Here is a 52,205-nt window from a genome sequence, read left to right as displayed (position 1 = left end):
AAACACATAGCCGCCATCCTCAATATCATGCTCAGTGCGGTATTCCTTCAGCGCTTTTAAAAGCTCAGAAACTTCCTTGCTGAACATCAAATCAACAATTTTTCCTTCCTTCTCCAGAACGTCATGCACCATACGATTCTCATAGTCGATAGACTTCCAGAGCGTATTCCGCACGGCGTTGACACGAGCCATCGTAGACAACGAGAACAGGGCGTATAACCGCAGCGTCATCGCATTATCTTTCATGTGAACTGTGGTTGCAGATTCAACCAACGCATTCAGCTTCTCTCGCATCAACTTGACCTCATCCGGCGTAAGATATGTCTGCTTCACAACAGCCACATCCTTGGTTGGACGGTCAATAAACTCCATCGGGTTTTCTTTGATGATTTTCTTTTTGCGAAGATACCGGTACAGCGCAGAAATCGTACTCATGCGCCGTTTCATGCGAGCAGAGTTGTTTCCGTGCTTCTTACAATAGAACAGAAATTCCTCAATATCTTCTTCTTCAAGTTCCGTTACAGGGGCATTACCCTGATTGTCCAAAACATAAATCATCCACTGCTTGAAATCCGATTCATAATTGTAAACAGTAGACGGGCTGAGATCACGGATGCCCATATCAGTCTCATATCTATCCCAGTATTTCAAAGACACTGGGTTCACGTTCTTGAACTTCTCAGCATCCCATAACTTCAGCGGTTTACTTCTTGTAGCCATATTAAAATTCCCTCCAACCCACCTCTAAAAGTGTTTATTCCTTTTTATCTTTTGCCAGCACAGCAGAGATCTCCTGCTTATTATCCAGCATGGCAGAAGTTACTTCAGAAAACTTTTCAACATCAAAGTCTTTCAAGTTGCCCTTCACATCATTCAAATAGTTCTCCATAAAGTCAACGAAATCAGAAATAGGGTCAGGCTTCTTAATAATCTCGTTGAGCTTGCCACAGAGACCAAGAACCAACCATTCCTTATGAGAACGGTCAATCTGCTCGTAAACGGCCTTCTCCAGAGAATCATACTGATCCCAGAACGCAGAAGTATCACAACCAGCCTTGTTAATCTTGAAATTGAAAGATTCGTAAGCAATACGAGGCCACTCACTCTGCGGCTCGCTACGATAGTCATAATCTGCAAAATACTTCAGGATAGTCAACCGGAACACAACATCGAGCAGTGCAGGCTGATAATCACCATCGATAGTACATGTCTTGACTACCTCATCAAGAAACTCATTTCGCTCCTGAAAATTTAAAACCTTCATTTTATCTCCCTTTCGTCTGTGCTTGCTTTAATTTCTTTCGCTCTTTCCGAGCTTTTTTTAGGTCGTCATAATCGACCCAGCCTCCATCGATTTTGGAGTATGTGATCCAGCGGTAATCTACATCAGGATACTTGAACCAGAACATCTTGCGCTTCATCAAAGCAACACTATCAGCGAATCCCTTCGTATCAATCACTTGTTTGCTGCCATCTCGATATGTAATTTCATAGTCCGCCACATAGTCAATCTTCCGCACCGCTACGTCCTTGCCGTCCTTATCGACCCGGCGGAACGATTCTTGCAGAAGAAATGGGACCTGCTTACGACACTCTACAATTTCGCCGCTTGCCAGCCTTGGCAATACAATATCTCGATAAAACAACATTTCTGCCTTACTATCATAAACTACGCCATCATATGTTCTATCTGCTGGATTCTTACTGACATTAAACTTCGTTCTGTTCTTTTTCTCCATAAAATCACCACGAAAAATAAAGGGGCGGTTATGCCCGCCCCTTACGATTTGATGTTTTCTTAACTACCGGCTTCACGGGCGTTTCATCTTTTACATCACCAGATGACTCATTCTCTGCCTTTGCAGGCTCATCTATGATTTCATGGAAAATGTCACGAACAGCCGGGATGAAATTTTCCACCTCGGACTCCGTAATATTCTTGTACTTGCGTGTCAAAAGAGTAGTCAAGTCTGCCTTTGCAGTCTCTTTTGAAATAATTCCCTGGCGATACTGGTTTACAGCAGTCCACACAAGAAAGTGTGGCTCAGTGTCACAAATCATTCGCCAAGGGTTAAGACGCGCATCCTGCTCGCAATGCGGGCATACCGGATATTCTTTTCCGCAAGTACGGCACCAATTCAGATTTGCCATTAGGCAGCAGCAGTCTCAATACGGAACAGGCGCTTGTCTTCAGAGCAGTATTCCTGAGTAGCGCTAATCTTGACCGGATGAGCCAGCTCATTAGTGAAAGTCATATCGATAGCATTGTCCATCTTGGCATTCGGGAAGATGATACGCATCAGCTTCTTATTTGCCTTGTCGCAAGGATTGTAGCAGAATGCCTCAATCACGAACTCGCCCTCGGTAGAGAACTTATTGGCGCTATCATTGATAGCAATGCCCTCCTCGCTCTCGTACTGATACTTCACAACAAAGCGGTCGCCAGCCTTCAGGTTTGCACCAGTGGGCAGAGTAACCTCAGTGCCAGAAACAGAGAACTGAGATTCGGCGGTCTCACCCAGCTCAAAGGTCTTTAGTGCATTACCCTGACCATCGACCAGATCAATGTACTTAAAGGGGGCATTTGCAACAGCAGCCTTGGGGGTATGAGTCAGAGTCAGCTTCTGGCCGTCGGCAGAAGTCAGATACTCAACAGTGGTAAAGACCTGTTTTGCTGTAGAAGAAGCAACCTCCTTCTTGGAGCCCATCTGCTCTGCCAGAGCACCCAGATGCATCAGAGCATTAGACCAATCCGCCTCGGCAGTCTTGCTCTTGTCGAATGCCATGATGTTAACGCCCTGTGCATCCTGAGCATAAACGGTCTCGCCACCCAGAGTCAGCTTGAAATCCTTAACCTGATTCATGGTCCACAGGCGCTTGCCGTTCAGGTCATACTCGTGAATGCGATGAACGCGGTCAATAACGACCTCATTAAAATTAAAATCGCTCATAATTTTCTTCCTTTCAATTTATTTGGATAAAATAAAAAGAGCAAGGTAAATCAGTCAACCTTGCTCGTCCAATCCAGTTGTGATTTTGAAATCTTTCCAAACTCCACGGTGCCAGCATAAACGCCATGCATCGTATTGTCGTAGTTCTTTATTTGCTGAATCTTTCTTACATGATTCATAAACACACTCATAGGGTAGTCCATAGCCTTGAAGTAATCCGCTTTAAAGCCGGAGGAGCACGCCATTGAGAGAACAAGCTCCGCAAGTCGTGGCTCATAACGCTTTATTTTCTGATACTCCAAATTATCTCTGGCTTCCTCTATCATTGCAATCCTTGTCGGTTCGTCAGCGGCAAATTCGGAATGCTTTTCAATTCCATTCGCAGCACATAGGTACTGAGAAATTGTTTCATACACTACATGGTCAATACGGGTATCCGTAAGTCTGTTGTGTAACACAATTTCACCACTTATGTTATCTTTTGCCATTACAAACCCGGAAATATCCATATCGCCAAACAAAATAGACATATCTTGATTTTTGTTGCCTATAAAGAGCTGCCGAAACATTTCAAAGTCCGAAATTTTTTGCCAATCAACCCCAACAGAGTCAAGTTGTGCTTTATAGTCGCTTGATGTAGAGCAGAACAAATAAACCAACTGAAAATACTTTTGCTCACCATAATCGATAATATCACCGACAGACGGCATGTGAATCGTAATTTTGTCGTTGATTTTAAAGTCTCTTCCACGCATCAAGCTCGGCTCGTACATTTCTCTAAGCTCCATTAACCACACCCCACAAGGTCATCCAGATCCTGCGTCTTAAACGTCATAATTCGCACACGATGGTGTAAATCCATGTTGTCCTCGATATTGGATGTGATTTTAAGTTGCTTAATTCCAAAAATTGTACTGCCGTGTAATTCTTTCTCCACTAGACCGCTCAGATAGTCAACTCGTGTTGCTCCACCATGACCTTTCATCTTCATCAACGCCTGATTCACAATAACCCACACAGTAAGCGTAAAGTTCTCGTACCAGTCATTAACATTACTGCGGTCAGTCATGTTTACCTTAAAACAAATATAGCTGTGTGCTGCCTCAATCGTGTCGGGAATATGGAAGTATGGGAAGATATATGTATAAATTGCCTCATCTGGCTCTTCAATATCATCATTACCCATCGCTTCAACAAGCCCATCCGTATTGACCAACTTTAAAGCTAATTTGTTTTTGTAGTCCGTAATCAATTCACTCGTTGTCACAGCAAGCTCACCACCTTACATTCAATGGATGTATTTGCCGTACCATCTGCATTTGTCAGAGAAATTCTAACAGTTACGCCATCCATGATGCTATTATTCAAAATACGAATTTTGAAAACACCATCCGTAGCAACCTGTGTTTCAACAAAACTCTTAAACTCATCAAGGCAAATAAAGCTCCACTTTGCAACTTCCGCAACCTCTTCGCCCGTAATACTTGTGAATACCGGAGTGAATTTCTTCCAAGAACCACCAACACGAACTTCCGGCTTGCCTGCGTACTTAATAGTGGCCGTTACCTGAGAATCCGCATCTGGCTCATCACTCTTATTTGGCTCAAAATAATCACAAATCATCTTCTCGGCATTGTCCGTCTTACTGTTATACTGATCCTGCCGGATATTCAGCACAAGGAATCCCTGTGTCTTACCATGCAACTCATAACGCTCTGTACTCTGGTCAACAGAAGTCGTAACATATGTTTTCGGCTCTCCATTGATGATTTCCAGCATAAAGCGCTTATCAAGGTCAATCAGTGCAGTCTCATCATCAAAAGGCATCTGCACTTTATACTCACGTTGACTCAGTGAAGTCACAACAAGTTCCTTATTATTTGCGTAATAAGGCTTACTCAGTGTTGCCCAACGAGATACTATCTCACCAGTAATCGGATTTTGCCATTGAATCTGGCGGTTACACAGCTCCATTTTCCCACGAAGAAAAATCTCATCATTTGGTTCTATCTCAGTTACCAGCCATTTACAGTTGTAGCAGTCAACAATATCACCAAGATTCAAAGAATCACCGGGATACGCCCAAATCTTCTTTTCCTTGGCCACACTGTTACTACGGCTGACGACCAGTTTCTGAGGCAAACCATTTACTAAAGTATTATCCTCGTAGTCAACACTATCCTTGAAGTGTGCAGCGAAGTCACGTTTCGCAAAAGCAATTTTGACATCCTTTTTATTAGACATCTTTGCGGCACCGCCAACAGCTCGCACCCTCGTATAAAAGTCCATCGGTACACCTCCTTACTCAGAGTAGGAAGCGTATGTATCATAGTCGATGGTCTTACGCTTGCGGGTCGAGCGGTCTTTTGCCATATAGTTGTCCAACATCGTCATATTCTCCTCATGGATGTCTTTCACAAGAGCACGAATGCTCGTGCGCTCGTTAGCAGGGGAGAATACCTGTAAACTTGTAGGAAGGTCCTGTGCGCTAAATGCTTTCAACTTCCCAAACTCTCGTTTGAAATGCTGCTCTAACATCAAATGTGCAAGCATATCAATTTCGTCATATGTAAGGTCTAAGTTGAATTCCTCTAGCTCAGAATCGTAATCATCAAAGCTAAAATTCTCTTCAGGCTCAATATTTCTGGAAACAACAGAAAGTGACTCCATCAAATAACTCTTTGCACGGTCATGTACAAGATCTCTTACCTCGTTCTCGTTTAGGTCAAAATACTGAAAGAAATTACTATCAGTCTCGACTAACTCGTAGAACTTGTCGTATACCTGTGAAAATGCGGTCACATTATCCCTCCAATCTTACTCGGCGGGAACGGCCTCCGCCTTTTCTCCATCAGCCTTCTTGCGGCTACGCTTAGTAGTCTTCTCAACAGGAGTGTCCTGTGCCACAGGCTGTGCACCAGCCATCATAGCCTGCATCTGTGCCAGTGCTGCCTGCATCTGCTTCTGCATTTCAGCAAGCTGGTTCTTTGCGGCCTCAAGCTCCGCCTGAACATCAGCAGGGGCAGACTTGGCCGCAGGCACAACAGACAGCTCACTGTTACGCTTGCCAGCACGAAGCTCCTTATAACGCTCATCAATCAGGCGCTTGACCTTAGTGGACAGGTCTTCACCGGCATTCGTCATGCGATAAAAGCGACCACGAATACGCTCAAACTGAGCACCATCCTTAATGTCAATCATTCGCTGAAGATTCTCGACAGTGGGATTCAGAATCGCATCATCAATATCCTCAACGAACAGAACGTCGTCACCTTTAACGCCAATAGCCTTAAAGATTTCATTCTGCTCTTCAGGGCGAAAACGCAGAACACCATTCTTGAACGCAGAACAAGTGCTGTTCATATACATAATCTCCTCCGGCGGAATAGGAATCACACAAGGCTCTTCCACACTACCGGGCTCGAAAGTATAACCCTTACCGTTCAGTGACGAAATGGTAACCACGTTATCGTCGCAGTTCAGAACGTCAATAAACTTCTTTTCCATCACGGAACTCATAATTTGTCTCCTTTTCTATAAAAGCGGAGACTTTGCGGTCTCCGCCCAGATTTGTCTTTGGTAAAAAATTACTGCAGAACAATCTTAGCAACACGATCGATATGATCAATGCTGTAGCCGAAGGTGAAGTCCTTGACCATCAGATGAATCTTTTCGTTGTTGTTGTCGTGATCCTCGTAAGTATGAGTCTCACCCTTCATGTCAAGTCTTCCGATCTTGCCCGCAATACCATAAATACGTTTCCAAAATTTTTAAGAAAAATGTTTATCTAAAATATTTTCTACATTATCAAAATCTGTGTAGGGAATTCTGATAAGTTTGATTCCATTACGATTACAATATTCTGTTTTTAAAGAATCTTTCTTTTGCTGACTTTTATATGTACTAATAGAGTCGGATTCGGTTACACTCTTGCTAAACCTAACAGGCATAAAATGTTGTTGCCCGTCGTATTCAATGCAAGTGTTTTTTGATGGTATATAGAAATCAAAAGGAAGCTGCCGTTCATTTTTACAATCTTTAAAACGGTATTCTCGTATGTAATCAATGCCATGACTATCGAGATAATTGCATACTTTTTCTTCACCATGAGAAGAACAACACTTTGGACATCCATGCCCGCCAAGAACTGAATTGACAGCTGTTGACCATTTGTAACCACATTTCTTACATTTAAAATTTGCATGAGATAATATATTTTTATATCCGCTCAAATACTCAACACTTGGAGAAACCGTTCTTAGTCGTTCTATCATTTCAGACTCTAAAATATGTGCTCTCCCAGCACATTTTGGACAACCAGAATTTTTATTATTAAGTATCGTATCAGGAATTGCGGTCCAATGGTAACCGCAAACATCACATGCAAAATCCACTTTCACAGCAACACGGACATATTTTGAAAGAACATGAATAGTAGGAAATCGTTCACGCATTTCTTTTAAGAATTCATCTTCCGTTCGTCTGTTTGCAATCCGTCGATAACATTCTGGACACCCATGTCCATCAAGCAATGTATGAGGTATGCCATTCCACTCATGCCCATCAAGTTTACAACGACAATGCACTCTCGCATTGTTTGTTGTGTATTCAGATAACAACTCAATATTAGGATTTACTTCAAACAGCTCCGTGGAAAATTGTATTGGCGACTTTCTTTTTTCTGCTCCACGCTTAGAGGCAACACATGCTTGACACCCACGATTATCAAGCAACATTCTTGCCTGTACTTCACGTACATCACCGCATACTTTACATTTCCTGGTAATCTTTTTTCGAAGACCATTATATTCGGATAAAATTTCAAAATTTGGGTTTACATCAAACACTTCTTTTTTGAAGTCTTCTGTCGTTCTCATTGGTGTCATCCATGCTACCTCCTTTCTTGCAAAATAAAAGCCAGACATTCTACACAACATCTGGTCAAATTAAATATTAGATAAACATTATACCGGACGCTACTCCGTTCTTGTTGCATCTAGCAACCTCGTACTCTCATACGAGTGAAGACTATATCTTCACCCAGTAAAAACACTGGGGCACACCACTTCGGATGCCAAACACTTGCATCCTAACCGCTCCCACGCGGATAGTCGTTGAACCTTTTCCTTTTCGGAACTTGGCTGCTGATTGCCCATTATTTTATGTTTAGGTTTTAACCATGCATCATCTACAATTTTCTTTCTGCTTTCGCGACCACCCATCTAGGCATATTTCATCCTTCTGTTTTGGTAATTGTAGTTTTAGGGTTTTCCAGCAATTCAATGTGTATTTTTTATCGTGATTTGCATCACGACTGGACTATTTTATGTAAACTACATAGTTTAATCCGGGATCAGCAGGGAACCATCACCCAGCTTCTTGGCAGAGCTAATACCAGTAATAGCAACACCATCGTAAGTCTTAACCAGACCATAACGGTTAAACTCGTCCTTAGCTGCGTCAGACAGATACTCAGCGTAGCCGGTCATACGACGCATCTTGGCACAGTACTTCATCAGGCTGACAGTGAAGGGATTACCACCATCGGCGTACTCATTCAGATACAGAGCCAGAGCGTCCATGTCCTGCATAGTGGGCTCCTTACCCTGTGCATCGATCTTCTGCTCGCCACCAGTGATAGCGTCATCAACCATGCTGAAGATGTCATAGAACATCTGGTTCTTCAGAGCCTCAGTCATAAAGGTGGTCAGAGTTGCCACACTCTTCCAAGCATTGCGTCTTACATCCACAAAGCTAAGATCAGCCTCGATCTGCTTATTACGCCAGACGGGCTTAATGGTCTCGTAGTGCAGGTAAGACTTCGGCACGTTGCCGCCCTTGGCTGCATCATAAGCCTTCAGGGTGTTCTTAACAGTACGACCTGCCTCATAATCATCAAACTCACCAACATTACCACGCTCAAACATGGAGTCCAGCAGCTCATCAGGTGCACCATACAGCTCATCAGTCACGGTGCGGTTAACAAACTGAGCAATCTCCTTGTTGGGGTCACCCTTGTCAATCAGCTCCTCAACATGAGCGCCAACAACCTCAGCAATTTCCTTGTCCTCGGCATCCATAGCGCGATTGTACTGAGTCTTCTCAGCAACTTCATAAACACGACCAGGCTGCTTCATCAGCTCGGCCACTTCAATATTCAGTGCCATAATTCATTTCCTTTCTCTTCGCGCAAAATAAAAGAGCTACCGCCAAAAGACGATAGCCTTAAATTTCACGTATCGTATTCAAGTTTTTTCTCTCAATCAAGCAACAGTCTTTGCCTCGGGCAGCACACTGATCATAATCAGCTTGTGGCCGTTGTCGTCCATCACACCAGCAAACTCAAAACGAGAAGTACCAGTAGTAGCAACCTGCCATTTACCGTCAGTGTTGACCTCCAGCAGCTTGCCGACATTAGCATCCTGTGCATCATCTGCCTTATACTGGTCTGTGCCGTACAGCTCACCAGCATACAGCGGAACGCGCTTCACCAGCACACCTGCCTTAATCTCGGTGACCATCTTATCATAGTCATCAAAATTAGTCTGGCTTGCATAGATGCCCTCCGGGATAAACTCATGGGCAACCATCTCGATGCCCTCAGCGGTAGCTGCATCAGGGAACTTAACCTGACCAGCCTTGTGGTCAACCTGAACACCCATACCGGTGACCATAGCGACCTTTGCGGCATAGTTAGCGGGAATATTCTTCGCGCCGTTCACCATCAGTTCACGAATCATAATATTTTTCCTTTCTCTCAAATGTTATTACTTGCCCAAATATTCCCGCCATGCGTCACGCTTGTTAGCGTTAGTGGTGTTATACTTGGTTTCATTCAAATTCAGCTTGATACTCTCAGGCTTATGTACCTCAGATGTCTCAATCTTCTTTTCGGCAGGAGCCTTCTTAGCGGCTTCAACGCAACGCTCGGCAATCACACTCTTGATGCCGGTCTCATCCAGATTATCAATCAGACTTGCGTAGTTGCCACCCTCAGAAACCTCAGCTTCAGTAATCATCTTGCTGGAGATTGCGTACTGACGCAGATCCTCCTTCTTCTGTGCAAGCTCCGCAGCAGCTTTCTCAGCAGCTTCCTTCTCGGCCTGATCCTTATATGGGGTCAAAGAAGCAACCTTTTCCTTTGCACTCTGCAATTCAGTATTCAAGCTTGCAATAGTGTTATTCAGCTCCGCAATCTTGGTGTTGACCTGAGAAACAGAAACAACCAGAGTGATATTCTGCGGCTCGCCAAGAGAAACCTCATTGCCCTCAACGGTATAAGGGAACATGATGTAATCAAGGCTATTGATAGGACCATACTTTTTACACCAAACGGTATGGTCCTCCGGGAACATCTCTACCAGATACATATCAGAATTGATCTTACGAACTTCCATTCGCAGCTTACTCATGATATCATCAACAGTCAGACTGGAAGTCTCTGGAGCGGGTTCAGTGCCGGTTTCAGGTTCAGTCGGGGGAGGGGTTTCACCGCCTTCCTCGGAAGTTTGAACATCAGGCTCTGCCGGAGTAGTGGGCTCAGTGGTAGACTCAGTAGCGGTCTGCTCTGCCTGCTCAATCTCGGTGGGATTCTCAATCTGTGCGGTTTGAGTTTCCTTATCCTTATTCAGTTCCAAATTTTTTGCCTCCTTTTCATTAGATTCTATATTTGAAATCTCTTTTGTGTCCTCAATGTAGGCATTTGCCAACTCAAGACCAAAATCGGTTTCAGCGACTTCAAGCAGTTTAGAACACTTATATGCCGGTTCAACATTTGCACCAAGCAGACAATGTGCAGTAAACACGCCATCGTCAATAATTTTTGTCATGCGGCCACCCACGATTCCCTTATGAGCTTTCAGCACATCAATTTCCCAACTTGTATTCAATGTGCCACTCTCAATACGGCGCAGAATCGTCGCACAAGCTTTTGGATATCGCTTCCAGATCTTACAAGAGGCAACAATAAAGTCGGTATCGTCAATTTTCTCGATACCGACCGATTGAAAGCTACCGAACGCATCAGTGTCAAATTCGGCAGTCTTGTATTCATTGCCGTCAGCGTCTTTTCTGGTGACGACTTTCATATTGTGACCGGAAAAATCCAGCTCACCCTTTGGAGCTACAACCAACTTACCAACAAGCGGGTTGCCAACCAGTGTACTCATCCAACTTTCAATGGTTTCACGGTTCAAAGCAACCTGATTTCCATTTACTGAGAAATCACAAATGACAAACTTGGCAAGATAGTGGTCTGGATGCTCCGTAATCTCAGAGCAACAGATGTTTCTACTATAGAAATACTCCTTACTCATCGTTCATCACCTCACTTACTATCTTCATTTCTTTGCTGGTCATAAATCTGTTTTTCAGTTTCCTCGCCCTTTGGACGGCCTGTCTTTTTATCACTGTCACCACCGCTTGAGTTGCCGGTTGATGTATAAGAGGTCTGTCGAGCCACAAACACATCATCATAACCTTCCTCAGTTTCGGCCTGACGTTTACGGAGTTCGTCTTCAGCATGAAGCCCCATGTACTCGTAAGCAGTCTTGTAAGAACAATTCAAGGTGGTAAACAGGAACTGAGCAATCGCCTTCTTCATCTCCATACCCATCATTTCAGTAGTAGAGACCTTTACATCAGGGCAGTACATAGTGTCCACACCTGCATCTTCAAGGCGAATACGATACCATCGCTTTAATACATCCTCAATCTGTTCCGCAATCTTACCGATATTTTTCATCAGCTGGTCAAGAGACACCTTTGCAGTTGAAACAGTCTGTTGACCATCAGTGTTTAAGAAACTAATACCTAAAGCTGCCATTTCTCGGTTACGATACTGTTTGACAGTCTCGATATTCGTCATCTCAACCTTCGGCTCAACATATTTGATATCCTTGACGTAGGGAGCAGTCGTCACAAGCACGGTATTTTGCTTCCATGCACGCAGCAGGTTATCGTGTGCCGTCACCTGTTCAGAAAAACCCTTCTTGTCTTTGTTTGGACCCATCAATTCAGGGTCAAGCTGTTGCCAGATGATTTTCTTTGCCTTTGCCTTAGCATTCACACGGTCCGAAGTATCAAAAGTCTCAAGCATCAATGCCGGGCGTAAGGCGCGGAATAGGGGAGAAACACCATACTTCTGACCCATATTGCCAATGCGAATTACACCACAGTGGTCAACATCAAGCTTCGCGTATGTATCACCGTTTTTGAATGCCTGATATACCTCGTCTGGGTAGTTGTTCTGAATCTCAGTCTCCTGATTTTCAAAGAATAGCGCTTTATTCTTCTTATCCTTCAGCATAGACTTGCTTAAAGCGGATTTCAGCTTAGACATATTGATAAGCACAACAGGCTGTCCATTTGATAGGTAATCACTTATCTCAGCAATACCAAGAGGGTAGTAGTCTACAATGTAGTTCTCATCTTTCTGACGCAGATATGTAATATAAGTGCCCTCTGCGTAAGTCATCGGAATGGCAGCACGTAACAGACTTCGCACATTGATTTGTGTGTTGAAATCATCAACCACTTCACGGGCGTAATTTACCTGTTTTGTCTTATTACGCTGTTCAGGGAACTGCGCAAAACTGCATTTAAACTCCGTATTAACATTCGCTTCAATCGCATCATAGGTAATACCAATTAGGTCATCTTTATTGATGTAATTACGGATGATTCCATTGACCGTCTGCACATTCGTCAGACTCGACTGTAACCCTCGTGCAAGTTCATCAATTCGGTCAACCGTCAGCGTTTCAGAGGAGGCTGAAATTTTCAGGTATGTACTATATTGCTTGTTTTCAGGATCATAGGACGCGATAGCATGGCGGATAACATTGTCCATTCTTTCTTCCGAAAGCTCGTTTACAGATGTAAGCACAACAGTACCATCATCTGTCTGTGAAGCAGTCACGACATCAAAATCTTCCTTTTTCTTTCTTGCCACATTTTCACCTCCTCTGCTTAGAAGTCAATGTTAGAAATACAAATCGGCGGAGCAGTCATTGTCTCCACCGCAGACTGGCGCACTTTATCCTTACGACGTAATTCGTATAGACGATGAGCAAGCAAAATAGCAACATAGAACCTATCATCGTGAATTTTATTGGCAACATCGGGTGCCAAAGCATATGTTACGGTCGTGTTTTCAGAGTTTGTCGTTTTCTGAATGCTTGTAATCTCGTTCTTCATCAAGTCGATATTAACCCATGCAGTCTGTTCTTCTAAAGTGAGTTCATGCGTCTTCAAAATTTCTTGACCAGTTGATTTATCCACGCCGTCTACTACCTGAACGTAATCTCCGCCGTTATATTCAAGAGGGAAGTGAATGACGCCAAGATTCATCAACTCAATAAATTCCTCAACCATGGCAGTACGGAATTTACGAGGACTAATTAGACGTAGCTTATCAACAGCATCTGGGTAACGGGCATCATATCCTTCATATAATTCATGATTTGCGTCGATAAAACCACGATGTTCCGCACCTGTTTTATCGGTCCAATTATTAAGCAAACCGTCCGCATATGTGGAAGTACCACCGCCGCCAGCGCCTTGGTCAATCATCAATCTATCAATGTACTCGTAATCAGGATTTTGACCATTGTAATGTAGAATCAACTCATGTAACTGCTCAAGCTGACGATTAGAATCGAGCTTGAATTTTTTCTCATTTGCAATATCAACCATGTTCACGCAGTTGATAATATCTCCACACATGCCGTTTTCTGGATCGTTATAAATACGCATAACACCAACAATAGAATTATCCATTGTGCGGGCAGGATCAAACGCAAGAATATACTGATAGTTCTTATCCCAATAAAGCTGTGGGATATACTTTCGCTCATTGCGACGAACTGTACCCCATTTGATAATCTGGTTTACGCCACCATCACGGCTTGGGCGATTATAATATTCACGCAACGCCTTCATTTTATTTGACTTTAGAGCGGCTTCCACTTTGTCTCTTGTCAACAAAGCCTTGTATGGTTTACCATTCATATAGACCTGAATTGCAACATCGCAAATCATGTCGCAAACAAAATAATCACGGTCACCGGCAATCATACGCTTTGCAAAGTTTTTATAATAACGATAGAATAGTTTATCCATCGTATCCTGACTCGAAGCATACACAAGTTGTGTAGGAACCTTGCGCGGTTGTGTCTCGGGATTATAGCTGTCGTCTGTATCAGTCACGAAGTCTGTGTTCTGAGTTGCAAATGCTTCACAGACAACAATCAATTCGTCAGCACAAAACGCTGCCTCATCAAAAAACACAAGACTGGCACGGCGACTTCTTGCACTATCCGGGTTGGAGTTCAGTGTACTGATGGAACTACCATTATAAAACTCAACAACATACCCGGCGGGATTATGACTAAAACCACTCTTATTCGTCGCAGACTTTTTCGTTTCCTTCTCTGCAATATCTTGCAGACTACGTATAGACGCTGCCGTCTTACCAGCACGAGTGACAATTTCTTCGATTTTATTAAAAGTTTCTGAATGTATTTAATGTACATCGCAACTGTACATTGCCGCATAAACGACCACACAATTTCTTGTCGTGAATAGACTATTTCATCATCCAAAATAAATTTGGAGCTTGATTTTTCCTCCGCCATAAGCTTGCGGTTTTACTCTCCCACAAGGAGATAGTCGTTGAACCTCATCCTGTCATATAGACGTTACGGGTGGTGGCTGCATGAACATGGATTATTACGAGCCTTAGCACGTCATAAGACGCTTTTATTTCAGCATAGCTCATCTCTACGTTTTTTCTGCTTTCGCACATTTACGTTTGTCGTTTCCAACTCCGTTTTAGTGTAGAGCTTTACCAATTACCTGCAATTAACCAAGAAGCACACACACATCTCTGTATATGTGAGGCAACTTACCTTACTCTGATCACCAACGCTACTTACGATGTAAATAGCTTGATTCTCATATAGGATAGCCTTTAGTAGAATGAAAACAGAACCTACAAAAGACTTACCAAAGTTTCGACTACATGCCCAAAGAACATGACTTGCATTCCAGCTTTGTTCCAGCATATATGCCTGAGCGTCAAATAGTTGGATACCCAATAAATCTCTGGCCGCAATAACAGGATTACGCCGATAGAACGCAATCGTTGCCGCATCACACTCATAAATCTTACGTTTTACGGCTGTAATAATAGGCGCTCTTTGTTTCATTCTCATACGGCATCACCATCCGTATCTTTTGCGTTTGCGTCAATACCAGCATCTTCTAACAATTCTTTGAGCCGCTGATTTTCGATAAGAGACAGCCTGTATTTTTCCTTAGCGTCATCACTTTCTTTCTGGAACTTATCAATCAGTTCTCTTTGTGTATCGAAAATTTCCTGCATATCATTTTCGTCAAAGAAAGCATTTTCCTTGATTGCCTTAACACTCATATCTGCCGCCCATTGAGTGCCCGGAGACCGTAACTGGTCGTAAAAGTTTGCTTCTGCACCAGCAATATCCTTTTCCCGCATATCCTTCATCAAGAATGTAAGCGTATTACGTCCGGCATCCTTATTGGAACGGTTCTTGACAGAAATCTCGTTTTCCTTGGCAATTTTATCGTTGTTAGAAACCAACTTGACCTTAATATCATTAAGGCTCTTGATAGTGTCTGCTGAATTCATCGGGTCAAGCTGGGCAAGTCGGAAATCAATCTTACGAATCTGGCCGTTATTGATGACAACCTGAATAATCTGTGACAGCTTATAAGGGTCATCTTCAATTCCGTCTTCAAAATATTTAATTAGATCACTAAACAGATATCTTCGATCATTTTCGGCATGACCTTCAAATGGGTCGTAACCAACAATAGCGATAACATCGTCCTTCGCTTGGATTTCAGCTTTAGACCATTTCTGTTCTTTTTCATCTCGAACATCCAGAGCGTTCTTATTCAATTCACCATTCGTAAGAACGGTTGCAAATGTCTGAAATTGATACTGCCGACACGAGAGAGCTCTGGCGTACATTCCTGGTTTGCAAGAGCCTGAGTTCTGCACAATAGAATCATAAAGACTGTTATAGAATGGAAAATCCAACATATGACAGAGAATCATACATGCTGTACGTTCACTCTCATATCGTTTCGTGTACTCATCGAATAATTCATTGACACACTCTTTACAAAGAGTAGAGAACCCACCTCGATTTTTAAATAATTGAGAAAAACTATTTTTATAAAAATGTCCAGTTGGAGCTTCATATGAGTGTTCACAACGAGTACATTCCCATTTTTCCTTGGTGGGTATAGATGCCTCGACGGAATCTAGTACCTTTTTCTTTCTCGGCATCAATACACCTCCATTCAAAATCAAAATAAAAGCCGTAGAACGTGCGCACATTCCACGGCAAACAAAAGACACCCTCTAATGTGCTTGCGTAGCAGAGGCCAAGAGTGTTTCATTCATTAAAAGACCCACCATGATACGCGTCGTTGAGAGGCTTAGTGGGCTCAGACGACTCCGCCATTATACGCTTCCGTGAGAGGCGCGGCGGAGTCTTTATCATCTATATAGGTTTGCTACGTCAATAACGTACCGCGCCCTGCCACCGAAGTAGCATAATAATCTTCAAATACCTGAGTTATGGAGGGAGTAGTAAAACCATAACTCAGGCTTGCAAAAGGAGAGATGCTGGGTACAGCGGTTGGATTTGAACCAACGAATACACGGCTTATGAGGCCGGTGCCGTAGACCTGACTGGGCAACGCTGCGCTATATGATGCCTAAGTGTCTCAAGAAGTAGAAAGTCATGTGTACATCATGATTCTAAAACCAAGACTTCGGACTTGCTATATGTCGCGCTCATATAGCCATTTTCTTCGAGCTTGACAGGATTCGAACCTGCGCTGTATCCACGAATAAGCAATCTCGCTTCGTGCAGATGTCTGCTACCATCCGCCACGTTCAACCTCTTCGCATTACAAGCTCACAATAAAACCTACCTTTTAGTCGGTGGTAGGGAACCGGTATAATATAGGCCCTCCGGGAGAAGGACTGGCGCGGTCTCAGAGATTCGAACTCTGGCATCGGGTTCGCCGACCTAACGGTTTTCAGGACCGTTCTCTTCAACCACTTGAGTAAGACCGCACAATAACCCTACTTTCCTGTACAGCTACCTTTATATAAAGGTGTAGGGAATAGCTGTACAATCTTTGGAGGCCCTAGCCAGAGTTGAACTGGCGACACTCTGATTAACAGTCAGATGCTCTAGCCACTGAGCTACATCCCCATGTAAACAAGCATCCATCAAATCATCCGAGCTAGTTGAATTGTCCTCGTGTTGATAAAACGCTTGTTTTAGACTTTTAAAGCTTCGCATTAACGTGGCGAAACACGAATAGCTTATCATTTCGTTCCACAGAACTACTTTGTATCCAACCATCCGTAGATTGAGTTGGTCTAGGCGGTAGCAACTATTGACCGCACAGCTTGGAGCCACCTGTAGGAATCAAACCTACGACATATGTGGTACGAACACATCATTCTATCTACTGAATTAAAGTGGCATGGAGCCAGTGACATGACTTGAACATGCGAAATCCATAAAGGCATCGGGATTACAAAACCCGCGTTCTACCAACTGAACTACACTGGCACAATAAGCTGGAGCAATCACCCCAGCCCATAGAAAAGGAGACAACAAATGATGTCCCAAGCAGACCTTACGGTCGTACTTCTTTTTTAGGTTCCCGTTTAGTGGTAGGGGCTCACCGCTTTTAATTTAGACGTACAATGTGCGTCTTATCTTCATTCAGCCTTCCAAATTTATCCTGATAGACCAGAATAAATCCTTCTCGCTGAGATGGGGTTAATTTTCCATCTGCGTAATCCATTTTTGACGTTTCACAACAACAGCCCTGCTCATAAATTACAGAATTACCGATATCATAGTGACCTGTTTTATGAGTGTGTGCCATCACGATAGTATCAAAGAAATAATCATTATCCTTGAAATACCGATATGCCTTTTCTGCCGTTTTCAACATACCGCTAGAGTAAGCAAGTGGATGCACAAAAATTGTTTCGCCAACAAAACTAAACCAAGTATCGTTATAACCGATCTCGATACCACTGTCCTTAAAAACATCAATCAGAGGGTCGTAATGAACCTTTGTATGAAGCTCCTTGTTGTAATGGTTAAAGCCATCAACAAAAATAAGCTCCAAAGATGTCTTTGGCATCAGTTCAAGCAAGTCGGTGTCCAGATTCTTAGCAAGATAATTCTGGAAGCGTAAGTCATGATTACCATAATTGACAACAACCTTCTTAGGCTGAAGCATCTCAATCAGGTCAATCATATACTGACGTGCAATCAGAATTTCCTCCATTGGACTCTTACGATACACCTTGTTGAAACGAGAAATGGCCTGCGCATCTACCAGATCTCCGTTTACCTGAAGAATATCAATCTTGCCAGCGTACTCACTAAAAGTCTCAATGGGCTTCTGGAATGGAATATGTAGGTCGGAAATAGACAGAATGCAGGTTCCCACATCTCTATTAGATAATGACTCCTGATACTGCATACCCGCACGGAATGCCTTAAAACGCTTGCGATATGCGCACTCACCAAAATTCTTACCCAATTCATCATTGAGTACTTTGGATGCGCCATCCCAAGTCAATTCTCTAGCCAGAACAGCATTCCCGATTCTTACAAAGAAGTCATCGCTCGTTTCTTCTGGCCGTTTATTATAGCAACCCATTGGCATCAAGCCGGGTCGCCCAGCAGCTCATCAGAAGTGGAAATATTGATGGTGACACCCTCAATACCATCCCACTTTGCCAAAGCTTCCTTCAGATTGAAGACGTTCTCACCGTCCTTGGTGATCTCAGTGATAGTGCCCTCGGCAGTATCAATAATAGCGTTCTTAAAAACAACACTCTTCTTAGCAACCATAATTTTATTCTCCCTTATATTTTATTTCAAAATTGAAGTATTTTAGCATTCAAGAGCATCAGCCCAAGTGCTAATCCAACCACGATGATTTGTATTCAACTCACAAATTGCGGTACGGTCATGCCCCCTGAAATGCTCCGTGTACGGAATCAGTGCTGACCGTTCCGGGTGCTTATACAAGTCACATTGACCAGAATGTCCGATCGCAATGAGGAGGCACGAGTCTTTTACTCGCGTAATGACTTTCTTCGCATCGGCTAGAGTGAAATTTTGTATTTCGTCGAGGATAATAACCTTGTTTTCAAAGTTGACACCTCGCATATAAGTATGTGCTGCACACTGGATGTACGCACCATACTTCTGACTTTCAGGATTTTCATCAGCAATTACCGCCGTATTTGGATTAACGCCAATGGTTTCAAGAGCCTCGAAAAGTGGCTCCATGTACGGAGCACTCTTTTGTTCCTGAGTTCCTGGAAGGTAACCCTGTTTCTCTTCCTGAGTAGGAGATACAATATACACAATGCCATTGTAACGACCATACTTAACAAGCAGGTCAGCAACACCAACAGCAATTGTAGTCTTACCGGTTCCGGCACGGGCGTTCGCAAAGACGACATCAATATTAGGGTCCCAGATAGCGTCCCTAAAAATTTTCTGTTCTGGATCAAGCGTCATACCATAAAAGGTAGAATACTCATCCAGACTCTGAGGGATATCCTTCTTCTTACGCATTTCAGTCTTATCAGAAGCCATATATTACAACTCTCCCTTAATTGAACTCATCCACATCATCGCAAATCTTATCGACGATACCAAAATTGACCTGCTCATTAGCATCCAGATACCAATCCTTGGCCTTATTCTTTGTCATAGTCTTCTTGTCAATGGCAGAATGAGCCATAATATACTCACGCATCTTCACAACCTGCTTCTCGTAGTAGTCCATAGCCATCTTAGACTGCTCAAAAGTACCCTGCGTACCTCCAGAGCCACTGTGAATCAGCGCAGTAGAATGAGGCAGAGCAAAGCGCTTCTGACCAGACAGCAACATCACAAGAGCAGCGCTCATTGCAATACCTGCGTTAATCGTCCAAACAGGAGTCTTGCTCAGTGCAACAACATCAATGAAACTGAACATAGCGTCCAACTCACCACCATAGCTGTAAATAAACAGTTTAATGGGCTTGCGCTGCTCAACAGGGGTATTCTTATCGATACGATTGTATTGCAGAATTTTACGTTCAATTTCAATCAGAGACTGGTCAATCTCAAAGTCGATAAAAAAGATACGCTCTTTCTCATCAACATAGAAATTCATCATCTCAGGAGAGGGGAGACCACCCTTGTTCATCAGTTCAGTGATCTCTTCGGGCAGCTGAATCTCAAAATCCAAATTACTATACCTCGTTCTTTCAAAGATTAGTAACGTGCGTTACGCTGCATCTGCTTTAGCATCTCGACAGCGGCGATATTAAAAGGAAGCAGCTCAAGATATCGAGCGGACTCTTCCAGATACCGCTTGTGACGGGTCTTTGCAATACAAGCATGAGGGAAGACCTTTCGCACAGCCTTCGCTTCGGACTTAGTGATTTCAATCATTAGGTAAAACACCCTTTCAAAATAAAATAGGTAGGAAGAAAACAAGCATCCTCGCTCTCTCCCTACCATAACTTTCCGCACTGTGTTTTACTCTATATATGTAAAATTATAACGTATCTACGTTAAAATATTGCGCTTTTTCGCATTTCATAAATCAAACATTTTTCTATTTTGCACGGTTTTCTCAATATTTACGTTTTTAGCGCACTTACGACAGTATTTTTGTCTGCGTCCGGTGCGAGCAACCATCTTTCCGCAACAATCACACTTGATGTACTCTTTCCCACAATACTGGCTCCACAGAATACCAGCATTCTCAAAATCGTCCACGAAAATCTCATGAGGAGAATCCGGCTCCGCAATCAAAACATGGATGTTCAAGTTGTCAATCTTTTTCAAGCTGGCAAACCCAATAAAGCCAAGATTATGTAACTCACAAATCATCTCGTTCTGTTTTTTTTCATTCGCGGATACGTTTGCCATCCTGAAAATATCAGCCGTATCTTCCGTAATCCAGTAGTTGCATTTTTCATTAACTGCAATATGATATTTTGCCAGACACAGCATCGTAAACATCAAGCGTTGCATCTGCTTGCCCTCAAGTGCTTGAATCTTCTCTACCTCTGCTTTTGTAATGCACACACCATCAAGTTCCACCATAGGACGGCCTTTAGCAGAAGCGATTGCTTTATCAATCAGTTCTCTATCCAGAACCTTGTTGTACCCTTCAAAATGACGCAACATATACTCGTTGAGCTTTTCTCTTACATCATCCTTTGAGTACCCTTTGTAAAAATAGTACTTCGCAACATAATGCAAAACATGCCCCGCCCTTTTCCAAGGTACATCCTTTTCTAGCCACTCTTCAGCGTAAAGAACTTCATTCAATACAATCATCCGCATCCTCCTTGCTATTCATGTTAATCAACACATCCTTGAAACGCTTGCCATCATATTCAATGTCGCCATTCTCGTCCTGCACAAGAGAATGCACCATACCGTCATGGCGTTCCAATAAGCGTTTAATCAAAGTATCATGAAACAGTTCCCAGACGATTGCAATACTGGATGCATTCTTCTTACAAAGATCAAGCATAATATCGCAAAGCACATCGTCATTGGAACATTTATCGTGAAGATTACGGAACATACTTTCCTGATATAGCGCAATTCGCTCCTTGCGGTCTGCGCTGGTTTCTTTATTATTGTTTCCGTTGCCAGAATGGATTGCGTTGCCACGAGCAAACCTCAAGTAATCCTTAAAAATAGAGCGGATACCATAGTATTGAGAATTGGTGTACTCAACGCCAGACTTGAGTGAGTCATAATCAAACTTACGCTTTATCTTGAGTTCTTCTTCAAAGTCCTCTAATTCATCCTCGACAGTCCAGCATAAACGATTCATGGTACAAGAATTGATTCCGACCGGCATCCGATAGAGGTAATACTGGATAACCATTTCATCCACATCGTCCTTGACGGTCTTTTGCATAATCTCATCCAGGCCGGCAAACCCATCCCACTTGATGCGCTTGCGAGCTGCGGCCACATACTGCTTGTAATCACGCATCTGAGCAGGGTAGATGTAGCTCATGAAGTATGGCTTACGCCATGCGCAAATACTACTCCAGAACTTCTTATCCTCGATAGTATCAGGATTATCATCATCTTTAACGGCGCAAGCTTTATTGTCATACCAGTATTGCGGCATATCTGTCGTAGCTACGCCTTTTATTTTGTCGATCGCGTTCTGTTGATAAAGCTGTCCGCAGATAATGCGATACGTAAGTTCATCGTACTCTTTACTACCTTGCTCAAATTTACTTCGCACATCAAACATCGTTGTAATTCGGTTTGTTGTACGTCCAATATTATCTCCAAATCCGCTGATATTAGATTCAATAAAATCCTTTTCGGTCGGAACTTTTTTCTCGCATTTACGCTGAACACAAAGAACGACCGGCTCATTTACCCATTTATCAATGAGGACTCTATTGTCGGTAGAAAATGTAAGGTCGGCATCGAAATCTTCACCGTTAAGCGCTGCACACATATTATCCCACGCATTGGTGATAAACACGGACTTCATATAGCGATACCAGTATTGGCAATCATCAGATACATTCAAATTCATGCACCGAATATTTGCCATCTGACTCATAGGAGCTCTAAAACAAGCAACCCTCTTGACGTCTCTATCATTCCAAAAACGACTGTAAACCTCACCGGCCTTCAATAGTCCGGTTACCTCCATCCGAAACATAGACTGGCAAAGCGCATATGGATCGCCACTCGCAACTTGAAAATTCCCTCGTACCTTTACAACACCAGTTTTTGCCTGAGAGATTCGCTTTTTAATAAAGTATCGAATCCGATTCTGCACATAAGGGTCGTTAATCATTTCTGGCTCAATCATAAGAGCCTTAATATAGTCGTTTTCCAGACTGTTTATGTAATTCGGGTCATCACGCATTCCACTGCCACGCAAATACAGCAACGCATCACGCCAATCACCGCCCATGACGCCCTTGATTTCGTCCAAAGTCGGCTTTACAAGCTCACGAATCTCATCATTCGTAAGCTGATAGCTTTGGATAAACTGATAATTCAGATTGCGCTCCTCATCAAGCTCCAACTCACAAGTCTTGGTTACAGAGAAGTGATAGTGGTTCTCTCTACAGTTTTCAAGATAGTCCTCACAACTATGATAACTATCCCACAGCTTCAACATAGAGGTACTAAGAACTACTTGAATCCTATTTATATCACGATAATCTCCCCATGCGTCTTTTAGCATATTCTGTTTTGCTATCTTCTTAGCGAACTCGCGGAAAGGGAAGGGAAATAACATGCCTTTACAGAACGCATTCCGCACGCAGAAGCCAGACGCGGTGGATGGGAGCTTCAGATCCTCACTCCACTGCTGTGCAAGGTCGTAACTGATGAGTCCAAAACCGTCATTCGCACACAGCTCACAATCATGTTCCTTATCTTCAACTATCGTAGGTTCTCCAGACACTCCATCGTCCAGAACAACAACATGGTCTTTAAAGCGCGTATAGCAATCATCTATAACAAGTACACCATCAGGGTCAGTGACCGGAATAGAAGCAGAGCAAGCAAGGGCTCTATAAGCCTCTAACTTTGCAGGCACAAATTCCATTCCCTTGTTACGGCCATTATCGATTCGTTTGCGGATATCATCAATAAGACGGTCGCTCACAAACACAATCGTACTATTCTTTACACCACCAGTGGTTCCAACCAAGCGACGATATGTAATTCCATTGATTTTGAACCCTTTAGGAGAACATGCCCGGCGGTAATCATTCTTCTTGTCTACCACCAGACACATATAATCCGGTTTGAACTGAACTGTGTCAAGCTCAGTGTATAATCTCCGAATTTCCCGGCGGTTCTCTAAGCAAGAGGGTTCATTCCGTAACATCTTAATTCTACGCTTAATACTCCGTGCCTTAGCCTCTGCATCCGTAACACCATTCAACTCATCAATCCATCGTAGAACAGTGCTATCAGCCAACGAGATAATCTCGTGATTTCGTCTGGCTTCATCTAATGGTAGAGTTAAATCCCATTTTGCTTCAACCAGACGCTTCGTATGGATCTTAAAAACAAACTTTTGGCAAGTTTGCTGCTTTGCCATTCGGCAGTCACCTCCATGTTCTTTTTGAATGTATCCTGTAATGTATAGCTAAAGGGAAAATATAAAAGCAGGCTTTTACAAATAGCAGTTCTCACCATCTCTCTCCATCTTCCATAGCCTTGAGCCAAAGTCGTTCACGCTCCTGATAGAGCTCATCCAAATAATCTTCAGCAGATTCATACTCGCTGCGTGTCAGACTGTTGCTATTCATATCACGCACAAGCTGCTTGATTTCTGCATAAACATCCTCGTAAGTACGCATTATTCATCCCTCAACTTCCATTGTAACCATGCTGATTTTACGATATGGACACAAGACTTGCATACACCGATCAATATCATCAAATACTACATCTTTTCTTCGGCCACGTTCTATCTTTTCATGTTCAAAATATTGACAGATATCGTATAGACGAATTTCAATCACTTCTACCACACCATTGAACTTGTGGTGATTTATGATTACGGAATAAATATAATCAGAGTAAGTAATCCTGTCTATTTCCAATGAATCGAAATTTTTACAGATGTCTTTGATAATACATTCTAAAGCTATTACACCAGATCTATCTGGTGCTACAATATCACAGTCGTGCTCAATTGCGTATTTGCAAGCATCATATGAACGTCCATACCCACGAGGTAAAAGAACTTTCTCCATCACTTAACCTCCTCAGCTACCAAACGAATTGTCTCGTCAATCTGTTCAAGCTCTGCCAGCAAAACATTCACGGTATCAGCATCACTTTCGGAAATAATCAAGTCCTTAATCTTATGTAATACCCACTCAAGATTCGGATAATAGCCGACCGTAACTTCCTTCGTGCCAGTGCCTACCTCACCAGTCTTTGGGTTCTTACCGGCTGGCCGCTGCTCAACAATAACGAGATTCCGCTCGTCGCAGTTCTTAATAATGTATTTACCAATCTGAATACGCATAGTGCCTCCTAAAATTATTCTTCCTTTTTATTCTCGTCCATCAGCTTCTTAAAATATCTCAAAAAGAACGCCTGTCCTTTTGGTGTAAGTTTTGGAAAGTATCTCTTTTTTCCGTCTTGATTGATTAGTTCAGAAATCTTAAAGTATCCAAAACAATCAAATTCTGGATATGGAAGATTCCAATAAAATCCTCGCTTATTATTAAGAAATCCATTATTGCGAAGAGCGTTGTACACATTGCTGCGATGCGGAGCACTACCGTTTATCAGGATGTTATTCTCTTCCAAAATGTGAGCGAAGCTAGAAATTGTAATACAACCATCCGCATCCTCTATTTTTTGCGAAAATGGGTCTTGTTTGTAATACGTTTTATCGTCTTTTGTGTCTGGCACTAATTCAAATTCGTCCTTCAATAGCTGACAAATAAACTTACGACCCTCATACGTCCACTTGAGATATTTCTTTTCAATGCTACCACTTCTGCATACAACATTTTCAAGGACAGCATAACCCTTATCTTTATATTGGTCAGAAAGATACCACGAGTTCGTTTTCTCGTCTTTGTAAATCACACCATACTCTACAAGAATATTATTTAGCTTTGCACCAGACCACCCGAATCTTTCTGCAATCTTAGAAATTGGAAGATCTCTTTTTATACTTACATGAAAAATAGGATCTTTTTGATAGCTCATTTATGTAATTCTCCTTAAATATTTCTAGTGGCCTCAAATGCGGCCACATCGTTCATAAAATCATTGATATGTAGATACTTATCATCATTTCGCACAGTCTTAGGCTTAAACTCTCGGCACTTGCATCGCACCTCATCACAAGTAGTGAAGCACGGAATCTCATACTGGCATTTTGTGCAGACATGCTTCTTGTGGAATTCTGGTAAGCGGCCAGCAGCTTGGTAATACTCATACGTTACCTTTAAATCAATCCAGTAGGGGTTATCAAAATTCATTGTCGTCAACCTTCTTTCTTACCTTTTATAAGAACCATACCATTTAAATCCAGCACGAGGAATTCCAGAATTTGCAGGGACACGAATCATTCCATCTATAAAGAGCTGAAGAACCTCATCACTCAACTGTCTATGCACAAAGCGAAACGGCGGCTGAGAAGCATCGTTATAATATTCTGGATTCTCTTCCAACACCGCTCTACCTCTTCTGACGGTAGAAAGCGTTGGAATATTCTCACACATAGCGTCATTCATCTCGTGGAAACTTTGCTGTTGCAATTTGTATTCCGTCCGTGCAGCAGATCGCTTCAATGAGTTCGGCTCAATTGTAATATGATACATTGGTCGTGCTAGGTCGTATGTAAAAATTTCCTTGAATCTATTATCTAGCTCTTCATAGAACTCATGAAGTCGTCCGGTCAAAAATACGTCTTGTTCACTCTGACACACTCGCCCAGATGACGTGTAAAACTCATGAAGCACATTCGTATACATCTTCATATAAATTGCTTTTTGGTCTTCAGAAGGAATGTGATACTCTTCTGGGTTGTGGTTTATAAATACGGCAGCACAGTCTTCAAAAAATATTTCCTTGTTTTTTGCCATAGATTTGAGTGCAGACTCAATGTACCCAACCATTGTAGATTTCGTACAATGCTGAAACGTCTCGGCATCTGCAGCTAAATTTTCTCTAAACTCATCCATTTGCTCACGAGCAATACTTTCCAATGGTGTACCAACTATCTCAGCCCAAAAGGTATCCTCACCATGTAGATCTTCTGAATATTGATAAAAATTCTTGTTTGTCATCCCACATGCTCGTAATATTGCGGCAGGTGTCCAAAAAAATTCCATCCAACTACTGCCATCACATTCTCTAAGTAGGTGGTAAGCAATCTGGTTTTGTAGACGCAGGGAAAACTTTCCTTTGTTTCTAGTTTGCAATGGTGGAAGTATCTCATCCTTTTGACGCACCTTAATGACAACAAAGCGCTTTCCGTTCTTCTGAAGTTCAACAAACCGATTGAGTTCGTCCAAGAAATGTTTCCGGCTATTACCTTCAAGTGGTTTTCCGTTCTTGTTAAAGATATCAAGATATTTAGATAACTCTAAAAAATTTGAAAATACCTGACCTTCTTTTAATTTACTGACTACTTCCGATGAGACCCCATATTTTTTTTGCTCCATAGAACCTCCTACTTATATAATTTTGTAACTATTTTGTAATATATTCGTACTGACGAGTCTGTATATATATAAGGTATGAAGATACATAGTTGTCAGTACGAGTACGAATACTTTCAAGATTCCAATTCCTTCAAAAATGTTAGCGATGTCTGCGAAAGGTCGCTTGCGACCGTAGCTGACCATCGATAACATTTTCCTGCCATAGGCAGGGACCGCTTGCGGCTTGTCCGGGAGGACTACTATCAATGCCAACCATAATCATTCTAGCACCATCTCTTTTCCGTATCCTGTATTGTATAGCTATCTACACTCATTATACCATGAGACTGCCAAAAATTCAATAGCTACATAGTACAGGATACAAATATTTCTAGTACCTATTATAATAAGGTATGTTTCTTGGAGTTCATCTACTGTGGTCTTTCCAGACAGGGCTCGCAAGCTCGCTCCCGCTCTATGAGCGGCGACCATCGCTAAGTAAGCTGACGGTCACTACGTTCCCTCTGCATACTTAGCTCAAGTCGTTATTGCACATTATTCTCCATAAAAGATATCCAGAGGCTCTGTGTGTTCTGTGTAAGCTACCAGAGGCAACAATCATGCTTTTTGTAGGGCTTTAGAGTCTCTGAGAGTGCTATTCAGATGCCAGATCAGTCCATTTGTGATGATAGGGGAGTACAGATAAGTACAAATAGGTACTTTATGCTCCGAAGAATGGTCATTTTCGGTACATTTCGGGTACGCATCGGGAAAACCCGCATGAAACCTAGACTTTTCGGCTTTTATTGAGTCAGAAAGGAACAAAATAAGGGGAAAAAAGGTATAAATAAAAAGAAAAACTAGCCAAAATATAACGAAAGTACGTTAAATTATAGCTAGTTACCGAATGAGTTACCGATTGAAAAATAGCGATTTTAAGCCATTTTTAGGGGATTTTAGATGGAAATTGATAAATTAGTGGGTATGTGTTGGAGAAGGTATAGTGGTGTATTTTGGAGTGTTTTCGTCAGGGGAAAGTGTACCGGGGTAGGTTTAGAATGTCAAGAAATTATTTATTGACAGATTAAAAGGGAGGGGAGTAGTGTTAGCTGCCAGTAGGAGAAGTATTGGTGGAATTATTGAGATTATTGGGAATTAAAGATATAATAATGCGTAAAATATTACGATAAATCGTCATTAAATCGTTATTTCTTGAGGATGAATAAGAAAGATGTACTGGGCTTCGGCCTGCTGCCTGGAATACCCAAAAAAATGGAAAGTATACCCCATTGGATGGAATCTCGCTTTTGTGCAAAAAGCGGTATTTACTTTAGTTGAATAAAGCACCTGTTTTTGTGGTATCTGAGGCAACTTTTCAGGCCGGGAATTATTCCTATTTTCCCAGTATGTTTATAGTGCTGATTTTTGCCGGGAATTGAATTTGCAAATTAGTTGCATTTTCGTTATGTTCGATATCAAAATGATATCAAATGTTGCACACGCAACATTATATACTTTTCTATATATCGTATATATGTTTTTTGATATATATTCTATTTCCCCTTATAAGGTAATTATAATATAAAGCAAAAATCCATTTGTTGCGTACGCAACATTTACGGTGAAACCGCTTGACTTTCTACGGTGAAACCGTTATACTAATGCCATGCTCAAGGGCAACACCGGAAAGCGGAAAACATGATGGTTCTGAAACACCGGAAAAGTTCAGTTTCTACTTTTTGACGTTGTACCGCTTGAGCGGTTCAAAAAATAGGGCTTGACAGAACGGTTAAACCGTGATACAATCTAGTCAAGCTCAAGGGCAAAAACCCAAAAGCAAAACCCAAAACCCAATAGCACATTGACAAGTCAAGACTTCTGATTTTAGCCTGTTTGGTTTAACTCTTGTTTAATTACAAGAAAAATCATGCAACAAAAGTCAAGATTAGAAGTCTACCATATCGGCAAACATTTACTTGTTTTGTCGGTTTGGTGCGACAAGTCACAAAAAATCGTACCTTGAATTTTGATAACACTATCTTTGCGGTAGGGGCGGAAACGCATAACCAAAAGCAAGAAAAGCGCATATTGGCAAACAAGATGTTTTAGACACAAGTCTTTCACTGGTCCCTAGGTAGATTATACCTAAGAGGATCAGAAAGATACGCTCATTCTAACGAGTAAAGCGGGGATTAGAACACTACTTGCCTAGCTTCTGTACGGCGGGGGCAAGCACCTAGGAGATAGCCATAGGTTTATTCTGGCACAGTTTTACAGGGAGATTGTACGATTTCAAAGTACAGGGATCTTCACCAAAATCCAAACGGTTATTGCGCAAGATCGGGGAACACTATGCAGGGCATAGTATTGCGCACAAGGACGGTCATTAGTATGCACCTTGTAAGAAAAGCGTACTATACCACAACGACAGACAGTAGTTTGTCGCAAGTACGATCATACACACAATTATAGCACAACAAAGGAGATAATACTATGTCTAACCTGTCTAACGTCTGTCTGTCCATCCGTAGCTCTAATAACAAGACTTCTACCGCAAAGGGCTATGCAAGCAACGGCAAGGCTCTTGTTAGCTTTACCAACAAGGGCGGTGTTAATACGCTCAAGGCATACCCTAAAGCCGATAAAGTACCGTCTTATCTGCTGATGGACGAAAAAGAGTATACGGCATACGGCAACGCAATCAAGTACGTTTACAATTCCGCTTGCCACGTCAACGCAAGCACTACCAACAAAGAGGACGAAAGCATCATCAAGGTTTATACCACCGATTTCCATTCTTGCCTGTCTGATCTCGCAATCATCGTTTTTGGCGATACGTTCTCTATGCAAGAGTATCCCTCTTTTGGCACAGAAGTCCTTGCAATGGCAAAGACTTACCTTACCACCACTATGGATGGTGACGTTTCCCCGGCAAATCTTCCGATCAATCGTTTCGTCAAGGCTCTTGAACCTATGCTTTTGAGCGTAGCAGCACACAGCGTTTTCCTGAAAGACTATGAACGGGACTATAACCTTGCTTGCAAGCGTTGCAATTCCCGTATCAACAAGGCAACGGCACAGCTTGATAAAGCACAGGCAGAGTATGATAAGGCACTGTCTGAACTGGATAAGGCAAAAGAGCAGATTGTCAAAGACAAGAGCGACAGCACTATCAAAGCATCTACTAAGAAAACCCATGAAAACAATCTTGACAAGGCTCAGAAAGAATTTGATGCAAAAAAGAGCGTCCTTGATACTGTCAAGAACACTATTGACACATGGAAGATCAAGCTGGCTGATGCTGAAAAGACTTACAAGGCAGCAAAAGCGGCAGATTCTGAGAACTCTTAAAAACAAACCTAAGAAGTTAGTCTAAACATACCAGAATGCAATACATAACACGCCTGGCGACTAGAGGTACAGGGGAAGAAGTAACCTCTACCAACGGCAAAACGCCGTAACAAGATACCATGAAAGAGGTGAAATATCTTGAAATCCTATCAGAATACGATGGGAGAAGTGCGTCAGAACACTTCTGGGCACTCTATCATCTACAACGGCACAGAAATCAAAGAGCTTGATCTTTACGGCACATTTGACGGCGTTGTGTTCGTCAGTCGTCCGTTTATCGCAATGAAAACAGGCTTTATGCCTATGTACATCAAAACGTCTATGGGATGGACTTCTATCCATCCTTGCAAGATTGTTGACTTCCTTAAAGAAGCATACCACGCAAGGAGTGTTTCCCTTTATGACTGGAATGCCTATCAGCAGAGCAAGAAAGAAAAGCGTCTTGTAATGGAAAAGGCAAAACAGCAGCAGAGCGAAACAGCTTTTCTCAGAGCGTCACAAGCTAATGCAGAGGGCTCTTTGCGCTATCATAAGAGCAAGAAACGTCTTGATGACCGTTATAATGAAGTTGGTAAACCAGTTCAAAAAAAGCGTTCTCAGCGTGTCGTGTTTGGCTCTAGTGAATACGTCACAGTTTCCGGCTGGATCTACGGCAGAGAAGTCTTGATGAATAATCATAGCTTCCGCATGGATGAAAGAATGTCGTACTACATGGACGGAACTGGATGCTGTGCCCGTGATTTCGATAACAGAGATATGCGCCCTTTGAATGACGTGTTTCCTGTGAAATCTGGCAAGAAAGCAAGGTGATAATTTTGAGTTTGACAGCAATTCGTCAGAATGATATAATTGCATCATCAAGAAAAGGCGGTGCAATTATGGCAAATCGTGATTATAAAAAAGAGTACGCCAGAGAAAAGGATCAATCGAAGCATATCGGCCTGAAGGTTGAGCCCACTCTCTTTGAAGCGTTCACGGCGAAAACAGAGCTAAATGGAACGACGAAAAACGCCGTTTTGAAAGCCTGTGCGGAAGCATACACTTATGGCAATCTCATTATTGATGAGAATGGAAAGCCTAAGATTCTGAAATGATTTTGTTGTAGAAATCTTTGTTATCTTTTTTGATTTTTTCTAAAATTAAATCAAAGTAATCTCCATATTCTAAAACAAAAGCGGCAAGCTCTCGTATATCGTCTGGCACAGTTCCTTTTGTCCCATCAAAATGAAAGCCTGTTGTTATGTAATGATATGCGTCAGACAGATCATAAGAATTAGCATTTAGAAAAACCTGTGAATACTTTTTAGTACGACCTAATGCTAAATAACCATAGAGGCAATCTAAACAGATCTTGAAGTCATTATCCATATTGTTGTTTTGAGAAGCATGAAAAATATTCAACTTTGCTTCTTCAACCTTTGCGAAAACACTCGTCATAAATTGAATTTTTTCTGATTCAAGATAGTGAATGGCTATACATTTGCTTCCCATAGCAAGGACTTCCTTTCAAATTATGATGTCTTTATTCTAGCAGAACCGAATACTCACGTCAACAAACACCTTATGACCTAAAACTCATAGGGTGTTATTTTTATGCCCTAAAATGAATATTTATGCAAATGATATGCAAAATATGCAAGTCAGAAACACAATAAAAGAGGAGTTCTACCATGGCAATTTTGGCTATTGAATCGGCTCTTGATGTTGCCATAACGTTTGGTGACACAGAGCTTGTGAAAATCTATCAGGAAGCCCTGGCAGAAGCCGGTGTTGAATATGTCAGCACCGCAAAATGCTGGATGGAATAAGAGAGGAGAATGTAAAATGGCTTGGTATTTCTGGATGGTTAAGTGGGTTCCGCTCATTGTGATTGTGCTTTGTGCGCTTGGTACGGCATACATGATTTACTCTATGTTTTCGGAGGTATAACCTGATAAGAATTTTGAGTAAAGGAGAATGAAAAGCATGAAGAAGATCGTTGTTTTCAACCACTTTGGTAGATGGAAAATGACCACTTACGAGAATTACAGCGCATACATCATGGATGAGCGCAAGTGCTGCAACCTCATTGTGGCAGATGCAAAAGAAGCTGTGGAGTGTGTAAAAATGTACTATCCTGATGCTGAAATCATCGTAAAAGATATGTTTTAAGGAGAGTTTGATATGACCGCAAGAGAATATTGTAAGAGCCATCCTGTAACTGCTTATGATAGCAGCTACGGCAGATGTGGTGGTTTCCAGATTCATGGCGATATCGAATACGGCATTGACGATTATCTCTATGGTATGTCTGGTGTGTTGTGTGATGATGAGAAGTATTTTCACTATCATCATTTGAAGATCATCTATGCACCGTCTGGCAGAGCATACGTCAAGTGTTTCGGTAAACGAATCTATCTTGATGAGTGCATGAGAGTGTAAAGGAGAACACAAGATGAAAAAAGGTCAGTATTTTATGAACGATGATACCGGTATTATCACTAATATTCACCGTGAAGCTGTCGAGTGGTATCGGCAGGGCGCAAACATTTCTATCTGGATTAACGGCGTTATCGTGTGCCGTTGGGGTCACTAAGAAAGGAGAAAACGAAAATGAGAGTAAGTGTTGAAGTGTATGAGGATAATGCAGGCGGCATTTATGCGGCAGTCTTTGGTCAAGAAGGACTGAAAAATGTTCTCTCAGGTTTTGAGTACGGCGGAATGTCTACGTCAGAATTCTATGATACCGCTATGTATGGATTTTATGATGCGGATGAGTATAATTCCGCAGAACATAACGGAAGAACTCTCGACGAAGAATATACTTCGCTTGAGAGTTGTAATTTGATTGCAGAATTTTACAGCGATCGTGTTATAAAATTGTACCCGGCAGACATGGGATCTGCTGGTATGAAATTATTTGGTTTGAAAGATTGAAAAGGAGATACATAAAATGAAACTTACTCAGAATAAGCTGTCCGTCATCCTGGCTACCGTTGTGGCTGGTGTTTCCATTCTGGCGAACTGTATGACTGCAAATGCAGCAGAGCCTATGAAAACTCGCCTGGAGAATCGTTATGTCCTGGCCGGTAGCGTGGATGAAATCGAAGTATTCCGTAACGGAATCAAGACAATCCATGTGGTTGATGAGAACGGCGAAGAATGGCTGTATTCTTACGCAAGCATGGAAGAAACCCCGTCAGATGGTCAGAAAGTTACCATGGTTATGAACAGCAATGGAACAGAAACCATCTATGACGATACCATCGAAGACGTTCTGTGGGTACGGTCTGATGAAGTGGATGTTGATTGACATTCACAAAACAGTCACAAATAAACAACGTATCAACGCACTAAAATGCGACGTTAATAAAATCTACATTTTAGTGCTTGACATTTCTATCAGTATCCTGTATTATGTAGCTAAGAAAGGCAGTCCGTTAGAGGACTTTTATTTTTACCGTTCAGCTATATAATACAGGATACGCAAGAAAAGGAGATCCAACTATGGCTATGTATAAAACTAAGAAAGACGCAGCATACGCATGGGTTCAGGAATTTAATGCGATTCCTCAGAGCGTTATTGAAAAGCTCAATAAGCTGAATATGTATGAGAACGGCGAAGAGATGACGGAGATCACCCCGCCAACTATCAATGATCGCGTTTCGATTTTGGGTGGTGATTATAACGGCGAAGGTGAGGTTGTTGGCTATAGCAAGAATGACGATGGAGAAATGATTTATACCATCGTTCCAGATGAGGACACCAGCGTGAAGATTCATCTGAGTACGGACGAATTTGAAGTCATTCGTTATGATGGTCTTCCGATGTGGGGCACGATGTGGCAGTTCAGTGACGGCTGTGACAATTGGTGGCTTGAGAATCATCTTCAGGAAATGGCAGACTGTGGTTTTCGTATCTATGAGCAAGAAGATTACGGTTACATTTTCGGCATTGATGGTTGTGGCTACGACTTTTTTGAAGCTCATTGGATTCCGCTTTATGAAAAGCGTGGATTTCATTGGGACGATGAGACTGTAAAGGAGATGAAAGAAAATGCGTAAGTACACTCGGAAAGAACTGAAGAATATGGTTGCCCTTGGAATGGCAGAAGATGTTACTCGTGCAAACAATGAGGATTATGAAAAGATTATCAAAAGAGAAGATTATCTTTCTCAGGTCGGATATTCCTCTGGTGTTTATGGTTGCGATGGAATGTTACTCAAAGGATACAAAACCGGAACATATTATGCCGTGACTTCCAGAACGTCAGCAATTTATATTTTTGGTTAAGAGGTGAAAACTTTGATTATTGATTCCATTCTCGACCGCCGGGACGGAAGGCACTACAGTGCATACGACTTCTATCTTGAAGTCAGAAAGTATGAACGCCTGGGTGTTGGAACTCACGGTGAAGATATCTCGTTGGCAATGGACTATGGTGACAACCGTGATGTGCAGCGTATGCTGTGTCAGTATGTCCAGCGCAATGGTTATCCAGCAGATATTGAGGACTACATAAGAAGTCAAGTCTGGGTAGTATAAATAGCAGATGCTAGGTGATTAGCGGTACTAGGGCAGACATAACCGCTACCAGAATGTGAAAACACAATAATATTAAAAGGAGTGTTAGGTATGGCTTATATCGGTAAAAAGGACTTTCAGATGCTTGGAAAGATGTGGACACAGATGCGAGATCACAATGGATATGTCCCTGAAAGTATGTTTCTTGAGTTTTCTGATGTAATGCATAGAGTTTCGATAAATAACGATAAGGTCACTGAAAGAACTGTTAAAAAGATATATGAAGCTAGAGAAAAGGATAAGAATTATGGTCGCCGCCAGCAGAGATTTGTAAAGGCTTATCGGTGGGCATACGATTGTAAAGCAAAAGAGGCAGTGGAGATGTATAAGAAATATAGAGAAGAATCTCCTGAGAAGATTAACGAAGTTATTGATTATTATGACAAGTGTCAAGAACAGTGTCGTCTTAAAAACGAAGAGAGTGATATCTAAAAGGAGCGATTGATATGGAAACATTGTACGACCGCATTAAGCGAATGGATAAGCATGAGCTTGCTGAGTTTATCTATGTTGTTTATCAAGCTGGTGTTAAAGATGGTGAACAGAATCTTTGTGATTCTCCTGCTGGATTTTTTGGTTGCGGTTACTTCCTTAATGATAATGCAAAAGTATGGATGCCGAATGATAAGCCCGAAGATCTTTATGATGCTTTTGATATCTAAAATCATGCTTTTATGAGGTGATAAAAATGAAACGCGGAACAAAAAATGAATTTGTTGTTGGCTATGCAAAAATGTTTGGTGTTTCAATTCAAAAATTGGAATATCTTGAGCAGAAAATTTTGAACATTCCATATGTGACCGAAGTTGATTTCGATGCAGCTCCGCTTGAAGGAAAGCAACTTTGCGTTCTTGTCGGATATGATATTCCAGTAGGTGCAACAGATTATTGGATTCTTAGAAGAGACTTCAAAAGAGCTGTTATTAAATCAGCGAAAGAATGTGGTCTTAACCGAACGGAAGATTTGATTGAAGATTATGGCGAACATTTCTATTTTGTATTTGATGCTAGTGCATGGTTTTGATAAATCAGATATTTTACAATGATTGAGGTGACAAATATGACTGAAAAAGATAAGCGTGTTTTGAAGTGCGCGATTGATAATTTGATTGCAAGAGAAAACAACTTGTGCGAAGGATTTTGCAAAAACAATCCCGCACATAGGGCAGAACGTGAGCGTGATAGGGATTTTATTATCATTGGTATTCGTAATGTTTTGTGTGAAGTTGAACGTCTTGAAGAACAAGAGAAAGAGATGCTGGAGAAAGCCAAACATGAAGTGGTTCAGTTTTGATTGAGGTGATAAAAATGTATACTAGCGAAACTGTAAAACAGGTTAACGATTGGATGATTAACAGTATTTCCGATTGGATGGTCAAAAGTGGAACAAGAAGCACCACAGAAGGTAATTGGATTATTCATGTTTATGAAATCACTAGAAAATTCAATGTAACAAAAAACTGGATCACAGCATACCGTGATGAAATTATTGATGCTCTTTATAAGCACAATGCAGTTGCAGATGTGACTTATGGGTGGTCCCCTGATGGTGATGTGGAATGTTTCGATATTGATTTTTATTTGAGTTTTTGTCAGAACCTGAGCGATGAAGATTGAGGTGATAAAAATGGAATCTATGGTTACTTATAGCGTTTGTGGATGGTTAGATAAACATGGTTGGCCCACGTTTAGGAAAACTGGATACAAAACAAAAAAACGGCGCATTTCGTATGATGAAGCGGTTGATTGAAGATGGTTTCTATGAACGGGTGATTCTCAGAGAGAGGATTATTTCGGATGAGCACCCTGATGTTTATATAAGTGGCGTGATTTATTCTTGGGATGATAAAAAAGGTTGGATTGTCTATGACGGAAAGGACGTGACAGAACATGACCAACACTGAAAAGAATATCGTTCTCGCAGCTCTTTCTTTCTATCGGCGTAAGCTGATGGATCAGAGTGTTTCGTTCCTTAGAGCTGGTAATCACGAGGATGCAAAGCAGTCAACGATGGAAGCGGCCAACGTGAATGCGTTGGTGATTAAGTTTACAAGAGAAAAGGAGTTTGCAATATGACCGATCCTTGCCGTTACTGTGTGGCACCGGAGCGTTATCCTGGTTGTCATGACCATTGTGAAAAGCTGAAGGCTCATCGTGAAAGTGACGAGTATAAGAAGCTGTGTGAATACAAAGAAAAGTATTTCAGAAACAATATGCCGAAAAATACGGTAGCAATCTATTATGATATGCGTCGTAAGAAGCATAAAGGTTTACATATGATGGGCTATAAAGGAATGGGTGTTTAATGTGAAATATTGTATTTCTTGTGCAAATACTGGATGCCATTTTAATGGCGATAGAGGAATGGATATAAATCGTTGTCCTCAGTACATTGAAAACGACAAAGAATATAAGTGGGACGCTGGTTTATGCGCTGAAGATACGTGTGAAAGCACTGTCTTGCTTACTATGGCAGAAAAACGTGCTGTCGATAAATTCATTTCCCAACTGCATCAGGAGGGATATTGCGGTTTCGTTTGGATTGATGACAAACCGATTGAATTTTATGGAGTGTGATAAAATGTGGGATTTAGTTGAAAATGAATATTCTAAAAAATATAGAATTGGGTGCGCAACCTTTTTTCGTGACAAACAATTAAAAACAGCAATGGTTATGTATAAATATAATGGCCGTAGCATTATGTTTTGCTATTCCGAGTACGATAATAAGATTCTATCTGACGGTGATAAAGACGAAATTGAGATGACAATCAAAAAGAAACTCAACTTTTGGAAGGATTAACTATGTGGGATTTAATGGGTAACAATTATTCAGAAGTATACGGTATTGGATATGCTTTACTGAATGGAATTTCAGCTGGGTTTTATGTGAGTGTCATGTACAAGGATCTTGGAGATGAAATTTACTTCTATTATCTTGACAATGCTCCTTACGGAAAACTTGATGATAGTACCAAAAATAAAATTGAGGATATTATCCGTGATGACCTTAACAAGCGTCATATCTTTGGGGAGGACTGATTATGTGGGATTTAAGAGAAGTTCATGCACTGCACGATGGTGATGGCTGGGTTTGGAATGAATCTTTCCATCACAAGAATGTGTTCGTAGGAGAGAATGAAGATCCGAAAGAAATCTTCTGGCAAGAATGTCAGATGTTCTTCCTTCAGGATTATCTGAACAAATGTGAGGTCGTGGATGACGGCGACATTCTGGAACTTCAGCTGAAAGATTCCGGTGAACCAGTTCTCGCTATGATGATTGCAGAGTAAGAGTAAAGGAGAATGAATATGTTGCTTTTTAATGACGTTCTGGACGACTGTGCAGTAATTGTTAAGGATGATAATGGCAACAGTAGAGTTATTTCTGGCAGTGTTGATTCCATGCTTTATGACTGGTGGCACGAATGTAATTATGTGGCAAGTAATGACTCTTTGGTTGTTTATGCAGCTTGTTTTGGAGTGGAAGTGAAATGCAAAACATTCGGAGAGTATATAGAAATGATTGATAAAATTGCTGGAAGTTGCGACGGAATGAAAAGAGGAGAATGAATCATGACACGGTTTTATCTTAATGCGGGTGCTCTTGGCCGTTGGATGCACCAGAATAAAGCACAATATACTGGTGCTTATGTTGAAGGTGTTTTGGTCGATAGCTTTGTTGTTGAAACAAAGCGTGGTGTTGCAGCCATTTACGAACACGCTCTGAATGAGTGGACAAGCAACTATTATGTTGAGTTTACCGATTATAAGAAAGGCTTTAAGAATGGCGAGGTCGATAAGATTTGGTCTGATTGGTACGCTTTCGAAGAAAAGGCAAGTGCATAATGGAGGTATTGGATATGAATGCAATTGATTGTATCGAGAAAGAGCTTCTTGATAAATACGACGCGATGATGGCGTTATATATATCAAACCCTGATCGCCATATTATGTGTGAACGTCTTGAAGCGATGCTTCTTTGTTTATCTTCTGATATTGAGATTGTAAGAAAATATAAAAATAAAATTTAATAAAAGGGAGATTTTAGATATGTTATATTGCTACGACAATGAAACTATAAAGTGGGAGAATGATGGTGTAAATTACTGCTTGCATATTTGGGCAGATAATGATGGAGAGTGCAATCCTCGTGATTATGGGCATGATTCTATTATGGCTTGTTTTCATAAAAGATACTCTCTTGGTGATGATATTGGTTTTAGTGACCCTAAATATTTTTGGAATGATCTTGTTTGGAAGTATTGCAGTGACGAAGAGGTTCTTGATGCACTAGTGAATAAAAAACTTTTCGATACATGTGCAATCCAATATCATGACAGCGATGATGATAATGATTATTGGGCGATTTGTACTAACGATTCTGAGTCAAATGATTGGATTCCTAACAAAGATGAATACCGATGGATAAATCTGTTTTATGATGATCTTGTTCAGTACTCCAGAGAAGAGTTTTCTATTCGTGACTGTATGATGTTGCTTGAAAAAAGAGCAGTTTGGCTTCCTCTTTGGACTTACGAACATAGCGGAATCACAATGAGTTGCGGGGTACGCAAATATCCTTATAACGATATGTTTGATTCGAGTTATGTAGGATGGATTGTTACTATTCTTTCTGACTTTAACGAAAAGAATAAAGCAATTGCTGAAAAAAATATGGAACTTGAAGTTGAGGCGTATAACAACTATCTGACTGGTGAAGTGTATGGGTATACGCTTTATGAACAGGATGGTTTTGTAGAAGATGATGTCGAAGAAAGCGCCGAACCTAATTGGACTGAAATCGATTCTTGTGGTGGTTTTCTTGGAGATGACCCTGTTCAAAATGGTATAGCCTACAATGCGGGCAATGGTTTAGAAGAAGCTATTAAAAACAACAAATACGAACAAGGCGAAGCAAAAAAGGTTGTTACAACTAGCTGGCGCTTTTGATAAATGTTGAATTTTAGGAGGAAATATTATGAAATATGAAGAATTGGTTGCTGAATTAAGAGCTGGTAAAACTCTTGAGTCGTTATTGGATTTAACCCAAGGTCAGAACTGTCTTATCTATAAGGCAAAAGGAAAGTGTTTTGATCTTAATGAAGTAATTTATATTCCTGATGTTTCATTGAATGATATTCCAACTGATTATATGATGTCGAAAGACGATCTTGCCGAATGCTCGGCTTACTTTTATACATGGAAAGACTTTTTGGATTTGTGTAAAACCGAAGATAAAGCATTGGAGTTATTCGACCTATGTGACTGGGCAAATCCATGGACTGTTTTGGACGAGATGGAGCGAGAAAATCAAGAAGATGATATTAAAGAAAAGTGGTTTGCTGAAACACGTTGGTGCACCGATGATATTATCGGTGTTGCAAAAGACAATGGAATTGAAATGACTCCGCAGCAAGCAGAACAGTGGTGGAAAAAGAATGAAAATTGGTTCAGAAATGTTCTTGTTGAATATGGCAATGAAGTTCTTGCCAATGCGGATTTTAGTGAGGCATAAATTATGAGTTATTATAATGGCCCTTGTTGGTCTTGTATAGAAAAAACCTGTAAAAACTGTCCATGTGCTGTTGCGGAAGCATATGAAAATACATATTTAGATGCACAGTGGATGCAGAAGCTAAGTTGGAATAAAGATGATTGCGATAAATTTGTTGAACGTCTTTGGAAAGAGAACACGGATTTTACATGGGTTGGAAACGAACATGGAGAATTAGTTCTTGATCAGAATTGGAGAGGCTTTCCAGTTGGCAGTTTCACACAAGATGATTGGTTTCGTTGGGTGGATGAGTTCCATAGTAAAGGCGTTGACTGGGTTTACAAGAATGTGAGTGTGTAAAAGGAAGAATACTATGTGGTGTGTTATTGAATGTGGTTCCGAAGGTGAGATTTTTGAGCCTGAATTTTTCAAAACCAAAACGGAAGCAATAAAATACATTATGGATGATTCAGAAGAATGTTATGCAATGTATTCTGATTTTCCTGACGTCCAAACTGATTATGATGACAATGAATTTGAGGCACAAGTTTGGACAGATAAATTCAGTTTCAAATGGAAAGCATTTGATGTTTCTGGTAAGTTAATGTAAAAGGAGAGTTTTATTATGAAATATGACACTCAAGCGATGGCTGAGGTCCTTTGTAAAACAGCAGGCGTTGAGTATAGCTCTGATTTGGAAAAATTGCTATGCCATTTAGATGTTCAAGCACAAAATCCTTACAATGCAGATTTTCGGCGTACAGGTTTGGCTATCATTGTAAAAGTGTGTGAGGAGTTGGAAAAACGATAATGTATTACCATCTTGAATACTCTGTCAGACACTTTATGTACGGCGATACATATAGAGGGCATGAAATCTATCCCACAAAAGAGCTGCGTGATGCGGAGCTTGACTGGATGAAAACGTGTTACAGTAAGCCGACAGAACTTGTCTATACAACATATGAAACTGAAACGCTTGGTGAAGATAAGATAATAATATAAAGGAGAAAGATATATGTATAATGTTGATGAACATGATTTCAAAGTCAAAATTCATGATGGCTGGCTGATTGCTACGGAATCGGCAGATAAAGAAAGCTTTCCAGGGATGGGAATTTTTTACTCTAAAGACGGGGAAACATTTTCATGGGACGATTTGATTACAATTATTGAACAGGACGCAGAAAATGATAAGATTCAGACTGACCTGTACAAGAAAGATTATGAGAATTGTTGCTATGTTTTTGATTACGAAAATGGAGAATTGAGGGAGTGAATGTTATGACTATTCGTGAAGTTGCAGAAGATTTTATCAAGCGTATGAATCCGTCTGGCTGGGATGGCACTGGCAATAAACCGAATGATTTTGATACCAGAATTGTTACATACGATGTTGATGGGTATCCTGGCGTTGAAATGGACTTACATTTTGAAGAAGATGATTTTGATGGATTGGAAGAAGATAATAATTATGAATGGTTTACTGTGATTGAAGGGGTTGATAAGGCGTCTAGTGACCATCTAGGCGGATTATGGACAAGAACTTTATCCTCTGTAAGTGGTATTGAATATAGCCTGAAGAATTATATTAGGGATTTTTTGAACAAAAACAATGAACGTTACATTTAATAGAATCGAGGTTTTAAAAATGTGGACTTTTACTAGGTTTTATCTTCGGGAAAGTTGTATTTTGCTTGTTGATGAGGACGGAGAAAAGAGTGCAATCACAACAAGTGCATATGACTTAATAAGAATGTACAATAACGGCGAGAGTGAATGTCCTAGTGATAACGCAAAGGTTATTTATTGCTTGATTTTTAATGTAAAAATGAAATGTAAAACGTTCAAAGAACTTATGGATATGCTTGAGAAAATTGTAGCTGATTGTTGTTGAGGTTTTAGAAAATGGAACGAACTATGAATGATAAACTTATGGAAGCGGCACAAGTTCTTATTGAAAATGGAATGAGTGCAGATGATGCGTATGTTGCTTTGCAGGCGCAGTGTTATATCCTTTTGGATATTGAAATCGACGATTATCTCACAGATGAAGATTATAAAGAACTCGAAGATTTTGAAAAGAAACTGAGTGAGACAGAGGAGAAATGATTATGAACATCAATGAGATTCGTTACTTTGAACGCAAAATGACCGACAGCGCATTTAACGATGCTGTGAAGTACGATCCAGCGATTGCAGTTCGTGCAAAGCGAGCATGGGTTATGAAGATACAAGGGCTGATTTCGTTCCGGGAGTACATTTCTTGCTTGCAAGATATTACCGGCAACGCACGAATCTTTTGGAAGTATCAGTTTTGAGGTGACGATTATGTATATGCTTTTGGATATTTTTATGCAGAAAAAAGATATTCCTAGTGTCATTAACAAGCAAACGTTTGATACTTTTGAAGAAGCGAAAAATGATGCAATAAATCAAGCTGAAGCAGAGTTCCAGCATTATTATCAAGTAATGTATGGTGGACCTGGAAATGAACCGGAAATCACAGAGCTTAGTGATAGCATATATATCTCTTCGCCTAAAGAAAGCGAATGGTGGACGATTATTGAAGTTTGATAAAACAGTTCTTCTAGGAGGCAAATCAATATGAATGAAAAGCGATTTGAAATCGATACATCCATCGGAAAGATCGTTGCAGAGGGTTTTGTAGAGCCATATCCTGAGATCGTGATTTACCTTAAAAGAAATGATGGCGAAACAATCAACCTGTCTAGTATCAATTATGATAGTAGTGGTGATATTGAAAATTATCTTTGGATGGATGTGCTCAGTGACGAGTACACAGACTATAAGAGCTGGACGTCTGAAGATTTGACCGCAGATTTTTCTTAATGAACGAAAAGGAGTAAAACAAAATGACTACTAACAATTCTATGACCGTAATAACATCTAAGCCTTTTGGTGCACTGAATGTGGATGTGTACGAGGATAATAAGCACCAGTATTACATGACCCGTGAACAGATTGGTGCGGCGCTGGAATATACAGACCCTGTTCGCAATATTTCTAAGATTCATGACCGTAACGCAGATCGTCTTAATCCATTGAGCTCGGTGGTCAATTTGACCACTGAGGTCGGAAATCATACGCAGATGCGTCAAACTTATATGTATAATCTGCGTGGCGTAATGGAGATTTGCCGCTTTAGTCGTCAGCCAAAGGCAGATGCGTTCATGGATTTCTGCTGGGACATCATGGAATCCTTGATGCGTGGTGATACCGTTCTGGCTACGCCTCAGATGGATGCTGCACTGAGTAAGGAGTTCATTGATGTTAGACTTCATGCTTTGTTTGATAGTGTGAAGAACCTTCAGAGTGAACTTGATTCCACCCGTAAGGATCTCAGTGAACAGATTGAGGAGGCTCGTGCTACCAGTAATGAGGCACTGAATGTAATCAGCAGCGTATCTCAGTGCGTTCATCAGATTAAGGATAAGCAGATGGATAACGCGATTCGTGCTAAGAGCTACACTCCTCGCAATGTGTTTCAGGATGAAATGAGTAACTGGCGTAAAGATTTGTATAGCAAGATTGGTGTAATTGCAAATACCAAAGGTTACACGAATAAAGAAACGCTTCACAAGATCTATGAATATTTAAATCGTAATTATGGTTTCGTTTTGGAAGATGCTCGTGCAAAGTATATTAAGAGAACGAATCGTAGTGGGAAAATCTCTACGATTGACATTATTGAAGAGGACTCCACTTGGAAATCCGTTATGGGGTCAGTTGTTGCAGATATGTATGCAGCATCTATTGAGCGTCTGCACCAGAATCAGAATGAACTTCGTCCTGCTTTGAAGACCATTGAAGTAATTCCTGAAGTAAATGCGAACGATGCTCCCGTGGTTGAGGTGGAAGCCAAGGAAGTTGTTAATGAGAAGCCTAAGAAGCAGAGTGAGACAGCATTAAAACTGGTTCCAGTTGTTGAACCTTTGGCAAAGAAAATTGGAGACAATACAATTCATTATCATAAGACTTACCGTATGATTTATGACCAGATTGGTTATACAAAGATGGAAAGTATGTTGAAGGCATACAAACGTGCTCATGGCTGTATGCCCAAACCGAAGACTAAGGTTTTCCTGGAAAGTGATAATGCTATGCGGATGTTTAAGAAGGCTGTGAAGCAGTTGATGAAAGAACAGGAGAAGAAGTAAATGTATGTGATATCGAATGGTCATAACTATATTATGAAACGGAAAGGAGGTCGAATCTGTGCTACTTGTGATATCAATCTGGCATTACAGTTTGAATCTAAGGGACTGGCGATTTGTGAAATCAATAAGCTTCCCGCCGGGTATAAGAATGGACACTACACGCCAAAGTCTATGGACGAGGCCACCATTGTTGGTAAGAGTCCAAATATAGCAGCTCCGGCTGATAAGCCGAATACATACGCATTTCAGATGGAAGATTCTGAATGGCTTGCAAAACTTAAAAAGGATTTGGTTATTACGGATAGGACTATGTGCAATCTGAATGAAATGTATTCAAAAGTGTATGGTGACCTGACTGCTGCAGGCGACGAGATTGATGATCTGGAACACGCTATTGAGTTCAAGACTGTAAACGCAGCGCAAGGTTATCAGCTTATGGCAGAACTTAAAAGGGCTCGGCGGAAGCGTAGGGAAGCTAAGGACGCAAAGTTTTTGCTTGAAATCATTATGAATGAAGAAGATAAGGGCTGGGTAGATGGTAGGTTGGAAACTGCTATTGAACAACTTGGCAATCGTAAGTTTACTCCGAAGATTCGTAACGATTTGTTTGAAAAGAACTGAGGTACATATTATGAGAATTTATGTTTTACATGACTGTTATGAAGAAACGGAATTCTATGCAGAGGCAAATGTAATTGAGGTTTCTTCTGACGAAAAGAAGCTATATGAATTGATGAAGCTGGCTTATATGGAATGCAAAGAGAGCCATCCAGATGCAAGTGAAGAGTCCTATATTGATAGTTTTAGCGCTCTGGTAACAGAAGAGAGTGAAGGCTATTATTACAAGCATCAGTGGATGATTGATGAATTTGAGGTATAAGGTATGATGGTGTATGGAGATATAACGTGTAATCGCTGTGGTATTACATGGTATGGACCAAAATGTGGCAGACTTTATTGTGATAAATGTCGTAAAATTATTAGAAACGAGGCATCTATTAGGTGTAAAAATAAAAAGAAGCATAAGCCAACATTTGTTGAGATCACAAGATTAGCTGATGCAGAAGGATTGTCATATGGGAAATATTGTTTGAAATACGGAATCTAAAAGGAGATATAGTATATGGGAGCATTAGCACAGGAAGAGTATGAATCGGATTTTATAAGTATTGACGAATATTTAGATGAAGATGTTAATCAAGAAACAACTCAATATTCTAAAGGAAAAAATTACAACATCACTCGATATTCTGTGGCACGAAATGGTGAAGTTGAACCGATTCGTGACGTAAAAGATATTCAGGCTATTTCTGAATATTTCTATAATAAAAAGAAGTATAGAGATTGGTGCTTGTTTAATCTTGGTATTGCCACAGGATTTCGTGCGAGTGACCTTCTTCGATTTAGAGTTGAAGATGTATCGCACCTGGTTGATGGAAAACTTGTTGTTAATGAAACAGTCAATGTTCGCTTTAAGGAGAAAAAGACAGGAAAATATCGCGATGTTGTAATTGGGCAGAACACAATGCAGATTATAGCTGAATATATTCGGCTAACGAGGCCGTCGTATCATTCGTGGCTTTTCCCATCTCAGAAAGGAAGTAGCAAAAATTCATTAAGAACGAATGGGGGTATTTCTTCTTGGAAAGTTGGAGGGGGAAAATCAAATGCAGTGAAAGTTGTAAAATATGAAGCTGATCCAAAGAAGAAAGGTGACCCGATTGATGTTGATACGTTTGGACAGATTATGAGAAAAGCTCAAAAAGACTTAGGGCTTTCTTATAAACTTGGGACGCATAGTTGTCGAAAGACTTTTGGTTATCAATTCATGATGAATCATAAAGATGACCAGATGGCACTTGCGTGGTTGCAACATAGCCTGAATCACAGTAATCAGGCTATTACGCTTCACTACATTGGATTAAATGCAGACGTTGATAGAGAATATTATTCTAACATCGACTATGGCGTTGATTGTCATTGTTCAATTGTAGCAATGTGAGGTGTATGATGGCTGATACTTATATTAAAATCTGGGATACTTACGAGAGCTACTTTGAACCCCTTAGTGCTGCTGAGGTGGGGCGTCTGGTACTGGCGATGATGAAATATAAATCGTCTGGAACGGAACCTGAACTCATCGGAAATGAGCGGTACGTGTGGCCTGCTATCAAGAGAGATTTGATTAAAGATGCCGAATACATCGAAGGTAAGCGCATTTCTGGAAAAGCTGGCGGTGAAAGCAAGCGTAAGCAAAACGAAGCAAACGCAAGCAAAACAAAGCTAGAAAAAGAAAAAGAGAAAGAAAAAGATAAGATATCGTCTTCGTCTTGTGATGAGACGACAACGACGAAACCGATCGAGGATGTATTTCGAGAGAATATCGGGAAGCTCGGTGCTACTGGGCAGAAAGCTTTGGCAGAATATGTTGAGCGCATGGGTGACGAACTTGTACTTGCTGTGATTGGAAAGTGCTCTGATCTAGGCGGTAGCACATGGGCTTATGTGCGAAAGGCACTGGATGAAGCCGAATCTCTTGGCTGCAAGACTGTTGATGATTACCGTCGAGTGTGTCCGATAGGTGGCGGTCGTAATCTTAGAGTGAGTAGGGAGATGCCCAGCGATGGTGATTGGCTGAAAAATGCGACGCATAGACGTCCGCTAATAAAGAAAGATGCTTAAAAGTAATATTTTAGGAGGTTGTTATGGGTAATTGGTATAAAGTGTTTGTTAAAGTACAGGACAATCAACTTGAAGGATTCTCTGTTTTATATGAGACGGCAGTGACTTTGTTTTCGGAAAATAAATCTGAAGCAAAATCTTTGGCTGTTAAAAGCTTCAGTGAATACGATAATTTTGTTGTAAAAAACGTTATGGGTGTTGAGGTTGTAGGATAAATGACACAGATTGAACGAGTTTTAAGAGGTATTATACCTGAAAGTATTGAAGTTATATCGCTATTTTTAGGATATACACCAACAGACGAAGAGTTCACAAATATTCAATTACTTGAAGAATCTTTAGAAATGAGGTTGAAGAGTATGACAGATGATGAACTTTCGAGATGGGAAAAGTTTCTTGATTGGTATAATGATTGATAAAAGAGTGATTTTAGGAGCGTGATTATGTGAATGAAGATATCGTTTTGCGAGACGATGAAGCAAAGCAGTTTGTGTATAATCTGCATCATCCCAATGTTGCTAAAATAGTGGAAGAGAATAGACGACGGGATAAGGCACTTGATGAAGTGAACTATCAGGAAACAGATGATGGTTTTACGTTTGACATTGATAAAAGTAAATTGGAGGTTTAAATTATGGGACTGTTACTTGGCTTGGGTTTGCTTGGAGCGGCATTTGGCATTGATGCAGCAAAGCAAGCACCGTTTGATAGAGCGTATCGTCATCTGGAAAATGAGTGGGGAACTTGTACATCGGAAGAGAGTAAGCGATGTGATGCTCTGAAATATGCCGTACAGAACGGTTTGTGCTTCGAGAATGAAAAAAAGCCTGTGATTGAGTGGCAGAAGCTGAGGGATCTTCAGTGGAAATACCAGGTGGCTGGTATTTCTTGGCCGAGAGAATCCGCGATTCGAGATGTGTGTCGTCTAGCAGCTCGTGACCGTGGTTTTGAATACAAAGGATATCTGCGAAACACATTGACGTTTGGTTATATCACTGATCCGAAAAATATTTGCAAGCTTGGTATCGTAGATTGAAAGGAGATTTGAAAATGAATAACACTCGTAGAAAAGCTATTAAGCAAACCATTGACCGTTTTGATTCCATCCGTAAGAAGCTGGAAGAACTTGTGGCGGATGTCGAAAGCATAAAGTCCGATGTCGAGGATATCCAGTGGGAAGAAGAAGAGTATCGTGACAATATGCCTGAGAACCTGCAGGGCAGTGAACGATATGATAAAGCGGATAATGCTTGCACGAATTTGTCTGATGCTGTGGATGCTCTGGATGATATGATTGGTGCTCTGGATTTTGATTTTGGTGATGTGACTACATATCTGGAGGAAGCAATGGAATGATTAAGACCACAAACCCATTAAAGAGAAGTGCATGGGCTGTGTTCTTGTACAGGGGCAAGCAAGTTTGTTCGTATCTTTTGCGTAATAGCAATCTTGGGGACAAGGAACGCATGGTAGAACTGCTGGCACGAAGGTACATGACAGAGCCAGAAAATATTGTTGTCGATATTGAATTTAGAGATTGAGGTGATAAAGAATGACCGCGTTTATGATATTTGCTTTGAATGTTGCACTCATAATAACAATTGGCAATGATCCGTTTGCGCTTTGAAGGAGCAGTCGAGATGATTCGGGAAGAGTATAACATCTCAAAAGAAGGGATGAAACGATTGTTATATTTACTGAAACATCCGTCAGTAAATGAAGCAATAAAAATATATGCAAACCACCCAACAGAAGATTATGAGGTGGTTGAGTTTGAAGATCTTGATTTATCATTTATTGATAAAACCTAAATTCTTTGGAGGGAAAACGAAATGATTATTACGATGTATCGGAGAAAGTGGAAATTTTCAGTGATGAGTGCAGAAGATGCAGAAGACTTTATCCGACAGCCACATTTTGAACGGATTCGGTTTATCTCAATCACTGAAGCTAATGGTCATCATATTGATTTCCATAAGTGTGAGGGTAATATTACTTTTCTGCCGTTAAAGTTTGATGATTGCACTACTGATTTAGAAGGTACATGTATTACGGATATTCAAGCTAGGAATATTGTGAAATTTGTCTTGGATAACCACGAAGCAGATAAGACCGATTGGTTCTGCGTAAATTGTGCTGCTGGCGTATCGAGATCTGCAGCCGTGTGTGCTGCTATTATGAGAATTCTGTGTAATGACGATATGCCGGTATTCACCAACAGTCATTTTTGTCCAAATATGACAGTGTACCGTGAAGTGCTCAATGCTTGGATTGATTGCCTGTCTGATGAGAATGACAGCATTTCGACAGAGACATGGAACTCTGTAAATCAGGATATGTAATACAAATGAGTAAAATAAAATGGCAAACAAGAAAGAAAAAGAGCTTCGTGCAGGGGTTATAAGGGTAGTCAATTGGCTTGATAACAACTGGCATTTTATAAAAACGAATGATTTTGAAAGAGACAAAGAGGCCGTCAATTCAACCGTAGCTTATTATTCAGTGTGCCATACGATTGAGATGCTTGGTGGTGATTGGCAGCGTGACGAGAATGGAAAACATAAGGTATTTATCTGTGGTATCGGAGAAAAGGCAGAAGAGTAAAGGTGGTGAACAACGATGAAAATTGATTTGACTCTTAATGAGGCACGAGTAATCCAAGACGCTCTTGATGCGACAAGCCTGTGCAGGTCTGGATGCTATATGGGTTATAAGAGTGACGATGAGGATTTATGTTTCAGACTTAACAGGAACGGAAATTATCGCTGTAAGCTGATGCGTGAGATTGATTCTATCAATTGCAAGATTGAGGAAGTAATGAACAAGGGTTAATAAAATATTTGTCTGTAGTATCGGAAAAAGGGAGAAGAGTAATGATTGACTTGAAGGAATATGAACAAATGGTAGTTGCCGACAAAGCTGAAGATATTGCGGTTTGGATGAGAATGAACGACACTTTTCTGATTGAAAATGAAGTTATGTCGCATCCGTGCTCGGTGGCAGATCTACTAGACACAATGGCATATGTGCTTCGTGGTAGACAGTCATAAAATCCGGGTTCTTATGAAAATGTTGGAAATTACTTGACTATGATTGGTTGTGCTGTTAAACTTTGCATAACCACAGAATGCGCAAGCATGGAATGAGGTGGACTTATGAATTTACAAGGACTTGAAAATAAAAAATGGGACTTTAATAAACAAGAGAAACTAGCTATCTCTTGGCTATTAAAACATGGCTTTGAGGTGAAATTGAAAAAACAGTATACATCAAAGGATATTTATACGGTAACAAAAGATGGTATTTTAGATGAATTTATCTTTCCGAATAACCAGAAGAACATGAACGTTCGGGCTTTTATGGAAAGATATGAGAAAAATTTTGAAACAAAGAAAGAACTCATAAAATTAAGAGCAGAGGCATCGGCTAATGGTTTGATTAAAGAACGTAGTTGATGTGATGAAAGTTAAGTTCTAGGAGAGTTTCATATGATTGCTACAGAGTTAATTAAGATTTTGGAAAAGCTACCAAGTGATGTTTTTATCGAAACGGATAGCGGCTGGGAATGTGATGCAACAGAGGTAAATGCTGCTTATTATAGCAGTCAAAAAAATGTTTTGGTTTTAACATGGAAACCGCAAGGAAACTATAAATATTACGAGGAATCTCCAAAATGGGAGTGTGTGTTCTGCGATGTAGACAGTCGCTCCCCGGTAGTGCTGCATTCTGATTTTTGATAGAAGCTGAGATTTAAGGAGAGAGTAGTTATGAAAGTTGGAGACAAAGTTTACGCTGAAGATTGGTGCGAAGGCATTATCGATGAAATCGACGGAGATACTGCCATTGTTGAGTTCACTACTTTTTGCGGAGGCGGAAGACTTTCGTTTTCGTTGGAAGAGCTTCAGTTAGCTGAGTCTGATAAAAAAGCTAAGATTTAAGGAGGATTTAATATGAAGTTGGCCGAGCTGTTATCTGTTATGAGTAAAGATGAAGCGGTACTTGTCGCAAATGAAGGTCATGGCGTTTATGGACAGCATTTGATTTACAATAGTGTTTCAAAGATTTCGATGGAAGATGCTGACAAGTACGAAGTTCTGCGGATTGAGCACCCAATGGACAAGGCATATTTTATCGTGTATGTAAAATAACGATAAAACTAATCTTTTATAGGAGGCAGTCTTATGAAATTTATAGTGATTCCAGATTCCAAACGAGAATCTGCTCGACGATACATTAACAACAATCTCGGCCCTACTGAACTTCTTGCGCTTTGTGATGATATGTTTGATGTTATATGTCTCAAGAAAGATAAAAACGACGGAGTGTACAGCAGAACGCTTAACTTGCTGCAGTTGCAAGATGTTCCAGAGGCACTTCAATTTGAAGTCGTAGATGCAGCATATCAAACATTTGGGAAAGTGGCTTGTATGCTATTCAACAACGATGTAAAAAGATGTCTGTATGGGCCATACATTGCAGAGCATGATTTATAAAACCAATATTTTAGGAGTAATATTATGAAAACTTTTGATGTTTTAAAAGCTGGACAGACTATTGTGGCCGAAGACGGGGACACAATGAAAGTTATTGATTATGATTTTTATGGAACGGGGCAGAAGATCATGTGCTTCATGTCGGATTATTGTGTATATCCATCAACTGAGTTTAATGCAGGCGATTGGGAGATTGAAAGT

91 protein-coding genes and 5 tRNA genes (2 of these 96 running past the window's edge) are annotated in these 52,205 nt (G+C 40.9%); 59 read left to right on the top strand and 37 right to left on the bottom strand.

All coding sequences use genetic code 11. The features are described 5' to 3' along the window. From DWY95_RS08940 to DWY95_RS08770, 36 genes are all read right to left on the bottom strand, one after another. Positions 1–720, bottom strand: partial view of a tyrosine-type recombinase/integrase gene (locus DWY95_RS08940; RefSeq protein ID WP_118553247.1) — the 5' portion only. Its footprint begins 270 nt before the window's first position; the window shows 720 of its 990 coding nt (coding positions 1–720); the start codon lies at positions 718–720; its stop codon lies beyond the left edge, outside the window. Between the two features lie 34 nt (positions 721–754). Beyond that, positions 755–1,264, bottom strand: a complete 510-nt coding sequence (locus tag DWY95_RS08935) for a hypothetical protein (protein WP_118553246.1) — start codon at positions 1,262–1,264, stop codon at positions 755–757. Position 1,265: 1 nt separating this feature from the next. Further along, positions 1,266–1,739 (bottom strand): DUF1064 domain-containing protein, encoded by a 474-nt coding sequence (locus DWY95_RS08930; protein ID WP_118553245.1) that lies wholly within the window; start codon positions 1,737–1,739, stop codon positions 1,266–1,268. 28 nt (positions 1,740–1,767) lie between these two features. Further along, on the bottom strand, positions 1,768–2,151 hold the full coding sequence (locus DWY95_RS08925) for a hydrogenase maturation nickel metallochaperone HypA (RefSeq protein ID WP_147365959.1): 384 nt from the start codon (positions 2,149–2,151) through the stop codon (positions 1,768–1,770). After that, entirely contained in the window at positions 2,151–2,951 is an 801-nt protein-coding gene (locus tag DWY95_RS08920) for a hypothetical protein (RefSeq protein WP_118553243.1), read from the bottom strand. Before DWY95_RS08920 ends, DWY95_RS08925 begins: the two co-directional genes overlap by 1 nt. 50 nt (positions 2,952–3,001) lie before the next feature. After that, complete coding sequence (locus tag DWY95_RS08915) at positions 3,002–3,724, bottom strand: hypothetical protein (RefSeq protein WP_118553242.1); 723 nt, start codon at positions 3,722–3,724, stop codon at positions 3,002–3,004. Between the two features lie 14 nt (positions 3,725–3,738). Next, positions 3,739–4,218, bottom strand: coding sequence for a hypothetical protein (locus tag DWY95_RS08910; RefSeq protein ID WP_118553241.1), 480 nt, complete (start codon positions 4,216–4,218; stop codon positions 3,739–3,741). Further along, a complete protein-coding gene (locus DWY95_RS08905; protein WP_118553240.1) occupies positions 4,215–5,240 on the bottom strand; it encodes a hypothetical protein in 1,026 nt (341 codons plus the stop codon). The genes DWY95_RS08910 and DWY95_RS08905 overlap by 4 nt, the downstream gene beginning before the upstream one ends. A 12-nt stretch (positions 5,241–5,252) precedes the next feature. Continuing rightward, positions 5,253–5,753 (bottom strand): hypothetical protein, encoded by a 501-nt coding sequence (locus tag DWY95_RS08900; RefSeq protein ID WP_118553239.1) that lies wholly within the window; start codon positions 5,751–5,753, stop codon positions 5,253–5,255. A 15-nt stretch (positions 5,754–5,768) separates the two neighbouring features. Further along, on the bottom strand, positions 5,769–6,470 hold the full coding sequence (locus DWY95_RS08895) for a hypothetical protein (protein WP_118553238.1): 702 nt from the start codon (positions 6,468–6,470) through the stop codon (positions 5,769–5,771). Positions 6,471–6,538: 68 nt separating this feature from the next. Then, positions 6,539–6,670, bottom strand: coding sequence for a hypothetical protein (locus DWY95_RS17540; protein WP_279220020.1), 132 nt, complete (start codon positions 6,668–6,670; stop codon positions 6,539–6,541). 51 nt (positions 6,671–6,721) lie between these two features. Beyond that, on the bottom strand, positions 6,722–7,837 hold the full coding sequence (locus DWY95_RS16860) for a hypothetical protein (RefSeq protein WP_147365958.1): 1,116 nt from the start codon (positions 7,835–7,837) through the stop codon (positions 6,722–6,724). A 456-nt stretch (positions 7,838–8,293) separates the two neighbouring features. Then, positions 8,294–9,118 (bottom strand): hypothetical protein, encoded by an 825-nt coding sequence (locus DWY95_RS08885; RefSeq protein ID WP_118553236.1) that lies wholly within the window; start codon positions 9,116–9,118, stop codon positions 8,294–8,296. A 96-nt stretch (positions 9,119–9,214) separates the two neighbouring features. Then, entirely contained in the window at positions 9,215–9,691 is a 477-nt protein-coding gene (locus tag DWY95_RS08880; protein WP_118553235.1) for a hypothetical protein, read from the bottom strand. A gap of 27 nt (positions 9,692–9,718) precedes the next feature. Continuing rightward, on the bottom strand, positions 9,719–11,266 hold the full coding sequence (locus tag DWY95_RS08875; RefSeq protein WP_118553234.1) for a hypothetical protein: 1,548 nt from the start codon (positions 11,264–11,266) through the stop codon (positions 9,719–9,721). An 11-nt stretch (positions 11,267–11,277) separates the two neighbouring features. Then, the gene (locus DWY95_RS08870; protein ID WP_118553233.1) at positions 11,278–12,903 is read right to left on the bottom strand and encodes a hypothetical protein; all 1,626 of its coding nucleotides are present in this window, start codon (positions 12,901–12,903) and stop codon (positions 11,278–11,280) included. A gap of 17 nt (positions 12,904–12,920) precedes the next feature. Beyond that, the gene (locus tag DWY95_RS08865) at positions 12,921–14,240 is read right to left on the bottom strand and encodes a hypothetical protein (RefSeq protein WP_243082680.1); all 1,320 of its coding nucleotides are present in this window, start codon (positions 14,238–14,240) and stop codon (positions 12,921–12,923) included. Between the two features lie 922 nt (positions 14,241–15,162). After that, the gene (locus tag DWY95_RS08855) at positions 15,163–16,284 is read right to left on the bottom strand and encodes a hypothetical protein (RefSeq protein ID WP_118553231.1); all 1,122 of its coding nucleotides are present in this window, start codon (positions 16,282–16,284) and stop codon (positions 15,163–15,165) included. A gap of 343 nt (positions 16,285–16,627) precedes the next feature. Next, positions 16,628–16,707 (bottom strand) — tRNA-Ile (locus DWY95_RS08850). Between the two features lie 108 nt (positions 16,708–16,815). Continuing rightward, positions 16,816–16,923: transfer RNA gene (locus DWY95_RS17065), tRNA-OTHER, on the bottom strand. A gap of 67 nt (positions 16,924–16,990) precedes the next feature. Beyond that, a tRNA-Ser gene (locus DWY95_RS08845) sits at positions 16,991–17,082 on the bottom strand. Between the two features lie 343 nt (positions 17,083–17,425). After that, positions 17,426–17,501, bottom strand: a tRNA-Thr gene (locus DWY95_RS08835). Position 17,502: 1 nt separating this feature from the next. Beyond that, positions 17,503–17,590: transfer RNA gene (locus tag DWY95_RS08830), tRNA-Thr, on the bottom strand. Positions 17,591–17,711: 121 nt separating this feature from the next. After that, positions 17,712–18,707 carry a metallophosphoesterase gene (locus DWY95_RS08825; RefSeq protein ID WP_118553230.1) on the bottom strand — a complete coding sequence of 332 codons (996 nt, stop codon included), beginning with the start codon at positions 18,705–18,707 and terminating at the stop codon, positions 17,712–17,714. Beyond that, positions 18,707–18,895, bottom strand: coding sequence for a YonK family protein (locus DWY95_RS08820; protein WP_015537939.1), 189 nt, complete (start codon positions 18,893–18,895; stop codon positions 18,707–18,709). The genes DWY95_RS08825 and DWY95_RS08820 overlap by 1 nt, the downstream gene beginning before the upstream one ends. Before the next feature lie 42 nt (positions 18,896–18,937). Next, complete coding sequence (locus DWY95_RS08815) at positions 18,938–19,651, bottom strand: PhoH family protein (protein WP_118553229.1); 714 nt, start codon at positions 19,649–19,651, stop codon at positions 18,938–18,940. Between the two features lie 16 nt (positions 19,652–19,667). Further along, positions 19,668–20,291, bottom strand: a complete 624-nt coding sequence (locus DWY95_RS08810; RefSeq protein WP_118553228.1) for an ATP-dependent Clp protease proteolytic subunit — start codon at positions 20,289–20,291, stop codon at positions 19,668–19,670. Between the two features lie 26 nt (positions 20,292–20,317). Beyond that, complete coding sequence (locus DWY95_RS17200) at positions 20,318–20,497, bottom strand: hypothetical protein (protein ID WP_187116971.1); 180 nt, start codon at positions 20,495–20,497, stop codon at positions 20,318–20,320. Between the two features lie 147 nt (positions 20,498–20,644). Next, positions 20,645–21,394: a hypothetical protein gene (locus DWY95_RS08800; protein WP_118553226.1), complete on the bottom strand. Its 750-nt coding sequence runs from the start codon at positions 21,392–21,394 to the stop codon at positions 20,645–20,647. After that, positions 21,378–24,161 carry a hypothetical protein gene (locus DWY95_RS08795; RefSeq protein ID WP_118553225.1) on the bottom strand — a complete coding sequence of 928 codons (2,784 nt, stop codon included), beginning with the start codon at positions 24,159–24,161 and terminating at the stop codon, positions 21,378–21,380. The genes DWY95_RS08800 and DWY95_RS08795 overlap by 17 nt, the downstream gene beginning before the upstream one ends. Positions 24,162–24,252: 91 nt before the next feature. Beyond that, positions 24,253–24,423 carry a hypothetical protein gene (locus DWY95_RS17060; protein ID WP_158577551.1) on the bottom strand — a complete coding sequence of 57 codons (171 nt, stop codon included), beginning with the start codon at positions 24,421–24,423 and terminating at the stop codon, positions 24,253–24,255. 3 nt (positions 24,424–24,426) lie between these two features. Then, positions 24,427–24,822 carry a hypothetical protein gene (locus DWY95_RS08790; RefSeq protein WP_118553224.1) on the bottom strand — a complete coding sequence of 132 codons (396 nt, stop codon included), beginning with the start codon at positions 24,820–24,822 and terminating at the stop codon, positions 24,427–24,429. Beyond that, positions 24,822–25,100, bottom strand: a complete 279-nt coding sequence (locus DWY95_RS08785) for a hypothetical protein (RefSeq protein ID WP_118553223.1) — start codon at positions 25,098–25,100, stop codon at positions 24,822–24,824. The genes DWY95_RS08790 and DWY95_RS08785 overlap by 1 nt, the downstream gene beginning before the upstream one ends. 14 nt (positions 25,101–25,114) lie before the next feature. Beyond that, a complete protein-coding gene (locus tag DWY95_RS08780) occupies positions 25,115–25,795 on the bottom strand; it encodes a phage antirepressor KilAC domain-containing protein (protein ID WP_118553222.1) in 681 nt (226 codons plus the stop codon). A gap of 14 nt (positions 25,796–25,809) precedes the next feature. After that, on the bottom strand, positions 25,810–26,070 hold the full coding sequence (locus DWY95_RS08775; protein ID WP_118553221.1) for a hypothetical protein: 261 nt from the start codon (positions 26,068–26,070) through the stop codon (positions 25,810–25,812). Positions 26,071–26,088: 18 nt separating this feature from the next. Then, on the bottom strand, positions 26,089–27,258 hold the full coding sequence (locus DWY95_RS08770; protein WP_118553220.1) for a hypothetical protein: 1,170 nt from the start codon (positions 27,256–27,258) through the stop codon (positions 26,089–26,091). A gap of 2,472 nt (positions 27,259–29,730) precedes the next feature. On the opposite strand from DWY95_RS08770, the gene DWY95_RS08765 reads away from it, so the two are divergent. The 3 genes from DWY95_RS08765 to DWY95_RS08755 all read left to right on the top strand — a co-directional run bounded on the left by DWY95_RS08765 (position 29,731) and on the right by DWY95_RS08755 (position 31,682). Then, entirely contained in the window at positions 29,731–30,588 is an 858-nt protein-coding gene (locus tag DWY95_RS08765; protein WP_118553219.1) for a hypothetical protein, read from the top strand. A gap of 138 nt (positions 30,589–30,726) precedes the next feature. Then, the gene (locus DWY95_RS08760) at positions 30,727–31,398 is read left to right on the top strand and encodes a hypothetical protein (protein ID WP_118553218.1); all 672 of its coding nucleotides are present in this window, start codon (positions 30,727–30,729) and stop codon (positions 31,396–31,398) included. A 68-nt stretch (positions 31,399–31,466) separates the two neighbouring features. After that, positions 31,467–31,682, top strand: a complete 216-nt coding sequence (locus tag DWY95_RS08755; protein WP_118553217.1) for a hypothetical protein — start codon at positions 31,467–31,469, stop codon at positions 31,680–31,682. Here DWY95_RS08755 and DWY95_RS08750 read toward each other — a convergent pair. Next, the gene (locus DWY95_RS08750) at positions 31,666–32,079 is read right to left on the bottom strand and encodes a hypothetical protein (protein ID WP_118553216.1); all 414 of its coding nucleotides are present in this window, start codon (positions 32,077–32,079) and stop codon (positions 31,666–31,668) included. The two genes, DWY95_RS08755 and DWY95_RS08750, sit on opposite strands and share 17 nt — an antisense overlap. A 179-nt stretch (positions 32,080–32,258) precedes the next feature. Between DWY95_RS08750 and DWY95_RS17055 the strand changes: the two genes are divergently transcribed. From DWY95_RS17055 to DWY95_RS08505, 56 genes are all read left to right on the top strand, one after another. Continuing rightward, positions 32,259–32,396 (top strand): hypothetical protein, encoded by a 138-nt coding sequence (locus tag DWY95_RS17055; protein ID WP_158577550.1) that lies wholly within the window; start codon positions 32,259–32,261, stop codon positions 32,394–32,396. 157 nt (positions 32,397–32,553) lie between these two features. Then, positions 32,554–32,739, top strand: coding sequence for a hypothetical protein (locus tag DWY95_RS08745; protein WP_118553215.1), 186 nt, complete (start codon positions 32,554–32,556; stop codon positions 32,737–32,739). A gap of 12 nt (positions 32,740–32,751) precedes the next feature. Next, positions 32,752–33,009 carry a hypothetical protein gene (locus DWY95_RS08740; RefSeq protein WP_118553214.1) on the top strand — a complete coding sequence of 86 codons (258 nt, stop codon included), beginning with the start codon at positions 32,752–32,754 and terminating at the stop codon, positions 33,007–33,009. Positions 33,010–33,022: 13 nt separating this feature from the next. Further along, positions 33,023–33,163: a hypothetical protein gene (locus DWY95_RS17050; RefSeq protein ID WP_158577549.1), complete on the top strand. Its 141-nt coding sequence runs from the start codon at positions 33,023–33,025 to the stop codon at positions 33,161–33,163. A 17-nt stretch (positions 33,164–33,180) separates the two neighbouring features. Continuing rightward, positions 33,181–33,504: a hypothetical protein gene (locus tag DWY95_RS08735; protein WP_118553213.1), complete on the top strand. Its 324-nt coding sequence runs from the start codon at positions 33,181–33,183 to the stop codon at positions 33,502–33,504. Positions 33,505–33,520: 16 nt separating this feature from the next. After that, entirely contained in the window at positions 33,521–33,880 is a 360-nt protein-coding gene (locus DWY95_RS08730) for a hypothetical protein (RefSeq protein WP_118553212.1), read from the top strand. A 194-nt stretch (positions 33,881–34,074) separates the two neighbouring features. Beyond that, positions 34,075–34,632, top strand: coding sequence for a hypothetical protein (locus DWY95_RS08725; RefSeq protein ID WP_118553211.1), 558 nt, complete (start codon positions 34,075–34,077; stop codon positions 34,630–34,632). After that, positions 34,625–34,861, top strand: a complete 237-nt coding sequence (locus DWY95_RS08720) for a hypothetical protein (protein ID WP_118553210.1) — start codon at positions 34,625–34,627, stop codon at positions 34,859–34,861. The genes DWY95_RS08725 and DWY95_RS08720 overlap by 8 nt, the downstream gene beginning before the upstream one ends. A gap of 12 nt (positions 34,862–34,873) precedes the next feature. Beyond that, positions 34,874–35,113: a hypothetical protein gene (locus DWY95_RS08715; RefSeq protein ID WP_118553209.1), complete on the top strand. Its 240-nt coding sequence runs from the start codon at positions 34,874–34,876 to the stop codon at positions 35,111–35,113. 90 nt (positions 35,114–35,203) lie between these two features. Then, the gene (locus DWY95_RS08710) at positions 35,204–35,584 is read left to right on the top strand and encodes a hypothetical protein (RefSeq protein ID WP_118553208.1); all 381 of its coding nucleotides are present in this window, start codon (positions 35,204–35,206) and stop codon (positions 35,582–35,584) included. 14 nt (positions 35,585–35,598) lie between these two features. Next, on the top strand, positions 35,599–35,814 hold the full coding sequence (locus tag DWY95_RS08705; protein ID WP_147365957.1) for a hypothetical protein: 216 nt from the start codon (positions 35,599–35,601) through the stop codon (positions 35,812–35,814). 26 nt (positions 35,815–35,840) lie between these two features. Next, entirely contained in the window at positions 35,841–36,176 is a 336-nt protein-coding gene (locus DWY95_RS08700) for a hypothetical protein (protein WP_118553206.1), read from the top strand. 36 nt (positions 36,177–36,212) lie between these two features. After that, positions 36,213–36,446, top strand: a complete 234-nt coding sequence (locus DWY95_RS08695; RefSeq protein ID WP_118553205.1) for a hypothetical protein — start codon at positions 36,213–36,215, stop codon at positions 36,444–36,446. Between the two features lie 14 nt (positions 36,447–36,460). Next, positions 36,461–36,769: a hypothetical protein gene (locus DWY95_RS08690; protein ID WP_147365956.1), complete on the top strand. Its 309-nt coding sequence runs from the start codon at positions 36,461–36,463 to the stop codon at positions 36,767–36,769. Positions 36,770–36,825: 56 nt separating this feature from the next. Continuing rightward, on the top strand, positions 36,826–37,056 hold the full coding sequence (locus DWY95_RS16855) for a hypothetical protein (protein ID WP_147365955.1): 231 nt from the start codon (positions 36,826–36,828) through the stop codon (positions 37,054–37,056). After that, complete coding sequence (locus DWY95_RS08685) at positions 37,043–37,228, top strand: hypothetical protein (protein ID WP_118553203.1); 186 nt, start codon at positions 37,043–37,045, stop codon at positions 37,226–37,228. The genes DWY95_RS16855 and DWY95_RS08685 overlap by 14 nt, the downstream gene beginning before the upstream one ends. Next, positions 37,225–37,458 carry a hypothetical protein gene (locus DWY95_RS08680; protein ID WP_118553202.1) on the top strand — a complete coding sequence of 78 codons (234 nt, stop codon included), beginning with the start codon at positions 37,225–37,227 and terminating at the stop codon, positions 37,456–37,458. Before DWY95_RS08685 ends, DWY95_RS08680 begins: the two co-directional genes overlap by 4 nt. Before the next feature lies 1 nt (position 37,459). Beyond that, complete coding sequence (locus DWY95_RS16850; RefSeq protein WP_147365954.1) at positions 37,460–37,729, top strand: hypothetical protein; 270 nt, start codon at positions 37,460–37,462, stop codon at positions 37,727–37,729. Between the two features lie 4 nt (positions 37,730–37,733). Beyond that, positions 37,734–37,955 carry a hypothetical protein gene (locus tag DWY95_RS08675; protein ID WP_147365953.1) on the top strand — a complete coding sequence of 74 codons (222 nt, stop codon included), beginning with the start codon at positions 37,734–37,736 and terminating at the stop codon, positions 37,953–37,955. 2 nt (positions 37,956–37,957) lie between these two features. Further along, positions 37,958–38,194, top strand: a complete 237-nt coding sequence (locus DWY95_RS08670; RefSeq protein WP_118553200.1) for a hypothetical protein — start codon at positions 37,958–37,960, stop codon at positions 38,192–38,194. Between the two features lie 2 nt (positions 38,195–38,196). Continuing rightward, the gene (locus tag DWY95_RS08665; protein WP_118553199.1) at positions 38,197–38,445 is read left to right on the top strand and encodes a hypothetical protein; all 249 of its coding nucleotides are present in this window, start codon (positions 38,197–38,199) and stop codon (positions 38,443–38,445) included. A 12-nt stretch (positions 38,446–38,457) separates the two neighbouring features. Next, positions 38,458–38,724, top strand: a complete 267-nt coding sequence (locus DWY95_RS08660; protein ID WP_147365952.1) for a hypothetical protein — start codon at positions 38,458–38,460, stop codon at positions 38,722–38,724. A gap of 3 nt (positions 38,725–38,727) precedes the next feature. Continuing rightward, a complete protein-coding gene (locus DWY95_RS08655) occupies positions 38,728–39,000 on the top strand; it encodes a hypothetical protein (protein ID WP_118553197.1) in 273 nt (90 codons plus the stop codon). Between the two features lie 14 nt (positions 39,001–39,014). After that, positions 39,015–39,185: a hypothetical protein gene (locus DWY95_RS17045; RefSeq protein WP_158577548.1), complete on the top strand. Its 171-nt coding sequence runs from the start codon at positions 39,015–39,017 to the stop codon at positions 39,183–39,185. A 19-nt stretch (positions 39,186–39,204) separates the two neighbouring features. Then, positions 39,205–40,104: a hypothetical protein gene (locus tag DWY95_RS08650; RefSeq protein WP_118553196.1), complete on the top strand. Its 900-nt coding sequence runs from the start codon at positions 39,205–39,207 to the stop codon at positions 40,102–40,104. Positions 40,105–40,132: 28 nt separating this feature from the next. After that, positions 40,133–40,669, top strand: coding sequence for a hypothetical protein (locus tag DWY95_RS08645; RefSeq protein WP_118553195.1), 537 nt, complete (start codon positions 40,133–40,135; stop codon positions 40,667–40,669). Between the two features lie 3 nt (positions 40,670–40,672). After that, positions 40,673–41,008 carry a hypothetical protein gene (locus DWY95_RS08640; RefSeq protein ID WP_147365951.1) on the top strand — a complete coding sequence of 112 codons (336 nt, stop codon included), beginning with the start codon at positions 40,673–40,675 and terminating at the stop codon, positions 41,006–41,008. A gap of 13 nt (positions 41,009–41,021) precedes the next feature. Then, positions 41,022–41,258: a hypothetical protein gene (locus DWY95_RS08635; protein ID WP_118553193.1), complete on the top strand. Its 237-nt coding sequence runs from the start codon at positions 41,022–41,024 to the stop codon at positions 41,256–41,258. Positions 41,259–41,273: 15 nt separating this feature from the next. Continuing rightward, positions 41,274–41,459, top strand: a complete 186-nt coding sequence (locus DWY95_RS08630; protein ID WP_118553192.1) for a hypothetical protein — start codon at positions 41,274–41,276, stop codon at positions 41,457–41,459. Positions 41,460–41,666: 207 nt separating this feature from the next. Next, positions 41,667–41,927: a hypothetical protein gene (locus DWY95_RS08620; RefSeq protein WP_118553190.1), complete on the top strand. Its 261-nt coding sequence runs from the start codon at positions 41,667–41,669 to the stop codon at positions 41,925–41,927. A 5-nt stretch (positions 41,928–41,932) separates the two neighbouring features. Further along, a complete protein-coding gene (locus DWY95_RS16845; RefSeq protein WP_147365950.1) occupies positions 41,933–42,280 on the top strand; it encodes a hypothetical protein in 348 nt (115 codons plus the stop codon). Positions 42,281–42,556: 276 nt separating this feature from the next. Further along, positions 42,557–42,760: a hypothetical protein gene (locus tag DWY95_RS08610; RefSeq protein ID WP_118553188.1), complete on the top strand. Its 204-nt coding sequence runs from the start codon at positions 42,557–42,559 to the stop codon at positions 42,758–42,760. Positions 42,761–42,762: 2 nt separating this feature from the next. Beyond that, on the top strand, positions 42,763–42,969 hold the full coding sequence (locus DWY95_RS08605) for a hypothetical protein (RefSeq protein ID WP_118553187.1): 207 nt from the start codon (positions 42,763–42,765) through the stop codon (positions 42,967–42,969). 10 nt (positions 42,970–42,979) lie between these two features. After that, positions 42,980–43,225 (top strand): hypothetical protein, encoded by a 246-nt coding sequence (locus DWY95_RS08600; protein WP_118553186.1) that lies wholly within the window; start codon positions 42,980–42,982, stop codon positions 43,223–43,225. A gap of 30 nt (positions 43,226–43,255) precedes the next feature. Next, positions 43,256–43,501, top strand: coding sequence for a hypothetical protein (locus DWY95_RS08595; protein WP_118553185.1), 246 nt, complete (start codon positions 43,256–43,258; stop codon positions 43,499–43,501). A 23-nt stretch (positions 43,502–43,524) separates the two neighbouring features. Next, a complete protein-coding gene (locus DWY95_RS08590) occupies positions 43,525–44,829 on the top strand; it encodes a BRO family protein (RefSeq protein WP_118553184.1) in 1,305 nt (434 codons plus the stop codon). Next, positions 44,830–45,450, top strand: coding sequence for a hypothetical protein (locus tag DWY95_RS08585; RefSeq protein WP_118553183.1), 621 nt, complete (start codon positions 44,830–44,832; stop codon positions 45,448–45,450). 10 nt (positions 45,451–45,460) lie between these two features. Continuing rightward, positions 45,461–45,709, top strand: coding sequence for a hypothetical protein (locus DWY95_RS08580; RefSeq protein WP_118553182.1), 249 nt, complete (start codon positions 45,461–45,463; stop codon positions 45,707–45,709). A gap of 243 nt (positions 45,710–45,952) precedes the next feature. Beyond that, positions 45,953–46,831, top strand: coding sequence for a tyrosine-type recombinase/integrase (locus DWY95_RS08575; protein WP_118553181.1), 879 nt, complete (start codon positions 45,953–45,955; stop codon positions 46,829–46,831). Between the two features lie 8 nt (positions 46,832–46,839). Then, on the top strand, positions 46,840–47,511 hold the full coding sequence (locus DWY95_RS08570) for a DUF6291 domain-containing protein (protein ID WP_118553180.1): 672 nt from the start codon (positions 46,840–46,842) through the stop codon (positions 47,509–47,511). A gap of 23 nt (positions 47,512–47,534) precedes the next feature. Next, entirely contained in the window at positions 47,535–47,726 is a 192-nt protein-coding gene (locus tag DWY95_RS08565; RefSeq protein ID WP_118553179.1) for a hypothetical protein, read from the top strand. Beyond that, positions 47,727–47,927 (top strand): hypothetical protein, encoded by a 201-nt coding sequence (locus DWY95_RS16840; protein ID WP_147365948.1) that lies wholly within the window; start codon positions 47,727–47,729, stop codon positions 47,925–47,927. A gap of 29 nt (positions 47,928–47,956) precedes the next feature. Then, a complete protein-coding gene (locus DWY95_RS08560; RefSeq protein ID WP_118553178.1) occupies positions 47,957–48,142 on the top strand; it encodes a hypothetical protein in 186 nt (61 codons plus the stop codon). Positions 48,143–48,145: 3 nt separating this feature from the next. Then, entirely contained in the window at positions 48,146–48,547 is a 402-nt protein-coding gene (locus tag DWY95_RS08555) for a hypothetical protein (protein WP_118553177.1), read from the top strand. Positions 48,548–48,561: 14 nt separating this feature from the next. After that, on the top strand, positions 48,562–48,867 hold the full coding sequence (locus DWY95_RS08550; RefSeq protein WP_118553176.1) for a hypothetical protein: 306 nt from the start codon (positions 48,562–48,564) through the stop codon (positions 48,865–48,867). Continuing rightward, positions 48,864–49,052, top strand: coding sequence for a hypothetical protein (locus DWY95_RS08545; protein ID WP_118553175.1), 189 nt, complete (start codon positions 48,864–48,866; stop codon positions 49,050–49,052). Before DWY95_RS08550 ends, DWY95_RS08545 begins: the two co-directional genes overlap by 4 nt. Before the next feature lie 99 nt (positions 49,053–49,151). Further along, a complete protein-coding gene (locus DWY95_RS17040) occupies positions 49,152–49,322 on the top strand; it encodes a hypothetical protein (protein WP_158577547.1) in 171 nt (56 codons plus the stop codon). Positions 49,323–49,343: 21 nt separating this feature from the next. Continuing rightward, positions 49,344–49,853, top strand: coding sequence for a hypothetical protein (locus tag DWY95_RS08540; protein ID WP_118553174.1), 510 nt, complete (start codon positions 49,344–49,346; stop codon positions 49,851–49,853). A gap of 19 nt (positions 49,854–49,872) precedes the next feature. Next, a complete protein-coding gene (locus tag DWY95_RS08535; protein ID WP_118553173.1) occupies positions 49,873–50,115 on the top strand; it encodes a hypothetical protein in 243 nt (80 codons plus the stop codon). A 269-nt stretch (positions 50,116–50,384) separates the two neighbouring features. Further along, positions 50,385–50,561 (top strand): hypothetical protein, encoded by a 177-nt coding sequence (locus DWY95_RS17035; protein WP_158577546.1) that lies wholly within the window; start codon positions 50,385–50,387, stop codon positions 50,559–50,561. Between the two features lie 105 nt (positions 50,562–50,666). Next, positions 50,667–50,966: a hypothetical protein gene (locus tag DWY95_RS08525; RefSeq protein WP_118553171.1), complete on the top strand. Its 300-nt coding sequence runs from the start codon at positions 50,667–50,669 to the stop codon at positions 50,964–50,966. A 33-nt stretch (positions 50,967–50,999) separates the two neighbouring features. Further along, entirely contained in the window at positions 51,000–51,248 is a 249-nt protein-coding gene (locus DWY95_RS08520; protein WP_118553170.1) for a hypothetical protein, read from the top strand. Positions 51,249–51,278: 30 nt separating this feature from the next. Continuing rightward, on the top strand, positions 51,279–51,449 hold the full coding sequence (locus DWY95_RS17030) for a hypothetical protein (protein ID WP_158577545.1): 171 nt from the start codon (positions 51,279–51,281) through the stop codon (positions 51,447–51,449). 12 nt (positions 51,450–51,461) lie between these two features. Then, positions 51,462–51,659 (top strand): hypothetical protein, encoded by a 198-nt coding sequence (locus tag DWY95_RS08515; RefSeq protein WP_118553169.1) that lies wholly within the window; start codon positions 51,462–51,464, stop codon positions 51,657–51,659. 33 nt (positions 51,660–51,692) lie between these two features. Then, entirely contained in the window at positions 51,693–52,004 is a 312-nt protein-coding gene (locus DWY95_RS08510) for a hypothetical protein (protein ID WP_118553168.1), read from the top strand. A 24-nt stretch (positions 52,005–52,028) separates the two neighbouring features. Then, a protein-coding gene (locus DWY95_RS08505; protein WP_118553167.1) for a hypothetical protein crosses the window boundary here: on the top strand, positions 52,029–52,205 show its 5' portion. The gene runs 3 nt beyond the window's last position; the window shows 177 of its 180 coding nt (coding positions 1–177); the start codon lies at positions 52,029–52,031; the stop codon falls past the right edge of the window.

The organism is Faecalibacterium sp. AF28-13AC (assembly GCF_003478405.1).
GTDB lineage: Bacteria > Bacillota > Clostridia > Oscillospirales > Ruminococcaceae > Faecalibacterium > Faecalibacterium prausnitzii_E.
Note: the sequence above shows the minus strand (reverse complement) of the source record. Positions and strands in the feature narration are given on the sequence as shown.

Coding starts and splice junctions, on each gene's coding strand:
- DWY95_RS08935 (WP_118553246.1), bottom strand. CDS start 1,264: ATGAAGGTTTTAAATTTTCAGGAGCGAAATGAGTTTCTTGATGAGGTA.
- DWY95_RS08930 (WP_118553245.1), bottom strand. CDS start 1,739: ATGGAGAAAAAGAACAGAACGAAGTTTAATGTCAGTAAGAATCCAGCA.
- DWY95_RS08925 (WP_147365959.1), bottom strand. CDS start 2,151: ATGGCAAATCTGAATTGGTGCCGTACTTGCGGAAAAGAATATCCGGTA.
- DWY95_RS08920 (WP_118553243.1), bottom strand. CDS start 2,951: ATGAGCGATTTTAATTTTAATGAGGTCGTTATTGACCGCGTTCATCGC.
- DWY95_RS08915 (WP_118553242.1), bottom strand. CDS start 3,724: ATGTACGAGCCGAGCTTGATGCGTGGAAGAGACTTTAAAATCAACGAC.
- DWY95_RS08905 (WP_118553240.1), bottom strand. CDS start 5,240: ATGGACTTTTATACGAGGGTGCGAGCTGTTGGCGGTGCCGCAAAGATG.
- DWY95_RS08895 (WP_118553238.1), bottom strand. CDS start 6,470: ATGAGTTCCGTGATGGAAAAGAAGTTTATTGACGTTCTGAACTGCGAC.
- DWY95_RS17540 (WP_279220020.1), bottom strand. CDS start 6,670: ATGAAGGGTGAGACTCATACTTACGAGGATCACGACAACAACAACGAA.
- DWY95_RS16860 (WP_147365958.1), bottom strand. CDS start 7,837: ATGACACCAATGAGAACGACAGAAGACTTCAAAAAAGAAGTGTTTGAT.
- DWY95_RS08885 (WP_118553236.1), bottom strand. CDS start 9,118: ATGGCACTGAATATTGAAGTGGCCGAGCTGATGAAGCAGCCTGGTCGT.
- DWY95_RS08880 (WP_118553235.1), bottom strand. CDS start 9,691: ATGATTCGTGAACTGATGGTGAACGGCGCGAAGAATATTCCCGCTAAC.
- DWY95_RS08875 (WP_118553234.1), bottom strand. CDS start 11,266: ATGAGTAAGGAGTATTTCTATAGTAGAAACATCTGTTGCTCTGAGATT.
- DWY95_RS08855 (WP_118553231.1), bottom strand. CDS start 16,284: ATGCCGAGAAAGAAAAAGGTACTAGATTCCGTCGAGGCATCTATACCC.
- DWY95_RS08825 (WP_118553230.1), bottom strand. CDS start 18,707: ATGCCAATGGGTTGCTATAATAAACGGCCAGAAGAAACGAGCGATGAC.
- DWY95_RS08820 (WP_015537939.1), bottom strand. CDS start 18,895: ATGGTTGCTAAGAAGAGTGTTGTTTTTAAGAACGCTATTATTGATACT.
- DWY95_RS08815 (WP_118553229.1), bottom strand. CDS start 19,651: ATGGCTTCTGATAAGACTGAAATGCGTAAGAAGAAGGATATCCCTCAG.
- DWY95_RS17200 (WP_187116971.1), bottom strand. CDS start 20,497: ATGATTGAAATCACTAAGTCCGAAGCGAAGGCTGTGCGAAAGGTCTTC.
- DWY95_RS08800 (WP_118553226.1), bottom strand. CDS start 21,394: ATGATTGTATTGAATGAAGTTCTTTACGCTGAAGAGTGGCTAGAAAAG.
- DWY95_RS08795 (WP_118553225.1), bottom strand. CDS start 24,161: ATGGCAAAGCAGCAAACTTGCCAAAAGTTTGTTTTTAAGATCCATACG.
- DWY95_RS17060 (WP_158577551.1), bottom strand. CDS start 24,423: ATGCGTACTTACGAGGATGTTTATGCAGAAATCAAGCAGCTTGTGCGT.
- DWY95_RS08790 (WP_118553224.1), bottom strand. CDS start 24,822: ATGGAGAAAGTTCTTTTACCTCGTGGGTATGGACGTTCATATGATGCT.
- DWY95_RS08785 (WP_118553223.1), bottom strand. CDS start 25,100: ATGCGTATTCAGATTGGTAAATACATTATTAAGAACTGCGACGAGCGG.
- DWY95_RS08780 (WP_118553222.1), bottom strand. CDS start 25,795: ATGAGCTATCAAAAAGATCCTATTTTTCATGTAAGTATAAAAAGAGAT.
- DWY95_RS08775 (WP_118553221.1), bottom strand. CDS start 26,070: ATGAATTTTGATAACCCCTACTGGATTGATTTAAAGGTAACGTATGAG.
- DWY95_RS08770 (WP_118553220.1), bottom strand. CDS start 27,258: ATGGAGCAAAAAAAATATGGGGTCTCATCGGAAGTAGTCAGTAAATTA.
- DWY95_RS08765 (WP_118553219.1), top strand. CDS start 29,731: ATGTCTAACCTGTCTAACGTCTGTCTGTCCATCCGTAGCTCTAATAAC.
- DWY95_RS08755 (WP_118553217.1), top strand. CDS start 31,467: ATGGCAAATCGTGATTATAAAAAAGAGTACGCCAGAGAAAAGGATCAA.
- DWY95_RS08750 (WP_118553216.1), bottom strand. CDS start 32,079: ATGGGAAGCAAATGTATAGCCATTCACTATCTTGAATCAGAAAAAATT.
- DWY95_RS17055 (WP_158577550.1), top strand. CDS start 32,259: ATGGCAATTTTGGCTATTGAATCGGCTCTTGATGTTGCCATAACGTTT.
- DWY95_RS08745 (WP_118553215.1), top strand. CDS start 32,554: ATGAAGAAGATCGTTGTTTTCAACCACTTTGGTAGATGGAAAATGACC.
- DWY95_RS08740 (WP_118553214.1), top strand. CDS start 32,752: ATGACCGCAAGAGAATATTGTAAGAGCCATCCTGTAACTGCTTATGAT.
- DWY95_RS17050 (WP_158577549.1), top strand. CDS start 33,023: ATGAAAAAAGGTCAGTATTTTATGAACGATGATACCGGTATTATCACT.
- DWY95_RS08735 (WP_118553213.1), top strand. CDS start 33,181: ATGAGAGTAAGTGTTGAAGTGTATGAGGATAATGCAGGCGGCATTTAT.
- DWY95_RS08730 (WP_118553212.1), top strand. CDS start 33,521: ATGAAACTTACTCAGAATAAGCTGTCCGTCATCCTGGCTACCGTTGTG.
- DWY95_RS08725 (WP_118553211.1), top strand. CDS start 34,075: ATGGCTATGTATAAAACTAAGAAAGACGCAGCATACGCATGGGTTCAG.
- DWY95_RS08720 (WP_118553210.1), top strand. CDS start 34,625: ATGCGTAAGTACACTCGGAAAGAACTGAAGAATATGGTTGCCCTTGGA.
- DWY95_RS08710 (WP_118553208.1), top strand. CDS start 35,204: ATGGCTTATATCGGTAAAAAGGACTTTCAGATGCTTGGAAAGATGTGG.
- DWY95_RS08705 (WP_147365957.1), top strand. CDS start 35,599: ATGGAAACATTGTACGACCGCATTAAGCGAATGGATAAGCATGAGCTT.
- DWY95_RS08700 (WP_118553206.1), top strand. CDS start 35,841: ATGAAACGCGGAACAAAAAATGAATTTGTTGTTGGCTATGCAAAAATG.
- DWY95_RS08695 (WP_118553205.1), top strand. CDS start 36,213: ATGACTGAAAAAGATAAGCGTGTTTTGAAGTGCGCGATTGATAATTTG.
- DWY95_RS08690 (WP_147365956.1), top strand. CDS start 36,461: ATGTATACTAGCGAAACTGTAAAACAGGTTAACGATTGGATGATTAAC.
- DWY95_RS16855 (WP_147365955.1), top strand. CDS start 36,826: ATGGTTGGCCCACGTTTAGGAAAACTGGATACAAAACAAAAAAACGGC.
- DWY95_RS08685 (WP_118553203.1), top strand. CDS start 37,043: ATGACCAACACTGAAAAGAATATCGTTCTCGCAGCTCTTTCTTTCTAT.
- DWY95_RS08680 (WP_118553202.1), top strand. CDS start 37,225: ATGACCGATCCTTGCCGTTACTGTGTGGCACCGGAGCGTTATCCTGGT.
- DWY95_RS08675 (WP_147365953.1), top strand. CDS start 37,734: ATGTGGGATTTAGTTGAAAATGAATATTCTAAAAAATATAGAATTGGG.
- DWY95_RS08670 (WP_118553200.1), top strand. CDS start 37,958: ATGTGGGATTTAATGGGTAACAATTATTCAGAAGTATACGGTATTGGA.
- DWY95_RS08665 (WP_118553199.1), top strand. CDS start 38,197: ATGTGGGATTTAAGAGAAGTTCATGCACTGCACGATGGTGATGGCTGG.
- DWY95_RS08660 (WP_147365952.1), top strand. CDS start 38,458: ATGAATATGTTGCTTTTTAATGACGTTCTGGACGACTGTGCAGTAATT.
- DWY95_RS08655 (WP_118553197.1), top strand. CDS start 38,728: ATGACACGGTTTTATCTTAATGCGGGTGCTCTTGGCCGTTGGATGCAC.
- DWY95_RS17045 (WP_158577548.1), top strand. CDS start 39,015: ATGAATGCAATTGATTGTATCGAGAAAGAGCTTCTTGATAAATACGAC.
- DWY95_RS08650 (WP_118553196.1), top strand. CDS start 39,205: ATGTTATATTGCTACGACAATGAAACTATAAAGTGGGAGAATGATGGT.
- DWY95_RS08645 (WP_118553195.1), top strand. CDS start 40,133: ATGAAATATGAAGAATTGGTTGCTGAATTAAGAGCTGGTAAAACTCTT.
- DWY95_RS08640 (WP_147365951.1), top strand. CDS start 40,673: ATGAGTTATTATAATGGCCCTTGTTGGTCTTGTATAGAAAAAACCTGT.
- DWY95_RS08635 (WP_118553193.1), top strand. CDS start 41,022: ATGTGGTGTGTTATTGAATGTGGTTCCGAAGGTGAGATTTTTGAGCCT.
- DWY95_RS08630 (WP_118553192.1), top strand. CDS start 41,274: ATGAAATATGACACTCAAGCGATGGCTGAGGTCCTTTGTAAAACAGCA.
- DWY95_RS08620 (WP_118553190.1), top strand. CDS start 41,667: ATGTATAATGTTGATGAACATGATTTCAAAGTCAAAATTCATGATGGC.
- DWY95_RS16845 (WP_147365950.1), top strand. CDS start 41,933: ATGACTATTCGTGAAGTTGCAGAAGATTTTATCAAGCGTATGAATCCG.
- DWY95_RS08610 (WP_118553188.1), top strand. CDS start 42,557: ATGGAACGAACTATGAATGATAAACTTATGGAAGCGGCACAAGTTCTT.
- DWY95_RS08605 (WP_118553187.1), top strand. CDS start 42,763: ATGAACATCAATGAGATTCGTTACTTTGAACGCAAAATGACCGACAGC.
- DWY95_RS08600 (WP_118553186.1), top strand. CDS start 42,980: ATGTATATGCTTTTGGATATTTTTATGCAGAAAAAAGATATTCCTAGT.
- DWY95_RS08595 (WP_118553185.1), top strand. CDS start 43,256: ATGAATGAAAAGCGATTTGAAATCGATACATCCATCGGAAAGATCGTT.
- DWY95_RS08590 (WP_118553184.1), top strand. CDS start 43,525: ATGACTACTAACAATTCTATGACCGTAATAACATCTAAGCCTTTTGGT.
- DWY95_RS08585 (WP_118553183.1), top strand. CDS start 44,830: ATGTATGTGATATCGAATGGTCATAACTATATTATGAAACGGAAAGGA.
- DWY95_RS08580 (WP_118553182.1), top strand. CDS start 45,461: ATGAGAATTTATGTTTTACATGACTGTTATGAAGAAACGGAATTCTAT.
- DWY95_RS08575 (WP_118553181.1), top strand. CDS start 45,953: ATGGGAGCATTAGCACAGGAAGAGTATGAATCGGATTTTATAAGTATT.
- DWY95_RS08570 (WP_118553180.1), top strand. CDS start 46,840: ATGGCTGATACTTATATTAAAATCTGGGATACTTACGAGAGCTACTTT.
- DWY95_RS08565 (WP_118553179.1), top strand. CDS start 47,535: ATGGGTAATTGGTATAAAGTGTTTGTTAAAGTACAGGACAATCAACTT.
- DWY95_RS16840 (WP_147365948.1), top strand. CDS start 47,727: ATGACACAGATTGAACGAGTTTTAAGAGGTATTATACCTGAAAGTATT.
- DWY95_RS08555 (WP_118553177.1), top strand. CDS start 48,146: ATGGGACTGTTACTTGGCTTGGGTTTGCTTGGAGCGGCATTTGGCATT.
- DWY95_RS08550 (WP_118553176.1), top strand. CDS start 48,562: ATGAATAACACTCGTAGAAAAGCTATTAAGCAAACCATTGACCGTTTT.
- DWY95_RS08545 (WP_118553175.1), top strand. CDS start 48,864: ATGATTAAGACCACAAACCCATTAAAGAGAAGTGCATGGGCTGTGTTC.
- DWY95_RS17040 (WP_158577547.1), top strand. CDS start 49,152: ATGATTCGGGAAGAGTATAACATCTCAAAAGAAGGGATGAAACGATTG.
- DWY95_RS08540 (WP_118553174.1), top strand. CDS start 49,344: ATGATTATTACGATGTATCGGAGAAAGTGGAAATTTTCAGTGATGAGT.
- DWY95_RS08535 (WP_118553173.1), top strand. CDS start 49,873: ATGGCAAACAAGAAAGAAAAAGAGCTTCGTGCAGGGGTTATAAGGGTA.
- DWY95_RS17035 (WP_158577546.1), top strand. CDS start 50,385: ATGATTGACTTGAAGGAATATGAACAAATGGTAGTTGCCGACAAAGCT.
- DWY95_RS08525 (WP_118553171.1), top strand. CDS start 50,667: ATGAATTTACAAGGACTTGAAAATAAAAAATGGGACTTTAATAAACAA.
- DWY95_RS08520 (WP_118553170.1), top strand. CDS start 51,000: ATGATTGCTACAGAGTTAATTAAGATTTTGGAAAAGCTACCAAGTGAT.
- DWY95_RS17030 (WP_158577545.1), top strand. CDS start 51,279: ATGAAAGTTGGAGACAAAGTTTACGCTGAAGATTGGTGCGAAGGCATT.
- DWY95_RS08515 (WP_118553169.1), top strand. CDS start 51,462: ATGAAGTTGGCCGAGCTGTTATCTGTTATGAGTAAAGATGAAGCGGTA.
- DWY95_RS08510 (WP_118553168.1), top strand. CDS start 51,693: ATGAAATTTATAGTGATTCCAGATTCCAAACGAGAATCTGCTCGACGA.